General features: G+C 48.1%; 42 protein-coding genes, 1 tRNA gene and 1 riboswitch (1 of these 44 running past the window's edge). Of the genes, 7 read left to right on the plus strand and 36 right to left on the minus strand.

Features of this window, described 5'->3' with window-relative positions; genetic code table 11:
• Positions 1-188 (plus strand): hypothetical protein (locus DWX32_RS19975; RefSeq protein ID WP_207664918.1); only part of this gene is annotated, 188 nt, incomplete at its 5' end.
• 168 nt (positions 189-356) lie between these two features.
• Here DWX32_RS19975 and DWX32_RS14845 read toward each other — a convergent pair.
• The 18 genes from DWX32_RS14845 to DWX32_RS14940 all read right to left on the minus strand — a co-directional run bounded on the left by DWX32_RS14845 (position 357) and on the right by DWX32_RS14940 (position 27,150).
• Complete coding sequence (locus DWX32_RS14845) at positions 357-2,633, minus strand: hypothetical protein (RefSeq protein WP_117761976.1); 2,277 nt, start codon at positions 2,631-2,633, stop codon at positions 357-359.
• A gap of 212 nt (positions 2,634-2,845) precedes the next feature.
• Complete coding sequence (locus DWX32_RS14850; protein ID WP_158568581.1) at positions 2,846-4,486, minus strand: TIM barrel protein; 1,641 nt, start codon at positions 4,484-4,486, stop codon at positions 2,846-2,848.
• A gap of 206 nt (positions 4,487-4,692) precedes the next feature.
• Entirely contained in the window at positions 4,693-4,866 is a 174-nt protein-coding gene (locus tag DWX32_RS14855; RefSeq protein WP_022461670.1) for a DUF4250 domain-containing protein, read from the minus strand.
• Positions 4,863-7,469 carry an ATP-dependent chaperone ClpB gene (clpB, locus tag DWX32_RS14860; RefSeq protein WP_117510089.1) on the minus strand — a complete coding sequence of 869 codons (2,607 nt, stop codon included), beginning with the start codon at positions 7,467-7,469 and terminating at the stop codon, positions 4,863-4,865. Before clpB ends, DWX32_RS14855 begins: the two co-directional genes overlap by 4 nt.
• A gap of 191 nt (positions 7,470-7,660) precedes the next feature.
• Entirely contained in the window at positions 7,661-8,743 is a 1,083-nt protein-coding gene (locus DWX32_RS14870; RefSeq protein WP_117510090.1) for a hypothetical protein, read from the minus strand.
• Between the two features lie 171 nt (positions 8,744-8,914).
• A complete protein-coding gene (locus DWX32_RS14875; RefSeq protein ID WP_055267686.1) occupies positions 8,915-9,859 on the minus strand; it encodes a CobW family GTP-binding protein in 945 nt (314 codons plus the stop codon).
• 32 nt (positions 9,860-9,891) lie between these two features.
• Complete coding sequence (locus DWX32_RS14880; RefSeq protein ID WP_022461674.1) at positions 9,892-10,953, minus strand: NAD(P)-dependent alcohol dehydrogenase; 1,062 nt, start codon at positions 10,951-10,953, stop codon at positions 9,892-9,894.
• A 143-nt stretch (positions 10,954-11,096) separates the two neighbouring features.
• Complete coding sequence (gene deoC, locus DWX32_RS14885) at positions 11,097-11,783, minus strand: deoxyribose-phosphate aldolase (protein WP_055220244.1); 687 nt, start codon at positions 11,781-11,783, stop codon at positions 11,097-11,099.
• The gene (locus DWX32_RS14890) at positions 11,780-12,499 is read right to left on the minus strand and encodes a GntR family transcriptional regulator (RefSeq protein ID WP_055220242.1); all 720 of its coding nucleotides are present in this window, start codon (positions 12,497-12,499) and stop codon (positions 11,780-11,782) included. The genes deoC and DWX32_RS14890 overlap by 4 nt, the downstream gene beginning before the upstream one ends.
• A 294-nt stretch (positions 12,500-12,793) precedes the next feature.
• On the minus strand, positions 12,794-13,495 hold the full coding sequence (locus DWX32_RS14900) for a hypothetical protein (protein WP_173816457.1): 702 nt from the start codon (positions 13,493-13,495) through the stop codon (positions 12,794-12,796).
• A 240-nt stretch (positions 13,496-13,735) separates the two neighbouring features.
• Entirely contained in the window at positions 13,736-15,091 is a 1,356-nt protein-coding gene (locus DWX32_RS14905) for a C40 family peptidase (protein ID WP_117510092.1), read from the minus strand.
• 197 nt (positions 15,092-15,288) lie between these two features.
• On the minus strand, positions 15,289-16,359 hold the full coding sequence (locus DWX32_RS14910; RefSeq protein WP_147398502.1) for a BMP family ABC transporter substrate-binding protein: 1,071 nt from the start codon (positions 16,357-16,359) through the stop codon (positions 15,289-15,291).
• Between the two features lie 165 nt (positions 16,360-16,524).
• Complete coding sequence (locus DWX32_RS14915; RefSeq protein WP_118640753.1) at positions 16,525-19,269, minus strand: hypothetical protein; 2,745 nt, start codon at positions 19,267-19,269, stop codon at positions 16,525-16,527.
• Positions 19,270-19,456: 187 nt separating this feature from the next.
• A complete protein-coding gene (locus tag DWX32_RS14920) occupies positions 19,457-21,142 on the minus strand; it encodes a formate--tetrahydrofolate ligase (RefSeq protein ID WP_055267749.1) in 1,686 nt (561 codons plus the stop codon).
• A gap of 238 nt (positions 21,143-21,380) precedes the next feature.
• Positions 21,381-22,889, minus strand: a complete 1,509-nt coding sequence (locus DWX32_RS14925; RefSeq protein ID WP_055267694.1) for a carboxylesterase/lipase family protein — start codon at positions 22,887-22,889, stop codon at positions 21,381-21,383.
• Between the two features lie 11 nt (positions 22,890-22,900).
• Positions 22,901-23,794, minus strand: a complete 894-nt coding sequence (locus DWX32_RS14930; RefSeq protein ID WP_117801541.1) for a carbohydrate ABC transporter permease — start codon at positions 23,792-23,794, stop codon at positions 22,901-22,903.
• Between the two features lie 11 nt (positions 23,795-23,805).
• Positions 23,806-24,729, minus strand: a complete 924-nt coding sequence (locus tag DWX32_RS14935) for an ABC transporter permease (RefSeq protein WP_055267750.1) — start codon at positions 24,727-24,729, stop codon at positions 23,806-23,808.
• A 144-nt stretch (positions 24,730-24,873) separates the two neighbouring features.
• Complete coding sequence (locus tag DWX32_RS14940) at positions 24,874-27,150, minus strand: helix-turn-helix transcriptional regulator (protein ID WP_158579602.1); 2,277 nt, start codon at positions 27,148-27,150, stop codon at positions 24,874-24,876.
• A 241-nt stretch (positions 27,151-27,391) separates the two neighbouring features.
• Here DWX32_RS14940 and DWX32_RS14945 point away from each other — a divergent pair, with 241 nt between their 5' ends.
• Positions 27,392-29,056: an extracellular solute-binding protein gene (locus tag DWX32_RS14945; protein ID WP_055267699.1), complete on the plus strand. Its 1,665-nt coding sequence runs from the start codon at positions 27,392-27,394 to the stop codon at positions 29,054-29,056.
• A 118-nt stretch (positions 29,057-29,174) separates the two neighbouring features.
• Here the strand turns inward: DWX32_RS14945 and DWX32_RS14950 are convergent, their stop codons facing one another.
• The 10 genes from DWX32_RS14950 to DWX32_RS14995 all read right to left on the minus strand — a co-directional run bounded on the left by DWX32_RS14950 (position 29,175) and on the right by DWX32_RS14995 (position 39,869).
• Positions 29,175-30,950: a sulfatase-like hydrolase/transferase gene (locus DWX32_RS14950; protein ID WP_118660459.1), complete on the minus strand. Its 1,776-nt coding sequence runs from the start codon at positions 30,948-30,950 to the stop codon at positions 29,175-29,177.
• A gap of 231 nt (positions 30,951-31,181) precedes the next feature.
• Positions 31,182-31,805 (minus strand): V-type ATP synthase subunit D, encoded by a 624-nt coding sequence (locus DWX32_RS14955; RefSeq protein ID WP_022461683.1) that lies wholly within the window; start codon positions 31,803-31,805, stop codon positions 31,182-31,184.
• A 20-nt stretch (positions 31,806-31,825) separates the two neighbouring features.
• Complete coding sequence (locus DWX32_RS14960; RefSeq protein WP_022461684.1) at positions 31,826-33,250, minus strand: V-type ATP synthase subunit B; 1,425 nt, start codon at positions 33,248-33,250, stop codon at positions 31,826-31,828.
• A 14-nt stretch (positions 33,251-33,264) separates the two neighbouring features.
• A complete protein-coding gene (locus tag DWX32_RS14965; RefSeq protein WP_022461685.1) occupies positions 33,265-35,031 on the minus strand; it encodes a V-type ATP synthase subunit A in 1,767 nt (588 codons plus the stop codon).
• Positions 35,024-35,611: a V-type ATP synthase subunit E gene (locus DWX32_RS14970; protein WP_158555012.1), complete on the minus strand. Its 588-nt coding sequence runs from the start codon at positions 35,609-35,611 to the stop codon at positions 35,024-35,026. The genes DWX32_RS14965 and DWX32_RS14970 overlap by 8 nt, the downstream gene beginning before the upstream one ends.
• A gap of 22 nt (positions 35,612-35,633) precedes the next feature.
• Positions 35,634-35,942 carry a V-type ATP synthase subunit F gene (locus DWX32_RS14975; protein ID WP_055220228.1) on the minus strand — a complete coding sequence of 103 codons (309 nt, stop codon included), beginning with the start codon at positions 35,940-35,942 and terminating at the stop codon, positions 35,634-35,636.
• Between the two features lie 50 nt (positions 35,943-35,992).
• A complete protein-coding gene (locus DWX32_RS14980; RefSeq protein ID WP_022461688.1) occupies positions 35,993-36,427 on the minus strand; it encodes an ATP synthase subunit C in 435 nt (144 codons plus the stop codon).
• 127 nt (positions 36,428-36,554) lie between these two features.
• Positions 36,555-38,501: a V-type ATP synthase subunit I gene (locus DWX32_RS14985; protein ID WP_416388396.1), complete on the minus strand. Its 1,947-nt coding sequence runs from the start codon at positions 38,499-38,501 to the stop codon at positions 36,555-36,557.
• Between the two features lie 11 nt (positions 38,502-38,512).
• A complete protein-coding gene (locus DWX32_RS14990) occupies positions 38,513-39,553 on the minus strand; it encodes a V0D/AC39 family V-type ATPase subunit (RefSeq protein ID WP_022461690.1) in 1,041 nt (346 codons plus the stop codon).
• A gap of 4 nt (positions 39,554-39,557) precedes the next feature.
• Positions 39,558-39,869: a hypothetical protein gene (locus DWX32_RS14995; protein ID WP_022461691.1), complete on the minus strand. Its 312-nt coding sequence runs from the start codon at positions 39,867-39,869 to the stop codon at positions 39,558-39,560.
• 414 nt (positions 39,870-40,283) lie between these two features.
• Here DWX32_RS14995 and trmB point away from each other — a divergent pair, with 414 nt between their 5' ends.
• On the plus strand, positions 40,284-40,934 hold the full coding sequence (gene trmB / locus DWX32_RS15000) for a tRNA (guanosine(46)-N7)-methyltransferase TrmB (protein ID WP_117801545.1): 651 nt from the start codon (positions 40,284-40,286) through the stop codon (positions 40,932-40,934).
• 211 nt (positions 40,935-41,145) lie between these two features.
• Here trmB and DWX32_RS15005 read toward each other — a convergent pair.
• Positions 41,146-41,218: transfer RNA gene (locus tag DWX32_RS15005), tRNA-Lys, on the minus strand.
• A gap of 210 nt (positions 41,219-41,428) precedes the next feature.
• The gene (locus DWX32_RS19710) at positions 41,429-41,578 is read right to left on the minus strand and encodes a hypothetical protein (protein ID WP_156327623.1); all 150 of its coding nucleotides are present in this window, start codon (positions 41,576-41,578) and stop codon (positions 41,429-41,431) included.
• Positions 41,579-41,755: 177 nt separating this feature from the next.
• Here DWX32_RS19710 and DWX32_RS15010 point away from each other — a divergent pair, with 177 nt between their 5' ends.
• The gene (locus DWX32_RS15010) at positions 41,756-43,123 is read left to right on the plus strand and encodes an MATE family efflux transporter (protein WP_117510099.1); all 1,368 of its coding nucleotides are present in this window, start codon (positions 41,756-41,758) and stop codon (positions 43,121-43,123) included.
• A 97-nt stretch (positions 43,124-43,220) separates the two neighbouring features.
• Here DWX32_RS15010 and nrdD read toward each other — a convergent pair whose 3' ends face one another.
• On the minus strand, positions 43,221-45,356 hold the full coding sequence (nrdD, locus tag DWX32_RS15015; protein WP_022461695.1) for an anaerobic ribonucleoside-triphosphate reductase: 2,136 nt from the start codon (positions 45,354-45,356) through the stop codon (positions 43,221-43,223).
• A 171-nt stretch (positions 45,357-45,527) separates the two neighbouring features.
• A complete protein-coding gene (dapF, locus tag DWX32_RS15020) occupies positions 45,528-46,376 on the minus strand; it encodes a diaminopimelate epimerase (RefSeq protein WP_117805222.1) in 849 nt (282 codons plus the stop codon).
• A gap of 205 nt (positions 46,377-46,581) precedes the next feature.
• On the opposite strand from dapF, the gene DWX32_RS15025 reads away from it, so the two are divergent.
• Positions 46,582-47,907, plus strand: coding sequence for a hypothetical protein (locus DWX32_RS15025; RefSeq protein WP_117801548.1), 1,326 nt, complete (start codon positions 46,582-46,584; stop codon positions 47,905-47,907).
• Positions 47,908-47,966: 59 nt separating this feature from the next.
• Positions 47,967-48,887: a thioredoxin-disulfide reductase gene (gene trxB, locus DWX32_RS15030; protein ID WP_117510103.1), complete on the plus strand. Its 921-nt coding sequence runs from the start codon at positions 47,967-47,969 to the stop codon at positions 48,885-48,887.
• 573 nt (positions 48,888-49,460) lie between these two features.
• Here trxB and DWX32_RS15035 read toward each other — a convergent pair.
• From DWX32_RS15035 to DWX32_RS15050, 4 genes are all read right to left on the minus strand, one after another.
• Positions 49,461-50,558: an ABC transporter ATP-binding protein gene (locus tag DWX32_RS15035; protein ID WP_055220215.1), complete on the minus strand. Its 1,098-nt coding sequence runs from the start codon at positions 50,556-50,558 to the stop codon at positions 49,461-49,463.
• A 6-nt stretch (positions 50,559-50,564) separates the two neighbouring features.
• Complete coding sequence (locus DWX32_RS15040; protein ID WP_242991167.1) at positions 50,565-51,626, minus strand: FecCD family ABC transporter permease; 1,062 nt, start codon at positions 51,624-51,626, stop codon at positions 50,565-50,567.
• A gap of 11 nt (positions 51,627-51,637) precedes the next feature.
• Entirely contained in the window at positions 51,638-53,002 is a 1,365-nt protein-coding gene (locus DWX32_RS15045; protein ID WP_243037604.1) for an ABC transporter substrate-binding protein, read from the minus strand.
• A 79-nt stretch (positions 53,003-53,081) separates the two neighbouring features.
• Positions 53,082-56,870: a hypothetical protein gene (locus DWX32_RS15050; protein WP_118660461.1), complete on the minus strand. Its 3,789-nt coding sequence runs from the start codon at positions 56,868-56,870 to the stop codon at positions 53,082-53,084.
• Positions 56,871-57,149: 279 nt separating this feature from the next.
• Positions 57,150-57,353, minus strand: a riboswitch (cobalamin riboswitch).
• Positions 57,354-57,472: 119 nt separating this feature from the next.
• Here DWX32_RS15050 and DWX32_RS15055 point away from each other — a divergent pair.
• Positions 57,473-57,671, plus strand: partial view of a DUF885 domain-containing protein gene (locus tag DWX32_RS15055; protein ID WP_158579603.1) — the beginning only. The gene runs 1,568 nt beyond the window's last position; only the first 199 of its 1,767 coding nucleotides appear in the window; it begins with the start codon at positions 57,473-57,475; the stop codon falls past the right edge of the window.

Raw genomic sequence — 57,671 nt, forward strand, 5'->3', positions numbered from 1 at the left:
CTTTCGAACTTCTTTGCTGTTCTCTCGATCAGCAACTCGTTTATTTTATCAAACTCATTCGCTTTTGTCAAGAACTTTTTTCAGGTTTTTTGAAGCAGTTTTTCCAACCCGCGGCAGCCACCCGGCTCCGAACTAGGTTTTTCTGTTTCAAAGAAACTCTTTTGCATCAGCTCTCGCTGACAGCTTAGTTATAATAACACCGCCCAAAGCAAAAGTCAACACCTTTTTTCGAATTTTCTTATTTTTAGAAAAATATAGTTAATTCTGCATATTTTGTATTTTATCTGACTATTTACAATCTATCCGAAACCGTCCAAAAGAAAAGGCGCCTTCCGGCGCCCTTTCCCTTTCAACTCTTATTTCTCACGTTTACGATAAACAACTGCTCCGACCACTGCTGCTGCAGAAACGCCGAGCAGGATCACCCACAGCATCACCTGTGTGCGGTCTCCCGTGTCCGGACTCTTTGTTGCTTTCTTCAGATAGAATACGGTATCCGCCTGGCCCTTGCTTGAAACGATCGAAATCGTATGCTTGCCTTCTGCCAGACTCTTTGTATACTCGGCCTTCAGCGTAACCTGCGTATTCTCTTTTCCAGCCGTCACATAATTCTTCGCATCAATCTCTTTCTGGTCGATGAGAACCTTTTTGAGATCCTTTGCTTCAAAATCTGCGGTGAAGGAAAGCTCCTTGCCCTGCATACCTGACTGATTGACTCCTTTGGTAATCTTCGGAAGATTCTGCGCAGTCATCGGTTTCTGTTTCAGGCCGGCAATCGCTTTTTCCAGCGCTGCCGCATAACCATCCACCGTCTTCTGCTCCGTGATATTCTTTCCGCGTACAATCGCTGCTTTTGCATCATTGACTGCTTTTACGCTCTCGTCCGTGTATTTCTTCAGATCGTTTGGAATCTTCTTCACTGCGGCATCTACTTTGCTGTAGTCCGCATCTTTATACGTAAGGCCGGCAATCGCTGCCTCGATCTTTTTTGCGTAACCGTCTACGCTCTCCTGCTCTGTGACCGGCCGCTCGGTTACGACGCTGTTCTTTGCATCTTCCAGTGCTTTTACAGACGCATCGGTATACAGACGGAGGTCCGCCGGAATCTTTTTGATGGCTTCCTCTACTTTGGAATAATCTGCTTTCCGAACCTGCAGTCCTGCCAGTGCATTTTCAATTGCTGCTGCCCAGCCGTCTACTTCTGCCTGATCCAGAATGGTTTTTCCACTTTCTACGCTGTTGATCGCTGTCTGAAGCGGCTGAATGCTTTCTTCCGTATAAATACTCAGATCATTCGAAACTTTGGCAAGAGCCGCGTCTACGGCGCTGTAGTCCGCCGGTTTCAGGGTCAGTCCGTCAAGAGCTGCTTTCAGGTTCTCTGCAAACTGATCGACTTCCTCCTGCCTGCTGTCATCCAGATCCCATACAATGGCTTCTTTTGCCGCATTCAGTGCTTTTACACTCTTTTCGGTATAAATGGATAAGTCTTTCGGAATCTTTCCCAGGAGTTCTTCCACTCCCTGATAATCTGCCGGAACCGGTTTGCGTACCAGTGCTGCAATTGCATTCTCCAGTGCTTCCGCATAAGCATCAACTGCCTGCTGCTCTTCTATCGTTTTGGTGCGGTCGATGGATGCGATGACTGCATTCAGTGCTTCCACGCTCTCTTCCGTATAGATAGAAAGATCTCCCGGAACTTTGGCAAGTACTGCATCAACTTCTGTGTAATCTGCGCCAAGAAGCGTCAGTGTGTTTACTGCTGTCTGAATGGCTGCCGCATAACCATTTACGGTTTCCTGTTCAGCTGATGGCAGGTTCTCTTTTACCGCATCTTTTGCTTTCTGAACAGCTGCCGCGCTTTCTTCTGTATACCGGCCCATGTCCTCCGGTATCAGCGCCAGCGCTTCTGTTACTTTGGTGTAATCTGCGGCTTTTACAATCACAGTGAATTCCTGTGTGAAGTCAACGCCGGTTTTCTTTCCGTCTTTGATTGTCGCCAGAAGTTTTACGGTTCCGGCATTCGTTACTTTCAGGTTTGTGCCGTCTAAAACAGCACCTGTCATTCCGGCATCCGTGATTTCCCATGTGATCTGTTTCTGATCTGCATTTTCTGGAACTGCTTTGCCCGTCAGTGCGGTGGTTCCCGGGATTTCTTTCGGTATGCCCTGGATTTCTGTTACAGCTGCGTACTCATAGGTTCTTATCTGGATTTCAATGGCATCTTTTGTTTCCGTTTCTGCGATCTTTGTTACAATCCAGCTTCCGTTCCAGCTGTCTGCCTTTTTAAGCAGATAATCTGCCGGAGCCTTTTTGGCCTTTTCCGTAAGATCCTTCAGATTCCAGGAAGCCGCCGCTGCGATCACAGCCTCTTTTTCTGTTTTTATTCTTTCTTTGTCATCTTTCTGATCTTTCTTTTCATCCGGATTTGTTTTTTCTGAAAGTATTCGGATTTCTCTGTTCTCTGCATCATTTTTAATCTCCGTATCTTTGCCGAGAACGTCGCCTGCTTTCAGCGAAAGCTCTCCGAACTTCCACGTTTTGGCTTCCTCTTTTGCGAATGCCATGGTTGGGAACATCGTCACGATCAGAAGCATGGACAGTACAAACGAAAGCATTTTTTTCGTTTTCTTCATAACACAAATCCTCCTTTCCTTTTGATTGTTTTGCAGCCGCCAGGGGCCGCAGTTTCTCTTGTTACTTTCATTATACGTGTGTCAGAAAAAGAGTCAACGGGCCGTAAAAATTCGTAAGAATTCTTGTGCATTTCCGCTAAAATACTTTCAACGTTTTTTCACAATACTTCCATGAATTTTTACGGCCCGTCAGATTTTCTTAAGATATTCCTTTATTTGTGATGAAGCACATATTTCACATACGCAATTCTGCGGCTGTCCGGTGCCCAGGAGTTGACGTTGATACTGCCCTGGCCGCCGAAAAGATCCAGCAGTTTTTTCTTATTCTGTCCGTCATAATCCATCATTCCAAGCGATACATACATGTTCGGCAGATGCTCATTCGGTTCCAGCTCACCTTTAGCGAAGGTCAGGTAAATGACGTGTTTTCCATCCGGCGAAACGTGGCCGAACCAGTTGTTGGCATCGGAATCGGTCATCTGGGTGAGACCGCTGCCGTCACGGTTCATCCGCCATACCTGCATCAGACCGCTTCTGGTGCTGTTGAACCAGATGTGCTTTCCGTCCGGTGAATACTCCGGACCGTCGTTGTAGCCTTTGCCGTCCGTCAGGCAGGTTTCCTCGCCGCCGTCTGATGGAATCGTACAGATCTCAATGCGCATGGTCTCCTCCTCCGGCTTTTTGCGGAAGGCACAGTACGCAAGCTCTTTTCCGTCCGGCGACCAGCCGTGCAGATAGCTGAGACCCGGTCCGGTGAGGTCTTTTGGTTCACCGCCTGTCATCGGGAGCACGTAGATGTGGGATTCATACGTTCCATCTGTGAGTTCCGGCGGCATGCAGCTTACCGCCAGCAGCTGGTTGTCCGGTGACGGAACGTGGTCATTGTTGCACTGCACGCAGAAACCGGTATCAACCTGCTCCACATGGTCTTTGTCGATCTCATAGCGGTAGATTTTTCCATCCGCATTATAAAGCAGGGTGTTTCCATCGTTCAGCCAGTTCGGTGCCTCGATGATTCCCGGAAACTCATGCAGCACGGTTTCTTCTCCGGTCTCCACATCCATCGTGCAGAGAATGCTGTCGGTGTTGTCTCTGTCTCCTGTCCATCCGGAGAGCATTTTTCCGGCGCGGCAGGTATCCTCCAGTGTTGCCGCATCCATATCCACAATCTGCAGTGCACCGTTTGCACGGGCGAACTGGAAGCAGGCTTTCAGATCAACCATGCCTTTTCCAAGCGGCGCTTCCTGGCCGGTGATTTTCATATCTTTATAATGAACGGCTTTGACTCGGTCCGCATGCGCCCAGAGGAACTCTTCCGGGTCGACGCCGCCGCAGTACATCCAGCCGGCATCTACTTCTGCTCCGACTTTTTCACCGCAGGCTTCCAGGAGATATTCGTACGCTGTTTTTCCATTCACGCGGATACAGATATCTTCTTTTTCGTTGTGGATCAGAAGACCTGCTCCGGCTTTTTCCAGTTCTTCTGCCAGTTCGCGGTATCTTGCAGCGGTTTCGTCCAGAACATCTTTTGTCAGGCGTGCCGGGCTCTTTACGACAAACCAGGAAATGTGGTATTTCTGCGCCAGTTCTGTAAGAATGGCAAATTCTCTTTCATAGTGGTATTCATCCAGGAAAATGTGGACCGCATGAACCTCAATGTGGTATTTTGCAAGCAGCGGCATTGCCTGCTCCAGATCCTCCGGGATCCAGAAACCGTAGTCCCTGGCATCAACACGGAATCCGAGACACGGCTCGATCTGGCGGTAGCCTGCCTCATAGATTTTCTTTAAAAATCCTTCGGGATCCTGTTTCCATTCTTTGGATACCCCATACATCTGTACACCAAAATACATATTGGTTTCCTCCTTCTCCAGATCCGCTGTTTCCCCATTTTCAGCGGATTTTCTTTTCCTCCATTTTACCACATTTCTTCTATTATAGATATGATTTTTCCTGTCAGTTATAAGAAACACGCTTTGCGTAAAAAAGGCGCCCCGTATGTGTTTTTTCCACATACGGAACGCCTTTTTCCGCCATTTTTTTCAGGGCCTGGTTATTCTTATACAAACTGGTTCGTTTTCTCATCGTACTCATAGTCGATGAGCGCCAGTTTTTCCCGCAGATCGGATTCCTCTGTCTGCATGGCCGCGCAGAATTCTGCGAGCGACGGGTAAAAATCTCTTAATTGCGTATTGACATAGCTCAGCAGCATTACGGGATCTTTCGGCATCATTCGTCTACTACCTCCACACCTGGTTTGATCATTGCTTTCAGGCCGCCGTTTTCCACATCCAGAAGGATCGTATCGCCCTCGCTGACCTGACCGCCAAGGATCAGTTTTGCGGTGCTGGTTTCTACCTCTTTCTGTACGAAACGTTTCAATGGACGGGCGCCGTAAACAGGGTCGTAGCCGCCCTCGATGACAAACTGTTTTGCAGCCGGGCTCAGTTCGACGGTAAGCTCCTGGTCTGCCAGACGTTTGTTCAGTCCTTTCAGCAACAGATCTACGATATGACCAATGTTGTCTTTTGTCAATGGTTTGAACATAATTGTTTCATCCAGACGGTTCAGGAACTCCGGACGGAAGTGTGCACGCAGATCCTGCATGACCAGGTTTCTCGCCTCTTCGGAGATGCTGCCGTCGTCCTGAATGCCGTCCAGCAGATACTGGGATCCGATATTGGAGGTCATGATCAGGATCGTATTTTTAAAGTCTACGGTACGGCCCTGGGAGTCGGTGATACGGCCGTCATCGAGTACCTGCAGCAGAACGTTGAAGACGTCCGGATGCGCTTTCTCGATCTCATCGAACAGAACAACAGAATATGGTTTTCTGCGCACTGCCTCGGTCAGCTGGCCGCCCTCCTCGTAGCCTACATATCCCGGAGGCGCTCCGATCAGACGGGAGACGGAGTATTTCTCCATGTATTCACTCATATCGATTCGAACCATGTTGTTCTCATCATCAAACAGCTTTTCTGCCAACGTTTTCGCAAGCTCTGTTTTACCGACACCGGTAGGTCCAAGGAACAGGAACGAACCGATCGGTTTTGTCGGATCCTTGATTCCGGCTTTGGAACGGATGATTGCATCCGAAACCTTGGTGACTGCCTCATTCTGGCCGATAACTCTCGTGTGAAGTTCATCTTCCAGGCCGAGGATCTTAGTTCTCTCTCCTTCGGTCAGTTTTGCAACCGGGATTCCGGTCCAGCGGGAGACAATTCTGGCAATCTCTTCATCCGTTACACTCTCGTGTACCAGGGAGAGATCTTCATTTTTAACTTTTTTCTCTTCTGCTTCCAGCATCTGCTGTAATTTCGGGAGTTCACCGTACTGCAGTTCAGCGGCGCGGTTCAGATCGTAATCATTCTTTGCTTTCTGGATCTGGCGGTTCATGTCCTCGATCTGCTCACGCAGTTTGGACAGTTTCTCAACGGAACTCTTTTCATTTTCCCACTGTGCCTTTGCAGAATTGAAGGTATCCTTTAACTCAGCCAGCTCTTTCTGCAGTGTTTCCAAACGCTCGCGGCTCAGATTGTCGGTCTCTTTTTTCAGTGCAGCTTCCTCGATCTGCATCTGCAGAATCTTACGGCGCTGCTCATCCAGCTCGGCCGGCATGGAATCCAGTTCTGTCTTGATCAGAGCGCATGCCTCGTCGACCAGGTCGATTGCTTTATCTGGCAGGAAACGGTCGCTGATGTAACGGTTCGAAAGGGTTGCGGCTGCAACGAGGGCACCGTCGGTGATTTTTACGCCGTGGTAAACTTCGTAGCGCTCTTTTAAGCCACGCAGGATGGAAATCGTATCCTCTACGGTCGGCTCATCAACCTGAACCGGCTGGAAACGGCGCTCCAGGGCGGCATCTTTTTCGATGTACTGGCGGTACTCATCCAGCGTTGTGGCACCGATGCAGTGCAGTTCGCCTCGTGCCAGCATAGGTTTCAGCATGTTTCCGGCATCCATCGCGCCGTCGGTCTTTCCGGCGCCGACGATCAGGTGCAGCTCATCGATGAACAGAATGATTTTTCCGTCGCTCTTTCTGACTTCCTCCAGAACGGCTTTCAGACGCTCCTCGAATTCGCCGCGGTATTTTGCACCGGCTACCAAGGCTCCCATATCGAGGGAGAAAATGGTTTTATCTTTCAGGCTCTCCGGTACATCGCCGTTGGCGATTCGCTGGGCCAGGCCTTCTACGACTGCGGTTTTACCAACACCAGGCTCACCGATCAGAACCGGATTGTTTTTTGTCTTACGGGACAGGATACGGACAACGTTCCGAATTTCGGTATCACGGCCGATAACCGGGTCCATTTTCTGGTTTCTGGCTTTTTCTACGATATCCTGGCCATATTTTTCCAGGGTGTCGTATGTCGCCTCCGGGTTGTCGGTGGTAACTCTCTGGTTTCCGCGCACGGTGCTTAATGCCTGCAGGAAACGTTCTCTTGTGATGCCGTACTCCTGAAACAGTTTTTTCATGGACGGGCTTGGGTTTTTCAGCATTGCCAGGAAGAGGTGTTCTACGGAAACATACTCGTCTCCCATGGCTTTCGCCTCATCCTCAGCATTTACCAGTGCTTTATTCAGATACTGACCGATATACGGCTGACCGCCGGATACTTTGACGCGGTCGTTCAGTGCCGTCTCGACACGGTTCAGAAAATGTTCTTTGTTGATTTCCATCTTTTCGATCATTTTCAGAATCAGGCTGTCGTCCTGATGCAGGAGATTATACAACAGATGCTCCTGCTCTATTTCCTGGTTGCCGAAATCGTATGCGGTCTTTTCCAGGTCCTGTACAGCCTGCAGCGATTTTTGTGTGAATTTACTGATATTCATAATCGGCTTCCTCCTTATCTATTTGGGTGCTAACATTCGCTCCGAACAAAAAGAGCGTTGATGTGAATTTTCTTTTCTTTCTTTGTTCTAGTCGTACTATAACACTAGTTATTAGCACTGTCAATAGGTGAGTGCTAATTTTTTTTATTTTTCCCGACGCTCCTTTTCTCCCTCCCCCCCCTAAAAGATTTTTATTCATCGCCGTACACAGCAATAAAATGAATCAGTGCCTCTGTTTCGGAACTGGCATACTTTTTGGCAGATGCTTCCAGCGGCTGTGATTGATATGCTTCAAACGAATCGCCCTCGTCGCGTCCAGATATGTAGCGATTATCATTTAGTTTCCACTTCCTCATTTCTTCAAAATAAGCAGTATTCGCCATTTCCGAATTCCAGTCCATTCGCTCCAGCAGATAATACTCCATTCCATGATAACATTCTTCGCAAATTCCCGTAAAAAATTCTTCTGCTGTCTGAGATGTTAAATGCTCTGGAGCATACCATATTTCGTTCTCTTCATTATTATATAATGCAACGCAATTCGATGATCCTGTCTCTTTCACATACAGCGGAATTTCGGGAATTCCAAGTCGTTCTGTTTCAAGCCGTACCATCTTCTGCGCTGCAATTGTTCTTTCTTCCAGTGTTTTTTGCCTCCATTCGCTCTCCTTTAAGCTCAGCAGAAATTCTTTATTTTCCTGAAAAATGTTCTCCTGATTCTGGACGAGATTATAGTCCTTTTTTCGTTCGTAAAGTTCTGCCACTCCGGACGGAGACTCAAGCTTCCAATATATCATCATACAAGTCGGTACCATACTCACGCATACTGAAACAAACAGAAATGCGTTTAAGTCACTTCTTTTTAATCTCCAGAATTTTTTCGGAGAATATTTTCGTTTTTTTCTATGTAAATCTCTTAAAACCGTAACAAGAAATATCCCATCCAGCACTGCAAGAAACAACACAATTTTCAGTGAATATTGGGCAAATAAAAACAGCATCAGTATGCTCGGCGGAAATGTATAGAATAAAACTTCATTTGCAGTTCCATCTGCGCAGTAGCTTCGAATGGGTGAGGCCAGCCACAAAATCAGGCACAGCGCATAGGCAAAAAGCATTGTCCCCGACGAAATATGGACGGAACATTCTGTAATATATACCTCAACCTGTTTCACATACATCACATACAAGATACAGATCGGATATAAAATCGAGCTTTTGCTCAACCAGTATGCCGCTGATTTTCTTTCCCGTCTTCTTTTCTGTTCCTCCATATCAGATCCCCCTGATTTTTCTTTTGTTTTATTTGAAATACTTGTATGTTTATTTTAGCGTAATTTTTCGTTTTTGCCTATCCTTCGTTTTTCAGTTGAATCTTTCTGTAAAAACCAAAATTGCGAAACCCTGTTTTGGCAGGACTCCGCAATCTCTTTTTCCTATTTACTTTATGATACATGACGGGCAGCATATTTCATTTTCTGGTTTCCGGCGCATTTCTTAAAATACTGCCGGATCGCATCTTCGTTCATATCGTTTCCGATAAACACAGCCTGGCCGGCGTTTTTCTGTTCTGTGCCGGTGATGCTGTAGCGGTGATCGGCGACATCAAATTGGAGAAACTGGTCTCCGGCTGCGAACTGTCCTTTTGCACGGATGATATTTCCAAACGCTCCGCGAATGATCTGTTCCAGAAAACACCACAGGGTTTCCGGTGCCTCCATTCGGATATTTTCGAAGGAGAAGGTCTCCGGCATCTTTTCGCCGCTCTGCGTATCCTGTACTTCTTTCTCATATCGGCCGCCCAGCAGCAGGCTCTGGTAATCTTCCCGTGTCATCGTGGATGCATAATCCGTGATGATTTTTGCCTGCGGGTTAATTTCCTGCAGAAATTTCTGGATGCGCTGTTTTTCTTCCGCCTGGCATGCTTCTGTTTTGGAAACAATGATCGTATCCGCGCTTCGGATCTGATCCTGATACAGCTCGGGATATTCCGCCATATAGCGGCGGTAACTGTAAACATCCACAATAGTGACCGGCGAGAGAAGCTGAATTCTCTCGTACTCGATCTGACGCAGATTTTCTATAATCCGGGCGAGACTTCCGACGCCTGTCGGTTCTACGATCAGGTATTCCGGGTCTACCACATTGGCAATGGTCAGCACGGATGCTGCAAAATCCTTTTTCCCGATGCAGCAGATGCACTGCTCTGTCATTTCCCATACATTTTTCTGCGTTCCTTGCCGGTTCTGGCCAAGACGTGCGCCGTCGATTCCTGCGGCTCCATATTCATTTTCCAGTATGGCAAACCGCTGATCGACGTTCCTGGCCAGCCGTTTGATAAATGTTGTTTTTCCCGCGCCCAAAAAGCCGGATACGATCAATATTTTCATACGTTTCCTTTTTCAGTCAAATTTTCAAATCATCAGTCAGCCAATTTAACGACTGGTTTGATTAAATCCTTCGGTTTATCTCTCATGAGGAACAGTGCTTCTTCCAGATGATCCCATCCATCAAACACATGTGTGGACAGCGGGCTGACATCCAGCTTGCCTGCCGAAACAAGAGCTCCCAGTTTTTCCATGCGGAGTCTTCCGCCAGGCATCAGGCCTCCGTTAATCTGTTTGTGACCCATTCCAACGCCCCACTCTACACGCGGAATATCAATGTTGTCACCGGATCCAAGATAGTTTACATTTCCGATCTTTCCGCCCGGTTTCAGGCATTTTACTGCTTCTGCAAAGGTTTCTACACCACCGCCGGCGATGACTACTTTATCAACACCTTTTCCATCTGTCATATCAAGTACCTGCTGGAAAATCGGTCCGTTCTTGTAGCTGACAAAATCCGTTGCGCCGTATTTTTTTGCCGCTTCTACGCAGACCGGTCTCGTTCCGACAGCAATGATTCTCGATGCGCCGCGCATATTCGTTCCGGCTACCGACATCAGACCAACTGGTCCGATTCCGATGACAAGAACTGTATCACCAAACTGTACATCGGCAAGCTCTACGCCGTGGAATCCGGTCGGCACCATATCGGAAAGCATGCACGCGTCGACAACATTGATGTTTTTCGGAAGCAGCGCAAGGTTTCCATCGGCATCATTTACATGAAAGAATTCAGAAAAGACACCATCTTTGAAGTTGGAGAATTTCCAGCCTGCCAGCATTCCGCCGGAGTGCATGGAATAACCAGCCTGTGCTTCCAGAGAATTCCAGTCCGGAGTGATGGCCGGCACAAGAACCCGGTCTCCCGGTTTGAAATCTTTTACGAGCTCTCCGACTTCCACAACCTCTGCACAGCACTCATGGCCCAGAATCATGTTATGACGGTCACCGATGGCCCCTTCCCATAAAGTGTGGACATCTGATGTGCAGATGGCAACTGCCAGTGGACGGCAAATGGCATCCATCGGCCCGCATTTCGGGCGTTCTTTCTCGATCCATCCGGATTCACCGATTTTCAGCATTGCATAACCTTTCATATCTTTTGCTCTCCTTTCAGATTGTTAATGATTTATCGATTCCTATGATTCGAATATATCACTAATAGGTTACTAATTCAACAGAAAAGTCACGGAATATCGTAGAATATTCCGTGACTTTTTTATAGCTTTTGCACAATAGATTACTTATAGATACTTTTTATCAAATTCTGTACCGACCGCATTCCCATACCGAAACGGCTACAGCCGGCTTTCTGCATTTCCTGTATAGTTTCCAGACTGCGGATTCCACCGGCGGCCTTGATCTGAATGCGACCGGCGGCTTCACGGCTCATGATTCGAACCTGCTCCACGGTGGAAGGACAGCCGGGATACCATCCGGTGCTCGTCTTTACATAATCCGCACGGCCTTCCACACACAGATCCACTGCCTGGCAGATTTCCTGCTCCGTCAGCTGCGGTGCCTCGATGATCACCTTAAAAATCGCCGAAGGCACCTGCTCCCGGATGGCCAGAAGTTCTTCTTTTACATAAGAAAATTCGTGGCTTCTGAATGCCGTAAGATTCATCACCATGTCGATTTCCCGGCAGCCAGCCTCCCACAGTTCTTTTGCCTGCCGCTTCTTCTGTCCGGTCGTATCTCCGCCGCCCGGAAAGCTTACCACGCCTCCCGCATGGATTTCTCTGGTGTCCTGCAGCCGTTCTGCCACATGGGCGCTGAACGCCGGCAAGGTAAACACAGCAGCCAGACGATATTTCTTTGCCAGCTCCACCATCGCATCAATTTCATCCATTGTATGAAATGCCTGTACACAGCTGATATCAATCTGCCGCATCAGTTTCTTCTGTTCTTCTGTCTCATCGCTCATTTACTCCGTCCTTTTCCCGAAATCTCCACCTCGTACTTGCTTCCGATGATCCGCACGTGGTCAATGCTCACCGGCCGGTTCTGCCAGTAGGTGACTCTGTGCACCACAAGAAGCGCATCCTTCGGCTCCGTTTTCAGAACCTGGGCTTCCATAAAGGTCGCGGATTTCGCTGAAATTCTGTCTCGTGTCTCATCAATCTGCAAGCCGAATTTCTCCTCCAGAAACTGATACAGCGCTACAAACTGATTCTCATACGCCTCGATGCCAGGGACTTTCGCATATTCGATATAATTTTCCATCAGCGTAACAGGCTCTTCATCCGCAAGCTGCAGCCGCTGAATCCTCGCCACGCTGGTTCCCTCCGGAATTTCCAGTTCATCGGCGAGCTGTTTGTCCGCCGAAATGATGTCGATCATCATATCTGACGTCGTTACCCGATATCCTTTTTTCATCAGGGATTCCGTGACCGATGTGACCTTGTTATAATTCTGAATTGCCTTATGATTCAGCACCCTCGTTCCAGAACCCTGGCGAACCTCAACCAGTCCCTCCTGCACCAGCATCTTTACTGCATTCCGTACCGTAGTACGGCTGACCTGATAGATTTTCTCCAGTTCACACTCCTTCGGCAGAAATCCCCCGACAGGATATGTTCCCTTATTGATCTCGTTTTTCAGTCTGCTGTAAACCTTCACATAAGCCGGTGCATTTTTCATCTTCTTCCCCTCCCGTGAAATATCAATATCCGCTTTTTGATCCTTTTTGCAGTATACCATATTTTGACGGCACAATCGAGTCCCAAAGAAGAGTTCCTGTTTTCTGCTTTGTCACCGACACATACTCTGCCAGACGCACAGAAAAAAGGCAGACGCATGTCATTTCTTTATGACTCACATCTGCTCTGCATGAATCTTCTTTTTTCTGCTGTCTGCGAAATACTTCCATTCTCCAGAAGCAAATCTCTCTTTCTGCGGTGTAAATTTTTGTTACAAATTTTTTATTGTTCTTTTCTATTTTTTCGTATCAAACCGCATCACCGCCATGTGCACCACGTACGGCACCAAGATGACCGGGATTGCCAGGTATGCCAGGATGCTGTACACCTTCTGGATCAGCGTCAGCAGACCAAACTGTGCGATAAGGAAGTCCGCGATGCAGCAGACAAGCGCGGCAAGGATCTGGGTGCGGCTGATTTTGCCTGCGGTTTCTGTTCTGCTGCTTCGTTCAGCGAGACCGGCGTGGATTCGTTTGACCATGGCGGCAACCATGTTGACGGCTGTGGATACGGCACCGAGGATGATCAGTACGGAAATCAGCGGTGTCATGAATTTACTGCCGACGCCCTGCTGAACCATAAATAATGTCGGGACGCTCTGCTGGATCATTTCCGGGTTCTGGTATACGGTCATGATTCCGAGGACGACCATGATCATCAGAAGGGCATTTAATACGGCACCGACTGCCATGCTCTTTCCGGCATCCTGCGGTTTTTCGAAGGATTTGGCATGCTGGACGAAGACTGCGACATTGGCAAGCTGGAAGGTTCCGTAGAGGAATGCGGCGTACAGGGCTTTGCCGAATGGGAGGTCTGCGGTTTTCATGGCGTTTACAGTATCGCCGATCTTTCCGGCTCCGGCGATGATGTTCGGGACGTAGACGATCAGCAGACCGGCGATAATGCAGATGGACAGCACTGACGCTACTTTCCGCACCAGATCCGTTCCGAATACCGAAACGACGAAAATAATTTTCCAGTTTCATAACGATTCTCCCTTCTTCCTAACAAGCAAAAGGGCATACTGACCTTCTGTTGGTCAATACGCCCTTGTATCTCCGATGTGCTTTAGTATATCACAGTTTTAACGCGAATGCACTCAATTTTAAGCAAAACGCAAAAGATCCCGGGATTTTTCTCTCCCGGGATCTGAAAATTCTTACTATGTAATTCTTTTTTAAACCACACGTCTTACCGCAAGAATCGTGGTATACGCTGCGTTGCTGCTGATCTTGATACCGTCGCGCTCATTGCTTGCGTGTACGATTGCACCGCCGCCGATGTAGATGGCTACGTGGCCGCTGTAGCAGATAATATCGCCCGGCTGAGCCTCTGCATAAGATACACCGCGTCCTACACCACGCAGTGCACTGGAGGAATGCGGAAGGTCGTATCCGAAGTGTGCGTAAACGCTCATGATAAAACCAGAGCAGTCAGCTCCGTTGGTAAGGCTTGTGCCGCCCCATACGTATGGATTTCCAATAAACTGTGTTGCATAGGATACGATGGCACTTCCGGTTGCGCTTCCGGTGCTGCTGGAGCTGCTGGAATCATCCGAGCTGCTGGTATCGCTGGACGAAGAATCATCGTAAGAGCTTCCTCCGTTAGACGGTGTTGTTGTCGTGGTGGAGCTTCCTGTGCTGGACGGTGTGTTGTCTGCCGTTGTTGTATTATTTGCAGCACTGCTTGCGGCTGCTTCTGCTGCTGCCTGTCTTGCTGCTTCTGCCTGGCGGGCTGCCTCGGCTGCTTCTGCTGCCTGACGGGCCTCTTCGGCTTTTCTTGCTGCCTCTTCGGCTGCAATCTCCTCCTGGATCTGCTGGATCTTTGCGTTCTGCTCTGCCAGTACTGCGTTGTACTGTGCAGCCATGTCGTTCAGGTCTGCGATCTGGTTTTCGTAGTCATCGGAAACGGCTTTTTTCTGCTCAAGCATTGCCTCAAGGGACTGCTGCTGTGCTTCCTGCTCTGCCTCACTGGCTTCGAGATCTGCTTTTTCATCTGCAAGCTGATTGCTGTAGTCTGTTACCTGCTGTACAAGATCCATGTACTCCTGCAGGCACTCTCTGTCGTATTTGTATAACTTCTGGGTGTACTCAGCCTGGTTGAGAATGCTGCTTAAATCTTTTCCCTCCAGAAGAAGTGCTGCCCAGCCGTTGTCTCCGCCGCTCTCATAGAGGAACTGGATTCGTTTTTTCATCAGCTCGTACTGCTCGTCCTCTTCAGCCTGGGACTGTGCCAGTTTTTCCTGTGTTGTTTCAATTTCTGTCTGTTTCTCTGCAATTTCATTTTTCAGATTTTCCACGGATGCCATGGTTACAACAAGCTGTGCGTCCAGGTCATCAATCTCGCCGGTAATCTGATTCTTTTTGGTTTCCAGATCGTCGATTTCTGCTTTTGCGTTGTCAAGCTGTGCGCTGGTCTCTGCCTGTGCTGCCTGCTGCTGCTGTAACTGCTCCTGTTTCGAGGCGCTTACTGTCATTACCTGAGCTGCACTTACGATCACTGCTAAACTTAAGGCAAGAAATTTTTTTCTCATTCTTTCACTCCCAAATTGATTCGTTGTATGTAGGTTTCTTTGTTTCAGGTTTCCCTGTTTCTTAGAAATTCAATTATTCTGTAACAATTTTGAAATATTTTTCCCAATTCTTTTACATAATATCACAATTCACAAATGGATGCAAGGAAAAATATCCCGACTTTTTGTAAACAATTCGTGAACAGTAACGATACATGTTATTTTACCTTCTGTACACTCACACAACTCAATTTGTATTGATCCGGCGAGGAAAGCGCATCGCCGTCAGGGATTGAAAAGTCCTCTGCGGAGAATTTCGCACAGAGTGCCCGGTACTGATCCTCTGTAAAGTACGGCACCGCATCCTGATTCCATTCCAGACTGATTTCCTGATCGGCCACGCCGCGCGTTACAATTTTCCCGCCTTCAAAATCCTTTTGTTTCATTTCTTTTAACGCATTGTAAACTGCAGTTCCATAATCCAGACGTACTTTCAACACGGCATTGGCGTACTCCTCCACGCCGCCGTTTGCGATCAGTGCTCCGCCTGCCGCAGATGCTGCTGCGCCAAGTACATTCTGATACGATGCACCGTCCGAGAAGAGAATCTGTCCGCCCTCACCATACCAGCTTTTGATTTTTTCCAAATACGACGGTGATACGCTGCTGCTTTTCCGATACGTATAATCCAGCGTGATGCTGTTTTCTCCAAGTCCCAGATCCGCAGCGGCCGCCTCTGCACCGAGTGCATAACCTGTCCCGTACTTTGTTCCGTTCTCTTCGTTTTTCTGTCCGATATAGCCCAGGTGCGTGTAGCCGGCCTGTACTGCCGCATATCCTGCCAGGTAGCCGGCCTCTGATACATCAATTTCCAGGCTTTCTGTATTTCCGCGGAGACGGCTGCGGCCGCTCTCACTGACCGGTTCTGCCTCCAGCAGCAGAAAACGGACATCCTTCCAGTCGCGCTGTGCATCGTAAACGGCGCGGCTCATGCTCGTTCCGGCACAGACGATAACGGATGCTCCCTTCTGCGCCGCCTCTTTGATGGTGTTTTCATAGTCCTCTGTTGTCCGTCCTGCCGGAACACTTGCTTCATATTTCAGACCGCTCTCGTCTCCATACTGCGCAAGACCGTTCCATGCTGACTGATACACGGCATCGGAAGCTACCTCACTGCCGTCGGTTACCAGCACCAGATCCACTGGTTCCGCCTTTTCTTTTCCGCAGCCGCCCAGCAGCAGCAACGACACTACGCCAAGACAGAGCGCCCATTTCCAGCTCTTTCGCATGTTTACTCCCCTTGTATTTTTATTTTCCAGATTTTTTCTTTTGTATTTCTGATCTGCGTCTTTCACGCACCTTCTAGTATAGACAATTCCAGCGCAAAAAGAAAGAGAGAATACACGAACTACAAAGTTTTTTTGTATTCTCTCTTATTTTTTATAGAAGATATTTTACTGGAACAGATCGTTCAGGATTTCTGCCGGTTTCTTCCTGCGGTAGCCTTCACTGTCACTTAAGATACTGCTGCTCCAGGTGAAATGATTCACACCGGTCAGATAGGACCGGTCAAGAACTTTTACACCATACCGCTCATACGCAACCGGATAATACATTTTCATGTATTCATTTGCCAGCTCAATAGCTTCACTGTTAATGCTTCCTGTTGAAGAAACGGTTCCGCCAAGCTGAATATACGGCGGTGTCGCATGAATGACAACCACGCTGCCGTCCGAGCACTGGCCAATGACAATCCAGACATGACCGCTCTTGCTGACCACATCACCCGGCGTAAATTTCTGGGACGTATCGCCTGTCACGCAGGTTCCCCAGCCTTTTCTTGCAAAGTAGGCCGGCATTCCAGTGGAGGTTGTCGTTGCATACTCTTTCGTCACCTGATGTGCGGTCCATCCGACATAGCCGGAACAGTCAAGACCTTTTCCGTACTCATACAGATGATCGGAATAGTTGTAGGTGGAATTCTGTGTATTGAAGAATTGTTTCCACTGCGCATTGACGCCGTAACTCTCTGCCTCTGCGTCTGTGTGGCCGCCTCCCCAGATATACAGGGTGTTTCCAAGCGGAAGCAGTGCATTTTTCAGAAAGTTCCGTACGGTGCGGACACCGATCTGCGCGGACGGTTCAAATCCGTCCGGACTCTGTACCAGCTTGCCGTCCTCATCGAACACATACGTTTTTCCGTCGATCACCTGTTTTCCGGTTATCATGCCGCCCCAGTTTCGGAAATAGTATGTATTTCCGCCAATCGACTGCCAGCCGATTGCCATTTTCGAGTCAGATCCAAGGTAATAGAGGTTATTATCATAGGTAATAAACGCATTCTTGTACATGCCGCCCCAGCTTCTCGGATAATAATAGTTATAATCCCAGTATACCCAGCCGCTTGTCGCCATAACGCCGTTTTTGTCTACATAATAATAGTTTCCGTCGTACTGAAACAGCTCGTCATCTCTTCTGGTTCCATTGGCGTTGATCCAGTAATGCGTTCCGTCCAGAAGCAGCCAGCCCGTATGGCTTGTGCCGTCCTCATCGAAATAATACGTTTTTCCGCCGTTCTGCACCCAGCCGGTGGCAAATGTTCCATCTGAATTGGCATAGTATGTTTTACCGCCGATGGTAAATGTCTGATCATGGTACAGACCGCCCCAGCTCTGGAATGCGTATTTTGTTCCGCCGATGGTATGAATTCCGGTGTACATGCCGCCCCAGCTTCGGAAATAGTAGCGGTTTTTGTCGTAGGTGATCCATTCAGACGATGCCATCGTACCGTCTTCTTTCATCCAGTACCAGTTGTTGTCATATTTCACCCAGCCGGTCTGAAGCGACGTATCCTTGTTGATCCAGTAATACGTTCCGTTGGTCAGATACCAGCCCTCTTTTGTAATCTGCTCGCCGTCTTCCAGAAAATAGTATTTCTTTCCATTGATATCGCAGACACCTGTATAGAAGGTTCCGTCATCCTTTGCCCAGTATTTCTTTCCCTGCCAGGTAAAAGATTCGTTATGGTAAACGCCGCCCCAGCTGTGGAAATAATATCTTGTTCCGTCAACCTCTTTCATTCCGGTGTACATCACACCGTCACCGTCGAAATAGTATCGGTTGTTGTCATACGTGATCCATTCAGATGCAGCACGTGTGCCGTCCGCTTTCAGCCAGTACCATTTGCCTTCCAGCTTCAGCCAGCCGGTCTGAACAGAACCATCCTGATTGATCCAGTAAGTCTGATCTCCCAGCTGAACCCAGCCGGTCTGGCTGGCATGATAGATCGATCCGTCATTCTGCGCTATGTAGGTTTTTCCTTTTACGGTAAAGAAGGTGTTTCGATATACACCACCCCAGCTCCGGAAATAATACTCGTTTCCTCCGATGCTCTGGAAACCGTTTTTATAAATGCCGCCCCAGCTCTGGAAGTAATACAGATTGTTGTTGATTTCTTTCCAGCCGGATGCCATCATGACACCATTATCATCAAACCAGTACCAGTTATCATCGTACAGCAGCCAGCCGGTCTGCAGGACGCCGTCTTCTCTTACCCAATAATATGATGTGCCTTTTTTCAGCCAGCCTTTTTGTGTGATCTGCGCTCCCGTAGTATCATCAAATGCGCAGAGATCACCATGTCCATTCATTGTTCTGACTATTCCACGGGCAACGATACCATTTTCCTGTACATAATACATTTTTCCGCTGATGCTGAGATACACATTTCTCTGAATGCCGCCCCAGCTCTGGAAATAATAAAGGTTTCCATCTACTTCCTGAAAACCATTTTTATAGATTGCTCCGTCTCCCTTGGCATAATAAAAATTATTATCGTATGTGAACCAGCTGTTTTCTGCCATGCGGCCGTTCCGGTCCGGATCCAGCCAGTACCAGTTTCCATTCCGGTAAAGCCATCCTGTTTTCAGCTGTCCGTTCTCATAAAAATACCAGCCGCTGTCGCCTGCCTTAACCCAGCCATTCTGACTGGCCCGCACAGCAGCACCGCTGTCCTGTGAAGCCTGTGTCTGCGTTTCACTCTGTATCCCGCTCTGCTGATCCTCTGTCTCCACAGACTGGTCCATCACCGTGCTGCTCCCCACAGCACTCGCGGAAACAGTCGTCGGATGTACGCTGAGCATCAGCACCATAAAAAGTGTACCGCCCAGAAGACTTCTCAATTTTTTCTTCGATGTCATTGGCAAGTAACTCCCTTACTATATTATATCTGCTTTTCTCTCCATGTTATCATTAGAAATTATATTATCTTTTGTAATATTTTGCAATAAAAACGTAAAAAAAGAGACATTCACGAAGGAATGTCTCTTTTTTTCTGTGTTTTATTTCACGCTTTATTCTGTCTTTTCAAGACAATATCCTGTGTTATTAGAACAATCCTGTAATCTTTCCAGTAGCGTCTACATCGATACGCTCTGCTGCCGGAACTTTCGGCAGACCTGGCATGGTCATGATGTCACCGGTCAGGGCTACGATGAAGCCTGCACCAGCGGAGATTTTCAGGTTACGTACGGTAACTTCGAATCCGGTCGGTGCGCCGAGTTTGGTCTGATCATCGGTCAGGCTGTACTGGGTTTTTGCCATACAGATCGGGCAGTTGCCAAATCCGAGAGCCTCTAACTGTTTTGCCTGTTTCTGTGCATTTGCGGTCAGAACCACTCTGCTTCCGCCGTAGATCTTCTGAACGATGGCGTTCAGTTTCTCTTCGATGGAGCCTTCCAGATCGTATGCATAGGTGAAATCGTTCGGCTGCTCGCAGAGACGGACAACTTCTTCTGCCAGGGCTACGCCGCCCTCGCCGCCTTTTGCCCATACCTCGGACAGAACAACGTTAACACCGAGCTCTTTGCATTTCTCCTCAACCAGCTTCAGCTCTGCTTCGGTATCGGTCGGGAATGCATTGATGGCAACGACACATGGCAGTTTGTATACGTTTGTGATGTTGCTTACGTGTTTCAGAAGGTTCGGCATACCTTTCTCCAGAGCTTCCAGGTTCTCGCCGTTCAGTTCTGCTTTCGGAACGCCGCCGTTGTATTTCAGGGCACGAACGGTTGCTACGACTACAACTGCGTTCGGTTTCAGGCCTGCCATACGGCATTTGATGTCGAGGAATTTCTCAGCACCAAGGTCAGCACCGAAGCCTGCCTCTGTGATAGTGTAATCTGCTAATTTCAGGCACATTTTGGTTGCTGTTACAGAGTTGCAGCCATGTGCGATGTTTGCGAATGGTCCGCCGTGAACAATGGCCGGTGTTCCTTCCAGAGTCTGTACCAGGTTTGGTTTCAGAGCGTCTTTTAAGAGTGCTGCCATAGCGCCTTCTGCGTGCAGATCGCCTGCGGTTACCGGTTTCTGCTCAGCTACTTTTCCGTAGGTATATCCGATAATGATTCTGGAAAGTCTTTCTTTCAGATCTGAGATGTCGCTTGCCAGACACAGAACTGCCATGATCTCAGATGCTACGGTGATATCGTAGCCGTCTTCTCTTGGCATTCCGTTTGTCTTTCCGCCAAGGCCGTCTACAACGCTTCGAAGCTGACGGTCATTCATATCTACGCATCGTTTCCAGGTGATCTTTCTCGGATCGATATTCAGAGCGTTGCCCTGGAAAATGTGGTTGTCGATCATAGCTGCCAGCAGGTTGTTTGCTGCGCCGATTGCATGGAAGTCACCGGTGAAGTGAAGGTTGATATCCTCCATCGGAACAACCTGTGCGTATCCGCCGCCTGCTGCTCCGCCCTTTACGCCGAATACCGGTCCAAGGGATGGCTCACGAAGTGCAACCATTGCTTTTTTGCCGATTTTGGAAAGTCCGTCTACCAGTCCTACGGATGTTGTTGTTTTTCCTTCTCCTGCCGGTGTCGGGTTGATCGCTGTAACAAGGATCAGTTTTCCATCCTCCGCATCGGTGTCTTTTAACAGGTTGTAATCAATTTTTGCTTTGTACTTTCCGTACTGCTCCAGATATTTGTCATCAATACCTGCTTTTTCTGCGATCGCTGTGATCGGCTGCATGGTACATTCCTGTGCAATTTCAATGTCTGATTTGTAACCCATTGTTTTCAAATCCCCTTTCTTTTTTCCGCTTTGTCCGCCGATTGATAGCCATATTTTACCATGTTTTGTAAGATGATTCAATTGATAATTATTTATTTCACAATCTTTATACGTTTTGTACCAAAAAATGCAGAAAATTCCGCCAAAAGGCGGAGCGGAGAATTTTTCCCTGGAATTTGTCTTTTTATGTAGAAAAGGAACCTGCTTTTTCTGCCCAGGTTCCTTTTCTTTCAGCCTTTTATGCATGTTCCAGCATAATTTCTTTTAAATACCGCTGTACTTCCAGTTCTTTGATTTCTTTGCATTCTGTCTTTTCCGAAAATACCATGTTCTGAGGATTCTCCGGCTGATATGGCTTCCATTCCGGTACACCCTCTCCATTTGGATTTTTCTGTTTTGCAAAATTCGCCCAGCTTTTTGTCATAACTCTGGAAATATCATAATCCGTTCCCGTCATTGGACGCCAGCAGCGTGCAACAGTTCCAAATACATACCACAGCTCGGAGGAATGGAAGGATCCTGCCTCGTTCCCTGGAAGATCGTGGTCAAACAGATACAGATAGCACGGTTTATGATCATGTCTGATATTCAGCTCACACAATACTCTGTTTTTTACCATCCAGGAATGGCTTTCCTGAATCGCGCGCATAATGTCTTCTTTTTTCTCTACCTGCAGCAGTTCCAGGTATTTTTCCGCTGCAGGTCCCATCATCTGACGCTGCTGTTCTTTCCAGACTTCCGGGTCTTCCGGTACGCCGAATACCAGAGTCCATTCCCCGGCGGTGTTTCCAATCATCATCGGCAGATCCGGGTAATTTCCCTGATAATAACTGTCGGATACTGCCTCATCCAGCAGATAATGATCGATCACCGTTCCCATCGGATATTTCATAAATCCCTTCATCATAACTGCCATTAGCTCATCTGCACTCTTGCCGCGCAGTTCGTCTATGGAATGGCATCCTGCATCTTTCATAAATTCAGCGCCCTGTTTTTCTGCTGTTTCCATCGGTTTCTGCCCCATGCCTGGATCCGGCCAGTTGATATCCGCACAGCTCATAATAATACTTCCGGCAATATCTCCTCTGGTAAGCGGTGACACAAGCATTGTCTGCACACTGAATGCACCCGCAGACTGTCCAAAAATTGTAATATTATCCGGATCTCCGCCAAACGCACCAATGTTTTTTCTTACCCATTTGAGTGCGGCAATCTGGTCAAGATGACCATAGTTTCCAGAAACACCATGCTCACTTTCTTTTGCCAGATCCTCGTGGCAGAGGAATCCAAGAACGCCCAGACGATAATTAAACGTTACCAGAATCACGCCTTCTTTGCAAAAAGCTTCTCCGTCAAACTCCGGTTCAAATCCATATCCACCTGTGAGTCCGCCGCCATGTACCCAGAACAGAACCGGCAGTTTTTTCTCCTCCTTCACTTCCGGCGTCCAGATGTTCAGGTACAGACAGTCTTCACTCATATCTTCTGCGGACTGGAAAAATTCATCACCATACAAACTGCCTTTCGGGTGGCGCATCTGCGGCGCAATCGGTCCGAAATGATCTGCATGATAAACGCCTTCCCACTTTTCTGTTTCCTGCGGCTCTCTCCAGCGGAGCTCTCCAACTGGGGCTTTTGCATAAGGAATCCCTTTAAATACCGTATACTGTGGAATATTTCCCGGAATCCCCTCAATTTCTCCTTTTTCTGTTTTCGCAATTCGATTGACTTTTTCGTAAAATTCCATGATCTTCCTCCTTAGCCTTTGATTGATCCTACCATAACACCCTTTTTAAAATACTTCATAACAAACGGATAAAAACATAAAATTGGAACAGATGCCACCATAATGGTGCAGTATTTTATAATTTGCTTATAAGAATCCGCAAGTCCTGCAAGTTCTCCTGAAGATGCGGATGTTGCCGAACTTGTATCGTTTCGGATCAGTACTTCCCGCAGAATCAGCTGCAGTGGATATTTGTCCCGGTCTGTCAGGAAAATGGATGCATTGAACCAGGAATTCCAGTTTGCAACTACATAGTACAGCGTTACTGTTGCAAGCGTTGCTTTTATCAATGGAAGAACAATCTTAAAAAGTACAGCAATTGGTCCTGCCCCATCCAGACGCGCAGATTCTTCCAGTTCTTTCGGAAGCGTTGCCATTGCCGTTCTGACCAGAATAAGGTTAAATGCGCTGACACACGTCGGAAGAATAACCGCAAGGCGGGTATTGTACATTCCAAGGCTTCTTACTACCATATAGAACGTGATAATTCCTCCGCTGAACATCATGGTAAAGGAAATAATCAGCATCAGTGCATTCGACCAGAGCAGATCGCTTTTCGAAAGCGGATACGCTCCCAATACAGTAATCAGCATTCCAAGTGCTGTCGATGCAAACACATAAAAAAGAGTATTTCCATAGCTTCCCATCAACTGTCTTGTCTGAAATACCAGCTTATATCCCTCCAGCGTAAAACCATGTGATTTTAAAATCAATCCGCTCTGGTTCATGACCCAGTTGGGATCAGAAACCGATGCAAACGCCACATGAAGAATCGGCAGCAAACATACAACTGCAAGAAAAATTAGAACCAGATAGTCAAATACAATAAATATTTTTCGCGCCAGAGACGTTTTTGTTTTTTTCATGTTTTTTCCTCCTAAAACAGACTTGTTTCCGAGTACTTCCGGCTGATAACATTTGCACTTACAAGCATAATGAAGTTAATCACAGAGTTGAACAGACTGACAGCCGTACTGTATCCATAGTTAAACTCTTCCAGACCTTTTCGGTAAACAAAACTGGAAATAATATCTGCGGTTTCATAAACCTGAGGGTTATATAAAAGAATGGTCTTCTCATATCCAACCGACATGATGGAACCGATTCGCAGAATCAACATAATAATAATGGTGGAGGAAATTCCAGGCAGTGTTACATGCAGTGTCTGTTTCCAGCGGTTTGCTCCGTCAATTTTTGCTGCCTCATACAGTTCCTGATCCACGCCGGAAAGTGCTGCTACATAAATAATACTTCCAAAGCCAAGTCCCTGCCATAAATCCGAAACAATGTACAAAGGACGCCAGCACGCCGGATCGGATAACAGATTTACCTGTTTTCCACTAAAAAAGGTAACGATCTGCGACAGGACACCTGTACTTTTGGTAAAGTCTACAATGATACCTGCCAGAACGACCATGGAAATAAAATACGGCATATAGGTAATCATCTGTACACCTTTTTTGAAAATGGAATCCTTCAGTTCATTCAGAAGCAGCGCAAAAATGATCGTGAGCGGAAACTCAATGATCAGCTGCAACATACTCAGCACAACCGTATTCCGAATGACACGCCACGCAAATACCGATTGAAAAAAGTCTTTAAAATTTTCCAGACCTACCCATTGGCTTCTGAGAATTCCAAGTTTTGGCTTGTAATTTTCAAATGCCATCAGGATGCCTCCCATTGGAAGATATGCAAATACGATAAAAAATGCAATCAACGGAACCGCCATAAGATACAGCAGTTTGTTTTTCTTCCAGTCTTTTACGATTTCCTTCCTTGTAAATTTTTTTGTTTTCATATGTGCTCCTTTCTTCCCGCCGGACTTATCATTAATCTGATTGTATCGTCTTCCCTGCCGGTTCGAAAGAACCACTTTTTGTGGCTTCCCTCCTTTTTCTGCTGCTTTTTTATGGCCTTTTCTTGTGGTGGTACTCATTTTCTGCTATTTCTGCACCATAGTTTCCCGATATTGGCCCGGAGTCACTCCTTCATACCGTTTAAACGTACGAATCAATGCTCTGGATTCCACATATCCTACCTTTTCCGCAATTTCCTGCACGCTCATTCCCTGCATCAAAAGTTCTTTTGCCTTCGCAATCCGCACGATATGAATGTTGTCTCTCACACCAATTGACGTTACTTTTTTATAGTTTCTGCTCAGATGTGATGTTGACAGATGGAACTTTTCCGCCAGATACTGCACATCCATCTGCGGGTCTGCATAGTTTTTCTCAATGTAACTCTGCACTTCCCATACCCATGGAAAGCCTTCTTTCTCCGTTCCCTTCTGATAGGAAATAATTTTTTCAAACAGAAGATCAATTTTTTCCCTGATCTCCTGCAGTGATCTTACATTAGAAAGTGATTCCAGAATCTCACCGATCTGTCTTGCTTCTTCCGTGCTGTTTTTCTCGAGCTGATCCACATGTGGAATTCCTTCCAACAGATTGCTTACCAAACCATAAATTTTGTATCGCTCCAACTGAAAGTTTTTGATTTCTCCCTGTTCCACCATATTTAACTGTTCTGTCAGCAGTTCATACGCATTCGTGTAGTCTTTGATGGACAGCAGATTTAAAAAGCGTTTCTGAATATCCAGCGAAATAGAATCTTCTTCCAGCGCTTTCCTGGATTTGCTGTCACGATAGTCTAAAATATTCGGAATATCCTTTTCCCAGAAAGTCTTATAGTTTGCCATTTCCTCCGCATTTAAAAACAGCTCTGGAATATCGCTTAGCTCACTGCCCTGGCCTCCGCGGAACACACACAGTTCTGCATGAATAACATCCTTGTGGAAATCAACGATCTGGTTCAGCAGCTGATTGAGTACATCAGCCTCTTCCACCGGCTGACAGATACACAAGATCATTCTGTCATGACGAAATGCAGCCCCTCCGTTCTTACAAAGCAACTCCTCAATAACATTTTGACTTACAAACAACAGCAGATCATAATCTACCGTACCATTCACACAAAATGTAGATTCTTCGATCTCCCTGTATTGGAACATCATAAATTCGAACGGAGCATTTTTTAATGAAATCTCATATTTACTCAGTTTTTCCTGTACTTTTTTCTCATTGATATTACCTCTGCACATGGAAAACAGAAACTCATCTTTTTGCTGCTGCATACTTCCTCTTAACTGTTTCTGTATGTCATGCAGCCTATACTCATAGACAAGCATTGTTTTTTCCAAGGATTTCATCATTTCAGGATAACTGTCTGCTCCATCCATCCGAAACGTATCCAGAATCTCCTGGATTGGTTCTGAAAATGCTTTACTGTAATGCCATGCCAGAAAAACGCCTGCCAACAGGCTCATCAGAACAGCACCCGCAATAATGATAAAATATGTTCTGTTCTGCTGATAAAAAATCGACATTGGAATAGAAAAATAATAGTTCCATACTCCGCTTTGGGAAGATATTCCCATTGTAATATATCGTTTTCCCTGTATTTCCTGCATCACAGGTTCGGAATTGCACACAATCTCTTCATAACTGTTCTGCTGCAGCACATCCTGTCCCTCCGGAACGGTACCAATCATCAGGGAGCGATCTCCGTTTGCCATGCAGCAAATACTCTGCTCAATATAGTCACTCAGGTTTAATATTTTTTCAAACTCTCTGACAGAAACAAACGTAATAACTACACCAGCCCGATGATAGCTTTTATCCAAAATTGGGTTTAAATGGATCAGTACCGCACTTTTTGTGCCCGATTTTAAAATCTGATATGCTCCCTTATTTCTTTCCAGGGAAACCAGATTCTGAAATTCTTCTTCAGAAATTCCTTTCTTTTTCAAAAATGCATCCAAATTTTCGTCCTGGTACCGATAGTTTCCAGTAAACACAGCGTTGCTGTTTTTAAAATACAATACCGTTTCTGCTTCACTTTGCTGCATCGTATTTTCATTGCGCAGAACCTGATTCAATTCTGTATACTTCAGCTGATACTCCGGCTGCTCATCTTCCAGTTCCGCTATTTCCTGAACAATCGGATGATCCGCCAGAAGCTGGCTGATCTTTGAAATATTTTCCAGCCGAATGTCCATCTCATGCTGTACCTGATTTAATAATGCAACCTGCGCATTTTTCGTATTGCTCTTAAAACTCTGATAGGAATAAAAAGAACAGCCAATCAGTACAATCAACAGGATCATCACCAACACCAGATACGTTTTCATCACGGATAAAAATATTTTTTTCTCTTTCATCTTTTGCATCCCCCATGCATTTTCTTCCTTAAATTATAGCACGCACCCCCGGAAAAGTCTCAAAATTGCCCAAGGATCACGCAAAACGGCAATCAAAACACATTCTGGCAATTCTGATTCTGACGGCAAACTGCACCTGACGCAAAAACTGGTTCTTTTCTTTTTTCCCACCTTTCTCTTATAATACAGGTAACGTGCACGAACATTAGAACGAAAATCAAAAGAAAAGGAGATTTCAAGTATGAAAAAAAGAATACGACAGGCTATACGCATGGGCGCCTTATTACAGAGCGTTGTTCTTCTGGCAGGATGCGGTGCTAACGGCAGCACTTCTTCCGGCAGTTCCACCTCTGCTTCTTCTAATACTTCTTCTGCAGCTTCTTCTGTAAGTTCTGACACTTCTGCTGCAGATACTGAAGTTTCTCTTCCATTAGTGGATGAGAAAACAACATTAACTCTCTGGACTCCTATGGATGCCAATGCTGCAAGTATTGTAGATTCTCTCGGTGATACAGAATTTTTTCAAAAGCTGGAAGAAAAAACGAATGTACATATTGAATTTCAGCATCCCGCCATTGGAGACGAAGCATCTGCTTACAATCTTATGATCGCAGGCGGCGAACTGCCGGATATGATCAAAAACAGTGGCCCTTCCTATGTTTATCCTGACGGTCTTGATGCCGCTGTAGACGATGGCTATTATATGGACCTGACAGATCTCATCCAGAAGTATGCTCCTCATTATATGGCTGCTCTCGAAAAGGCCGGAGAAGAAGATGAAAATCTGAAGCGCAGTGCTTATACCAATGACGGACGTATGGTCGGTATCTATCAGATCATGTCAGAACAGCAGGGACCATATGCCGGCATGTATGTCCGCAAAGACTGGCTCGATGACCTCGGTATGGATACTCCGGTCACCTACGATGACTGGGAAACCATGCTTACTGCTTTTAAAGACCAGGAAGGTGCAACTGCTCCGCTGACGCTTTCTTATACTGGATATGATGTATTTGCCAATGCCTTAAATGCCGGTTATGGAGTTTCCAATACTTTCTATCAGGAAAACGGCGTTGTTAAATACGGACCGATTGAAAGCGGCTGGAAAGATTATGTTGAAATGATGCATCGCTGGTACAGTGAGGGATTAATTGATCCTGACTTTATGTCTACAAACGCAGTCCTTCCGGACAATGCAATGGTTACCACAGGAAAAACCGGTGCATTTTGCTCTATTTACACATTAATCGCAGCATACGAAGGTGCAAACTCAGATCCAAATGCCGAGTACGTTCCTGTTCCTGCCCCGAAAGTAAATGCTGAAGATACTGTAAAATTAAATATGTATTATCTGCTCGGTCCGTGCATCACAGTTTCCGCAGATTCTCCAAATGCCGAGCTCTGTGTAAAATGGCTGGATTATCTCTTCAGCGAGGAAGGTGCTCTTTTAGCCAACTATGGTACCGAGGGCGATACTTTTGAATATCAGGAAGACGGAACTCCAGTTTTCACCTCCAAAGTAACTGCCAACGAAGATTATACTTTTGCACAGGCAATGGCTTATTTCACTATGCCACCTTCCCGTGTCTGCCTGCAGGACTGGAAACGTGAGCTTGCCGCCGTTCCGGAAAAAGATCTTGTTTCCTATGATATCTGGGCAGAAGCTGGCACCGAAAACTGTCTGCCTGATGTCAGTGCTATGGGTATTTCTTCAGACGAAAACAAAGAATACAGCAAAATCATGACTGATGTTACGACAATTGTAAACGAAAAAACATCTCAGTTTATCACAGGTGTTATTTCTATGGATGAATATGATGATTTTATCGCTCAGCTGAAGCAGATGAATGTTGATCGTGCAGTAGAAATTGTGCAAACCGTTTATGACCGTTTCCAGGCAAGATAATCGAATCATACATCACTCTTTTGTAGTCTCTCTCTGAATTAACAAAAAACACCGGCCTTCTCCGGAAACAGATTTTTATCTGTCTCCGGGAAGCCGGTGTTTTTATATGTTCTATTTTTTAAGAATACTGCGACTCATCCACATCAAACGGTTCGTCGCAAGGTCCTTCAAGGAGGCGGTAGCTTCCCTTGACGGAGAAGTAGTACCACTTTCCGTCGATCAGCTTCCATCCCTTGACAGCATAGCCGTTTGCATCGATGTAGTATCTCTGCTCGGTGTCATTCGCATAGCGGTGCGGGTTCAGGGATACCCATTCGCCTTTGGCCCAGCGGTCTTCGTCTTCGATGTAGAACTTCCAGCCCTCATCGGTTTTGGTCCAGATGGAGGTTACCTGCTCTTCCATTTTCTCGAAGAATTTGGATTTCTGGGAGAGGTCATCATTGAACTGGTCAAAGGTCAGCTTCTCAGCAAGTGTCTGCTCGCCGGAGAACAGGTTGGTTCCAAGGCCGAGGCGGTCGCCCTCGATGGTGGCGCCGAGGCTGGCAAGCGTGGTCGGGAACATGTCCATGGTGGTGAAACTTCTGTTTTTCTCCTGCTGCGGCTGGATCGGAGAGTTGATGATCACGTTGTATACGGTTCTGGTGTAGTCCGGATCAATGTTCTCACAGAAATCGGAATCCATCGTCAGATGGTCGCCAGAAATTACGATCGTTGTGTTCTCGTAGAAATCCTGCTGCTGAATCCAGGAAACGAACTCGGTGACCTGCTTGCTGGAGCAGTGCAGAACCATTCCATACTGGTTGTCGCCGTCGTTTTCTTCATCGCAGAGCTCACACGGATAGCCATCCTCAAAATGGGTGTCTGCGGTCAGCATGGTGAAGTTGAACGGCTCTCCCTCTGCTGCGATTTCGGTCAGACGGTCTTTGGCAAAGGAAAAGAGTTTTTCATCCTCATAGCCCCACCATTCGTAATATCCTTCCGGGATCAGGCCTTTTTCCATAGCCCAGCTGTAATCGTCTACTTCGTAGTCGCCGTGCTCTTTAAAGTACTCTTCCCGGCCGCCGAACTGTCCGATTGAACCGATGAAGAAATACTGCTTGTAGCCTTCATCCGCCAGGACATCACCCAGGGTATTGATTTCCGGGAAGAAGCTGGCCTGATATGCCATCTCATTTCGCTGGATTCCGATGCTGAGAGGCAGACCGGAGGTCTGTGCGAAAATTCCGGCAATGGTCCAGGTTGCGTTTACGGTAGGCTGGCCGCCGCCGAGCAGCTCCGAATTGGAAAAACTGATGTTGTCTGCGGCAAGCTGGGTCAGCTCCGGGATATAGTTTTTATCGAATGCTCCGCCGGAAGCTTTGTCTGCGTAGGTGCTCTCCATGGATTCCAGATAGAGATAGATCAGATTTCGTTTCTGTTCCGGGAACGTGATATTCACGCGGTCCGGATCTACGTAGTTGTCTTCTACCACGGTATTGTACGTGCTCTGATTTTTCAGATAATCTTTTACGTCCAGTGCTGCCCACACGTCATTGATGGAATAGACGATGCTGGCGGCTCCTGCCGCGATACAGATCATCCCGAACGCCACATGGGCTTTGCGTTTTTCTCGAAGAAAAATGCTGACCAGAATCAGAAGGATGAGTGCTGCCGCTGCGATCAGCGCACTTGAGCAGATATAACTCATCAGAAGATCATGGCTGGTTCCGGCAATCGGGGCCTTTAACTGGTAAACAAGCTCTTCCATGCTCAGATTCGGCCATGTTTTCCGCATCCAGCGCTCGGACGTAAACAGCAGCACGCCAAGTGTTCCGATCAACACTGCAAACACAGCCAGCAGAATGCGCCCTGCTTTTTTCGCTTTTTTCGTTTTTTTCTGTTTCTTGTGTTTCATCTTCCTACCTCCAAAAAGCATTACAGCTTACAAAATCTTAACTTTTCTTTACAATCGCCTTACGTATTATAGCAAAGACCGTTTTAAAAAGATAGAAAATTTTTATAAAATTTTCGCACAAAAAGTGCAGCCAAAAACATATTTTTTGCATGACACATAAAAACCCGCCCGGCACCGCAAATCTCTTCGCGGCCCAAGCGGGTTTTTCATCTCTATTCCGGGAAAGCCTTATCAGCTTGCCTTGTTCTTTCTCTGTTTGATGACTTTCAGTCGTGTGAACTCCTCGCGCTCCTTCTCCTCCAGTGCGTCCGCGATATCCTTGGACAACTGGGTGTAATGCGGAATCGTGATGTTCTTCAGCGCATTGGCGCGCTTCTGTGTTTTCTTGATTGCCGCAGCAAGGCGGTATGCCGAGTTCTCAATCATGGAAAGGTTTAAGGTCAGGTCTTTTACTTTTTCAAAGGCCTGTCTTGCCTGATCCAGGGACTCCTTCGTGCTGTAGTAAGCATAAGTCGGGGCCTGTCCGGACGGATCAGCCTCTACCAGCGGAATTTCCACGCCCATGATACTCCTTGTCTTGATCCGGATAGATTCCTCCACCGGAACGGTATAGGACACGGTCTGTACGTTGGTGATACCGATCTCCATGTTCGCAATCTGCAGCGCCGCATATGCTTCGCGGAATGTCACATCAATCTGACGCTGAATATCTTTTGCCTCATCGATCAGGCCCATGAGCTCGCGGATCAGAATATTCCGCTTCTTGTCCATCAGCTCGTAACCCATGTGGGCAAGTTTCAGAGAGTTCTTTGCAAGAATCAGGTTTCCCTTGGTAGGAAAGGTATTCGGGTCCATTCCGATCTCACTCCTCTCGCTTACTCATTCATGGCATCGGCTTCTGCCTTTGCTTTTGCTACTGCATCAATGGTGGTCGGATGATAATACTGATCCAGAACCTTGGTGTTGACACGGTCGAGCTCTTCTCTCGGAAGCAGTCCAAGAAGCTCCCATGCCTTGTTCAGCGTATCTTCCATGGAACGGTTTTCATCCATTCCCTGGCCGATGAATTCATGCTCGAATTCATTACCGAATACCAGGTACTGTTTATCGATCGGAGAAAGCTCATCCTCACCGATAACGGATGCCAGGGAACGCGCATCTCCTACCTTTGCATAGCAGGAGAACAGCTGGTTCGCTACGTCCTGATGATCGGCTCTTGTGTAGCCCTCACCGATACCATCCTTCATCAGACGGGAAAGACTCGGCAGTACGCTGATCGGCGGGTAAATAGACTGGCCGTGAAGCTGACGGTCCAGTACGATCTGACCCTCGGTGATGTAACCGGTCAGGTCAGGGATCGGGTGCGTGATATCATCGTTTGGCATGGTCAGGATCGGAATCTGTGTTACGGATCCCTCTACGCCCTGTACGATTCCGGCGCGCTCATACAGCGTAGCCAGCTCACTGTACAGGTATCCAGGATAACCTTTACGGGAAGGAATCTCTCCACGGGAGGAGGAAACCTCACGCATAGCCTCGCAGAAGGATGTGATATCGGTCAGGATAACCAGGATATGCATGCCTTTCTCGAATGCAAGGTACTCGGCAGCTGTCAGCGCTACCTTCGGAGTGATCAGACGCTCTACAACCGGGTCGTTTGCCAGGTTCAGGAACATAACAACGTGGTCAGATACACCGCTTTCCTCAAAGGTCCGGCGGAAGAACTCTGCTACGTCGTATTTAACACCCATAGCGGCAAATACGATTGCAAACTTCTCATCAGAATCTCCAAGGGATGCCTGCTGTACGATCTGTGCTGCCAGCTGGTCGTGCGGAAGTCCGTTTCCGGAGAAGATTGGCAGCTTCTGGCCACGAATCAGGGTGGTCAGACCGTCGATTGCAGAAATACCGGTATGGATATAGTTTCTTGGGTATTTACGGGTAACCGGGTTCAGCGGCAGGCCGTTGACGTTTCTTCTTACCTCTGCGTCAATCGGTCCCATGCGGTCGATCGGTTTTCCGATACCGTCGAAGGTACGTCCCAGGATTTCCTCGGAAAGTCCGATCTCCATCGGATGTCCGGTCAGACGGGTATGGGTATTGGTAAGAGACATGCTCGAAGTTCCCTCAAATACCTGAATAACGGCTTTATCTTCGTATACAGCAACGATACGTCCCAGTTTTTTCTCATTGCCGTCTACGGTAAATTCTACGATTTCCTCGTAGGAAGCATTTTTTACACCTTCCAGAACAACCAGAGGGCCATTGACCTCACTAAGGCCTAAATATTCAATTGCCATGATGAATTCCCTCCTTAACCATTCTTCTCGAGTACCTTATCGTAGAAGGTGTCGATATCTTTTTTGTATGTGTCAAACAGATCCAGACGGTCATTCGGTACATCGTATTTAATAGAAACGACGCGGTCGAAGATCTTGTCCTCTTTCAGTACGGACATTGGCATGCCCATCGTCACGAGCGCTTTGGATTTCTTGTACAGATAAAGAATAACTTCCATCATCTTGTACTGTTTTTCCAAGGATACGCAGGTGTCATCCGGATGGAATGCGTTCTGCTGCAGGAAGCCCAGTCGAATAACTCTGGCGATTTCCAGGGTCAGCTTCTGGTCATCCGGAAGAACATCGCTACCGATCAGTTTTACAATTTCCATCAGGGAGCTCTCGGAGTTCAGGATTCCCATTAACTGGTTCCGCATATCTACAAAGTTTTTGTTTACGTGATCTTTGTACCACGGCGACAGATCCTGCAGGTATTCACTGTAGCTGGTCAGCCAGTGGATCGCCGGGAAATGACGGGCGTAAGCCAGAGATTTGTCCAGTCCCCAGAAGCAGCGGACGAAACGTTTGGTGTTCATGGTAACAGGCTCGGAGAAGTCACCACCCTGCGGAGATACAGCTCCGATGATGGATACGCTTCCCTCTGCTCCGCAAAGGGTCTGCATCATGCCGGCACGCTCATAGAAAGCGGACAGACGGGATGCCAGATATGCCGGGAAACCTTCCTCGGCAGGCATTTCCTCCAGACGGCCGGACAGCTCACGGAGTGCCTCTGCCCAACGGGATGTGGAGTCTGCCATGATTGCTACATCATAGCCCATATCGCGGTAATACTCAGCCAGTGTCAGTCCGGAATACAGAGATGCCTCACGGGCTGCAACAGGCATGTTGGATGTGTTGGCGATCAGGGTGGTACGGTCCATCAGCGGGTTGCCGCTCTTCGGGTCGATCAGTTCCTGGAACTCCTCCAGAACCTGTGTCATCTCGTTTCCACGCTCTCCACATCCGATATAGATGATGATATCGGCATCAGACCATTTTGCGATCTGGTGCTGGGTCATGGTTTTTCCGGTACCGAATCCGCCAGGGATGGCTGCTGTGCCGCCTTTTGCGATCGGGAACATCGTATCCAGGATACGCTGTCCTGTGATCAGCGGAACGGATGCCGGATATCTTTTCAGGGTTGGACGCGGTACACGGATCGGCCATTTCTGTGCCAGTGTGATCTCTTTTTCGGTGCCATCTTCCAGTTTCAGTTTTACAATCGGGTCAAGGATGGTGTACTTTCCGTCTTTGGCAGCCCAGATAACCGTGCCGTTGACATCCGGCGGAACCATCGATTTGTGTACGATGGAACGGGTCTCCTGTGTCTCTGCAATGATTGCGCCGCCCATCAGCTCTTCGCCTTCTGAAACAGTTACATGGACATCCCATTTTTTCTCTGTATCCAGAGAATCTACGGTAAGACCGCGGCTGATATATTTACCGGACTGCTTTGCAATCTCGGACAGCGGACGCTCAATACCGTCAAAAATGTTGTTCAGGATTCCAGGTCCCAGTGTAACAGAGAGGGCATCTCCGGATGCGGTAACTGTTTCGCCTGGTTTCAGTCCTGTGGTTTCCTCGAAAACCTGTACTGTAGTGGTATCCTTTGTCAGGGCAATAACCTCGCCGACCAGACGTTCTTTACCAACGTAAACCATCTCGGACATTTTAAATCCGGTGTTTCCTTTCAGATATACGACCGGACCGTTGATTCCATAGATAACTCCGGTTTTATTCATGCTCTACACCTCCGTGAAAGATGAAATTCTCCCGCTCTTCGTTCAGAAGGGTCTCGAAGGAATTATCGATCAGAATATTTTTCTCCGGAATGACCGCGCGCACGCCGCCAAGGAACGGCATGGCCGAAATGGTAAGGGTTACGGAGAGTTTCTGCTCCAGGGAAGCCTTATGAGCTTCGTCTGACGGATCCAGATATAAGGTCAGTTTGTCATTTCCGGCAAACGTAACGGCTTCACGGATTTTGCGCTCCAGATACTCCTCATAGGATGGATCCTTTTTATAAGCGGTAAGTTTTTCACGAACTTCTTTAAACAGTTTTTCTTTTAATTCCAGATTTTTACGGGACAGCTTCCGTCTGATATGAAGCTGATCCGCTGACAGTGTCTTATTGACATCACGTTTTGCTTTCTCGGTCTCGGCAGCAATTTCTTCTTCTGCCTGACGTCTTGCAGTTGCTTTATGCTCCTCGAAGATCTTATCCAGAGCTTTCTGGTGATCGCCGATCACACGTTCTGCTTCACGGTTTGCACTGTCCAGGGAATGATTATAAAAATTCTGAAGTTTCTCCTCAGTAGTCAATTGTGTCACCTCCAGGGCATTCTTACAGTTTTAATCCAATAGATTCATTTACAAAGGAAGTGATAAAGTCCGGCGCTCTTCCGGTACCGTGACGGTCCGGAATTTCAATGAGCAGCGGAAGCTTATGGTTGAGGCGGACATCCTCCAGAATGTCCGGGAATTCCTTCCCGAACTTTTCTGTAAGGAGAATAATTCCGATCTCTTTGTCTGCCAGTGTTTTCTGCAGTGTATCATAAAGCTCCTCGCGCTCATGAACGACAACGCCTTCCACTCCGGCCAGGCGCATGCCCGTCTGAGTGTCTACGTTATCACTGATCAAGAACATTTTCATTTATGATTCCTCCAACTTAAGGTGAAGATCAATACCTTCCGGTTTTGGAATCAAAGTTTACCAAGAATCATGAAGGAGATGATCAGACCATACAGAGCGATACCTTCGGCCATAGCTACGAAGATCATGGATTTACCAAAGATGCTGCCGTCTTCGCTGATTGCTCCAAGAGCTGCGCTTGCGGAAGATGCAACGGCGATACCGGAACCAATACCGGAAAGACCTGTAACAAGAGCTGCACCGATGTAACCAAGACCGGTTGCAAGACCAGCGCCTGCTTCTGTTGCAGCAGATGCAGTTGTTGCGCCTGCGAAGGAAACAACGGTTGCGATCAGCAGAAGGCCGAAGAAGCCGCTTACATTGGCTGCCAGAGATTTTTTGTAACGATTTTTGTTGTGCTCACCTTTGAAGTAATAAGTCATAGGAACAACGATGGTTAATACCATTGCGATTGCAGTAAGTACCTGTACAAATGCTGAGTTCATAATAGTTTTCCTCCTGAAGTTAATTCATTAAATTTACTCTTTGCTGCGATCCGGAGCCATTTTCACTTTTTCCCGATACAGCTTCCCGCCATATTCACTTCCATTTCGCATGGCTCTGAATCCTCTTTTATTTCTCGCCTTTTTTCAAAAACGGAACAAATGGTTTTCCGTCTCCTTCATAGAACCGGCTGAACATCTCGTAATACTCCAGACGCAGTACCTGGATCGCTACCAGCAGTGCCTCAAGGCAGGCAACGAAGACATTTCCGAGAACAATAACCGGCCAGCTGATGCTGCCGCCGCCTGTTGCTCCGCCGAGCATCAGGACAACCTCCATCATAGCCGCATGGCTGACTGCATATGCGCCGACACGGACAAAGGAAATTGTGTTGGAGAAGTAGCTCAAAAGTACATCGAAGAGTTCGAAGAATGCCTGTACAAAGAACATTCCCTTTCCGGTATCCGGAAATGCATTGCCCTTCTTCTCTACCATACGCTCCAGTGGCTCTTTTAAGAAGATCGCAAGAAGCGGAATACCGAACATGACTACCATCACGCCGACAGCCGGAGCTTTATGGCCGCTGAACAGGAGAACGAGTGTAACGGCAAGGGCTCCGTAGAAAATGAAGCCTGCCAGGGAGTTCTGGCTGAACAGAAGCTCGCCGAGCTTATGGTTTCTTGCTGCATTGATCATATGCAGAACCATTCCTGTCAGAATCATGAACATACCAAATGCAACCGCTGCGACAAATACGGTGTTCATCGAACCGATGAACGGAAGCGTTGTCATCGCTTCCTTCGGATGCAGCCAGAGGGCCGGTATGACATTCTCAAATCCGAAGAAGCTGCCGAACAAGAATCCGAAGATCACAGAGAATACCGCGCAGGTACTCATGATCGCTGCCAGATCCATCTTCTTGTAGTGGTACAGCAGTGCGCCGCCAATCAGCAGACACAGTCCCTGTCCTACATCGGCAAACATGATTCCGAAAATAAATGCATAGGTAAGTCCTACGATAATCGTAGGGTCAATTTCATTGTAATTTGGCAGTCCGTACATCTTCACATACATCTCAAACGGACGGAAGATTTTCGGGTTTTTCAGCTTTGTCGGCGGCTGACGCAGAACGTTGTTTGCATCATCCTCGATAAAGCAGAAGAGATTTGTGTCGTTTTCGATGTCTTTCTGGAAGGAAGCGGCATCTTTTTCCGACATCCAGCCGCACAGAATATAGAAAGTTTCCTTCTTGGATTTTGTGCAGGCTGCCAGGCGACGGACATCAAAGTTGCCGGAGAGCTGCTCTAACTGCTCTTTTGCTGCAACCAGATCCTCTGCGGAATCCGAAAGGCATTTTGCCAGTTTCCGTGAGCACTCGCTGAGTGCATCGTCTGTCTTTTTGATTTCTGCCTGAAGTGCTGCGTAAGCATCCTCCGGCGTTCCACTGTACTCGTCCGGAACGTAGATTCTTTCGAAGTGCAGGGATGAGAATACGGCGTCCACTTTCGTGACCTGATCTCTCGGGCAGAAGTAAATGCCCCATACATACTGCTCATCGGAATGGCAGCGGTAGAATACCGTATCGCTGTTCTCATAGCAGTAGCTCTCAAACTTGTTGTAATACTCTTTTGTGATCTTTCCGAATCTGAATTTGATAAAGTGGAAATCCAGAATGGAGGAAAGATTGCAGTGCAGATCCTGGAACGGCTCGATTTTCTGTGCTTTTTCCATCAAGTCTTTCTTTTTTGCTTCCAGTTCTGTACGCTCCTGGTTCAACTGGCCAAGGGTGTGATCCAAACCATGGACACAGTTGATGGCATCTTCCAGGGAAAGTCTTTTCGTGGTGGTACGCTTGTCTTCCGGCAGAAGTGCTGTAAAATCTTCCGCCTGTTTTAAGGTCTCTTTGTATGGGTTGATCTGGATATACGGTGTGATATTCTGCATCGTAGACAGCTCCGTCAGAGCGTTTTCCAGATGTATCTCATATTTTGAGAGATAAGTGTTGACCACACGGTCAATGTCGGCTTTCGGCCCGGTGATGCTCAAAAATTTCATCTTGACAATCAATGAGTACACCTCCCCGTGTATTAAGTTTTTGCGATATGCTGCATTGCCTCGTCAGCGCTGATACGGTAACGTACGCACTCGAGTGCAATAATAAGCCGGTTTACCTCGTGCTCTTTGTGATAGAGGTATGAGTATATGGTGGCAACGGAATAAGGATCCTGTCTGGATTCACTGGAAAGTATGTGCTTCATAATGGCTGCATACATGGATTCCAGCGTATCGACTTTGAAGGAATCATACCGTTTCGCATAATAGGTTTGTTCCAGCAGCTGGGAAAATGCACTCATATTCTCGGCTTCTACCAGTGCCTTTACCACATCCTTTTTCAGCCGGTGATGAACCGGAATCAGCAGGGCGTAGATTTGTGCGCTGGTCATGTGATAATAGCGTTTGGAACGGTAGATCCACTGAAGGTTCAGCATGTCAAACTTGCTTCCCCATGCAGCGGTCAACTCTTCCAGATCCCGCTTTGTCACTACTTTTGATCTGTCTTTCCACATCTGTGCAAAGTAATACAGATCCAGGGTCATCTCATAGTCGAACAGGGTCGGACGCTCGATATCCGCGAGCTGCGACAGCGGGGCATAATATTCTGTCCCTTTCAGGTTCGCAATCAGTTCTTCGATCGTCCTGGAGGACGCCAGAAGATTGATGTCCAGCTGGGAATGCTTGTTAAAGAACTCGTCGAATATGGACAGGTTCAATACCACATCACGGTGATCAAATACCGTGTTCAGGCATTCTTTGATAACGGACACTTCGTATCGTTTAAAGTAGAGCGCAAGGAACTTTCTCTGCTCCACATTTGCAAAACGGTACAGCTTGGAAAAATCCCGGTATACCGTCAGGCGCAGCATTTTCTCGATCTGACCTCGGTGAAGGTCAGCTTCGTTGTAGCCCTCAAACAGATCCTCATAGCCTTTATGCTGCTTGAGGTAAGAAACTGCCTGCGGTACACTCTCCAGTTCCACGATTTCCCGAAAATTCTGGTCGTTTAAAAGATGGCTCTGCATGGCTCTTATCTTTGTGGTAAGGCCGCTGTAGGATAATAGACCGCTCATCGTTTCACTTCCTTATAATGTTTTCGTAAATCTGCGTGGACAGTGTTCCGTGATTCTGTTCGTAATAAGCGTCCAGTGAAGATAGAAGTTCGGCGGCAGAGTCCCGCTGCTTTTTCTGATCCGCATCTGTAGTAGAATGAAGTTTTGTTGTGATCTCTTCAATCCGCTTTGCCGTTTCCGCTTCCAGATCTGCATCGAATTTTGCAATCCGCTCTTCCTGCTGCTCGTCCTGGAGCTTCTTCTGATTCTCGGCAGCCTGCATAATCTTAGTAGCAGCCGTTTCGATCTCTGCAAGTTTGTTAATTACAGATTCCATAGCATCGCTTTCCCTCCTTATTTATTTAAAAGACAACAAAGACGAGGAAAACTCCCCGCATCTTTGCTGTTAGTATTCTACACCTTTTTTTCCAAAGTTGACATATTGAAATCGTAAAAAAAAGTGGGATTTCGATCGACTTTTTGATTAAAAATAGACAATGGGTCATATTTTTTCTTCCAATATCAATAGCCAAAAGATGGTCCCTCATATGATTTCGATATGGTTCCAATCCGATTGTCATATTGCTGATAAGAAATGCTATGTGCAGGTTGATATTGTATATAGTATTTTGAAAACTTCGAAAATTTGAAAACGGGATTTTTCTGTTTTGCTTTTTCGGGAGCTATGATATACTGGATATGATTGGCTTTTATTCTAATATTTATCACTTAAGAAAGGAATTTTACGCATATGCGCCTTAGAAATATCAGAGGATCAAAAGATGTGATTGCTTCCTGTCCGTTCGTTGTGCAGGAGCCGGAGAGCTGCCGGGGACGGTGGGCTGAAATTTTTGGAAATGAAAATCCGATTCATATTGAGGTCGGTATGGGAAAGGGCCGCTTTTTGATGGATATGGCGGTTCTGCATCCGGAAATCAACTACGTCGGCATTGAAATGTACGACAGCGTGCTGCTCCGCGCAGTACAGAAACGGGAAAAACTGGAGACGGAAATCAAAAACCTGTTTTTCATCCGCATGGATGCACGCCAGCTTCCGGAAGTGTTTGCTGAGGGCGAGGTAGACCGCATTTACCTCAACTTCTCCGATCCGTGGCCGAAGGACCGCCATGCGAAGCGGAGACTGACGTCACATGAGTTTCTTGCACGGTACGAGAAGATTTTAAAGAAGGACGGAACACTGGAATTCAAAACCGATAATAAAGATCTGTTTGACTTCTCTCTTGAAGAGATGAAAAATGCAGAGGGATGGGAACTCACTGCATTCACATACGATCTGCACCACGATGTGGTTCTCTCAGAAGGAAATGTAATGACGGAATATGAGGAGAAGTTTTCCTCAATTGGAAACCCGATCTGTAAGATGGAGGCACGGTTTCTGTAGCGGAATGCTTTCGCAAATGATTTGATTCCCATCCAAAATACAAACCGGCAGCAGAACGGTCTCTTGAAAAGTAAGACCGCTCCGCTGCCGGTTTTTCTCTGTTTCTATCGCAATGTAAAAAAGTTGATACACAGACTTTTGGTATTTTGCTTGTAAAACAAGAAAAACACCGTCCCCGCAGCTCTCAGGTCTGCAAAAACAGTGCTTTCGATGCGCCTTCAGGGACTCGAACCCTGGACAAATAGATTAAGAGTCTACTGCTCTACCAACTGAGCTAAAGGCGCTTACTTTTGTTTTTCTGTGTTTCATTGGATGATCCACTCGCTGAACACAAATAAGATTATAAAGGATTCTGCCGAAAAAAGCAACCTTTTTTTCACTGTTTCTTTACTTTTGTTAAAAACAGCGAAAACAGGTCTTATAATTCTATTAAATTTCACAATTTTTTCGTATATTTCCGTTTGTTTCGATGACGGCTCCAATGGCAGCCGAACCTACTTCCGTTTCTTATCTTTCTTTTTCAAAAGCTTCTCCAGCTCCTGCATGGATTTCTGGATTTTATAAAGACAGCCGCTGCCGGCATATTTATTCTGATAGCAGAAATCCTGGAGTTTCTGCTGAAGGAAACCTGATTTTCTGATCAAACTTCTTCTCCGCTTTCCGGCGTACCGGACACGGGCACCGGAAAAGTTCTTTTTCTTCTATATTATACAGGGAATGTCAAAAATGACCAGAAAATAGCTTGTTTTAGCCATTGTTTTCCCATTTCCTTTCCGCTATAATACAGCAAAAACTACTATTTATACTTTGGGGGAATTTTTATGAAAACACGAATGAATTTTAAGGATGAATTTTACCAGAAACTAAAACTCCTCGTCCTTCCGATTGCGATCCAGAATTTTATGCTGGCTCTCGTCAGCGCAACGGATGCGATCATGCTGGGCTGGATTGATCAGACTTCGTTGTCTGCTGTTTCACTGGCCGGACAGGTGCAGTTTGTTTTGAGCCTTTTTATCTCAGGCATCGCGGCGGGCGCCGGTATTATGGCAGCGCAGTACTGGGGGAAACAGGATGCCGCTTCGATCGAAAAAGTGATTCCGATCGCACTTCGCACCAACCTGCTGTTCTCCGGCCTGTTTACCATCCTTGCCGGTTTCTGTCCCGAAATGCTGATGCGCATCTTTACAAATGATGCGGCCCTGGTTGCAAGCGGAAGCCAGTATTTACGCGCTGTTGCACTCTCCTACGTACTCTGCGGTATTTCGCAGGTCTATCTGATCCTGCTGAAAAACACCGGTCATGCAGCAGTCAGCTCCCGCATCAGTTCCACTGCGGTTGTACTGAACATCATTTTAAATGCCATCCTCATCTACGGTCTTTGCGGTGCTCCGGCACTTGGGATCCGCGGAGCAGCTTATGCAACGGTAGCTGCCCGCGTTGTGGAACTGATCTGGGCTTATCTCGAGACAAAGAAACCGGAGCGTGTACGGATTCTCTGGAACCGCCTCTTCTCTTCCGCAGGGAAAATACTTTCAGAAGACTTCTGGCGCTACACGCTTCCCGTGCTTGCGGCCTCCCTCGTCTGGGGAATTGCCTACGTTCTGTACTCCGTTATCATGGGCCACATGGGAAGCGATGCTGTTGCAGCAAACTCGATTACCTCGATTGCAAAGAGCCTCCTCTCCTGCCTGATCCGCGGTGTGAGCGGCGGTGCCGGTGTTCTGATCGGAAACCTGCTCGGTGCAGATGAACTCGAGAAAGCACGCGAATACGGCGGCCGCCTGACGCATCTTGCAATTGCCATCGGCGTTGTGACCGGCGGTCTTCTGATGTTGATCTCTCCTGCAATCGTCCACTTCGCTCCGCTTACCGATACCGCGGCAGAATATCTGCAGTACATGCTTCTCTTCTGCGGTCTGAACTTGATGGCACAGTCGGTCAACACCACCGTTCTCGACGGCATCTTCTGTGCCGGCGGCGATGCGAAATTCGATATGCAGGGAAATATCGGCGCGATGTGGTGCTTTTCCGTACCGCTTGGTTTCCTCGCCGCGTTCTGGCTGAAGCTGCCGGTCATGGTTGTCTACTGTATCGTAAACCTCGATGAGATCGTGAAACTGCCTGCGGTTTATCTTCATTATAAAAAATACGTCTGGGTACGCAACATCACCCGCGATATCGAAGAATAATTGCCGAACTATAAAATCCCCTGCGGAAAATCCAAACCGAATGGATTTCCCGCAGGGGATTTCGTTCTTTTATCGTATTACAAATATCGCAATGATTTTACATCGATTTTCTCTCTGCAATTTCCGCCATCTTTGCTTCATTCAGACGTGTGTCGCCATGGACACGGCTGTAGGAAAGATAGCCGTTCATACGGTCGATCTTTGTCAGGTTCTTGGAACCGCAGACCGGGCAGACATCCATGTCGAGTTCCTGGTGGCCGCAGTCATCGCAGTAAGCCAGGGACAGGTTGACGCCCTCGTAGTAGCCAAGCTCCATCGCACGCTCGATCAGTGTCTTGATCGCGCCTTTGTTGTAGCCGACCGGATAGCGCACGTACTGGATTTTTCCGCCGTTGCAGAGCTCCCAGAAACGTCCCTCGAGATCCTGTTTCTGGATCGGGGTAATGTCCTCGGTTACGTGGCAGTGGAAACTGTTGCTCACATACGGGCGGTCCGAAACGTTGCGGACGATGCCGTACTGTTTGCGGAACTGCTCTATCTGCAGGCCGCACAGGGATTCTGCCGGTGTGCCGTAGATCGCATAGAGGATGCCGTCCTCTTTCTTAAACTCGGCAACCTTGTCGTTGATATATTTCAGCGTGTCAAGTGCGAACTGTCCGTCCTCAACAAGAGATTTTCCGTTGTACAGCTCCTGCAGCTCGTTCAGCGCCGTGATACCGAACGATGCGGTCATCGGCTTTAACAGCGGGCGGATCTTGTCGGACGGTTTTAAGTGGCCGCCGTAGAAACCTCCCTCACAGTAAGCCAGCGGGTTCGTGGATGCACGCATCTCGCCGAGGTAATCGTAGGTCCGTTTGTGCAGATCGCGGATCATCTCGAGGTAGAAATCAAGCACTTCGTGGAAATCGCGGTTCTCGGAACGGGATTTTGCCAGGATCATCGGAAGATGAAGGGAAACGGCTCCGATGTTGAAACGTCCGACAAAGACCGGTTTGTCGTTCTCATCTGCCGGCTCCATGCCTCCGCGCTCGTACCACGGGCTAAGGAAAGCACGGCATCCCATCGGGCTGATGACTCTCTTGTATTTCTTGTACATCTCGGCGATGTAGCCCTCGCCGCTCATCGACAGCCAGTCCGGATACATGGTTTTAGAGGAACAGTCAAGTCCTGCCTCAAAGACATCTTCTGCGATGCCGCCCTCTCCGTGAATTGCCTTGTCATATAAGAAGACGATTTTCGGGAAGAGCACCGGCTTTTTGTGGCCTTTCTTGCCCTGTCCGTTTTTGTGGACCTCAAGAAGGGAGATGGAAATCATCTTCTCGAACATGCTCGTTCCAAGGCCGAGGGTCACGGTAACGAACGGATAATCACCGCGGGAAGATCCAACAGTGTTCAGTTTATACTCAATTCCCTGCCATCCCTGATCGCACTCTCTTCTTACTTTGTCGATCGCATACTCGATGGCTTTCTCCTGTGCACCCTCCCAGGATGCGTCGGTATATTTCAGGAACTCTTTTACGTAGTAATCGTAGCTCTTCTGTGCGTACGGAGCAAGGATCTTGTCCACCTCCGGCACGGTAAAGCCGCCGTACTGCTGTGCAGCGGTGCTGAGGACGATATCGCCCATGACATCAAATGCGGTGTCGAGTGTCTTCGGCTCGTTGTACCAGACATTTCCCATCTCGAAACCGCCTTTTAAAACGTTTCCGACATCGAACAGACAGCAGTTCATGGTATCGAGACGTGCGGACTGGTCGTGGATGTAGATGTAACCGTCCTTACAGGCCTGCAGCTCGTTGCGGTTCATGAAGAACTTGCGGTACAGCTCTTTGTTCAGCTCGTTGAAAATCAGGCTTCGCTTCGTTGCAACGAGGGCGCTGTCGGTGTTGGCATTGCTCTTGTCGCCGATGTAGCGGATGGACTGGCTCTTCGTGTAGACCTCGTCCATCATATGGATAAAATCAGTTTTGTAATTGCGGTAATCGCGGTAGCTTTTTGCCACAGCCGGGTTTACTTTTTCGAGTGCTCCCTCCACGATATTGTGCATATCGCTGATCGGAATTTCGGTCTTTCCAAGGGAATATACGTGCTCGGTTGCGAACTTACAGATAAAGTCAATCTCCTGCTGTGAGAAGGTATACAGGATTCTCTGTGCGGATTTATTTACGGCACGGACGATCTTCTGCGCGTCGAATTCTTCTTTGGTGCCGTCCTTTTTGATAATATAAACCATTGTGGTGTCCTCCAATTCAAACACTATATCTTGTGTGTCCCCCACCCTTTTCTTGTAGCGGGCACCACATATTGTAGCATGTTTCTTTTGAAAAGAAAAGGCATTTCCTGTAAGTTTTTATTTTCAGAATATTGCATACTGCTCTTTCGTGCAGACAGAAATCTGCATTTTTCAAATTCGTTCTGCAAGCGTTCCTTCAAAAACGGTCTCGGCCGGGCCGGTCAGAAGGACCTTATTTTTCGTCCGGTCCCATGTAACGAAAAGCCTGCCGCCGCGCAGTTCTACGGCAGTTTCTCCCTCCGAAACACAGCCGGAAAGCATCGCCGCGACGGCTGCCGCACACGCTCCCGTTCCGCAGGACAGCGTTTCACCGCTCCCACGTTCCCAGACTCTCATTTTTATTGTGTGTTGATCTAAAGTCTGGATAAACTCTGTATTGATACGGTCCGGGAAGCAGGAAAGGTGTTCAAAAGCGGAACCGGTCTTTGCAATGGATATTTTTTCCACATCTTCCACCGGAATCACCGCATGCGGATTTCCCATCGAAAGGCAGGTCATCGTATAATTTTCCCCGCACACGGTAATTTTATGCTCCAGCACATATTCCCCCAGAGAAACAACGGGGATCTGTGCGGCGCGGAATTCCGGCGTTCCCATCTCCACTGTCACCTGACAGATCTTATTCGGATTCTCCCCCGTCTGCAGATGAATCACACGGTTTCCGCTGCCGGTTTCGATAGTCAGCGTCGTTTTTCTCGTCAGCCCATGCTCGTACACGTATTTTCCCACACAGCGGATGCCGTTGCCGCACATCGCGCCCTTCGAGCCGTCGGCGTTGTACATTTCCATCGAAAAATCTGCTGTTTTGGATGCCCCGATCAGAATCAGCCCGTCCGCGCCGATGCCGAAATGGCGGTCACTTACCGCTTTTGCCAGCCGTCCCGGACTCTCCACCCGCTCCTCCATGGCATTTACATAGATATAATCATTTCCGCAGCCCTGCATTTTTGTAAAACGCATACACAGCCTCCTCCCAGACTTCTGCCCTTTCCAGTTCCTTACTAAATATGTATTCCGTACCGCGCTTTTGAAAAACCATTTTTCTCAAATCCGCTTCAGACATTGGAAAACGAAGCGGAATGTGATAGAATAGGGGGAACTGATATCGTTACTTACATGAAGTAACTCTCAAATATTTTTAACCATTTATTATGAGGAGGTTTTGATGAAAAAATACCGTTGGGTTTTAACAGCAGTATTTGCCGCTTTCCTCGTGGGAACGAGCGGCTGCGGAAAGAAAACAGAAACGATTCCGATCACAACCATCAGTCAGAGTACCGACGATGACGACCCCAAAGACAATCTGGCGGCCTCCGGCGATTCCGATGAGATTCCGGAATACGATGTGGATCTCTCGAAGAACCTGAACAGTTTTCAGCTTGCCATCTGGGGCGATACATACGAAGTTCCGGAATCCTACGCGGATTTTACAGCGCTTGGCTGGGTCTACAGCGGCGACGACACAAAGGAAATCCAGCCGGAATCCTTCTCAGAGGGCGAAAGCTTTGAAAAGGACGGAAACCAGATTACCGTCGATATTGCCAATCCGGACACCACGGCAAAGCCAGTGGCGGAATGCCTGATCGGAGGCATTCACATCGATACCTCGACCGCTGAGGGTCAGAATATCTATGTCGGCCTGCCGAACGGCGTCACCCTGCAGCAGTCGCTGATGGAGGATGTGGAAAGCATCTACGGTGCGCCAAAGGACCGTTATGAGGCCGATACCTCTGTGCAGTTCACATATGAATACGGGCTGTACCAGACGATCACGCTCGGCTTCGATAACGAAACGGGAATTCTGTATTCCCTCGATATGCAGAACTTTACGACCACGGCTGATGCAGAAGCGCTCGATGGTGTCAGCGATGCCACAACACCGGAAGTGGAGGCCTACCAGGCACCGGAAGCCGACAGCAGTAAAATCAACGACTGGACCGTCCGCTTTGACGATGTACTCTATCATCTTCCCGTTCCGGTCAGTGAACTTCTGGACCACGACTGGACCGTCAATACGAAAGAGTCCGATACGGCCGTTTTAAACGGAAAATACGGCTACGTCACGCTGGAAAAGGGCGGTCAGAAGCTTTACTGCACCGTACATAATTACGGCGCGGAGGCGACGACAGTACGCAACTGTTTTGTTACTTCGCTGTACGGCGATCTCGATACGACAAAGATTCCGATTTCAATCACAAACGGCATCACGCTCGGCACTTCCGAGAGCGATTTTCTGGCGAAGGCAGGGGATGCCAAATCAGAAAAAACGGAAAAAGAGGATAGTAACCTGACACTCTACACATTCTATAGTGATGACGAAAAGCTGGACTACACTGAAATCGGCATCGACAACGATCTGAAGCTGGTACGCAGCATCAAGGTGGTTCACAACCAGCCGGAAGCGCCGGAAGAAGAAGCCAAAAAAACTTCCGCGGAAGATTCATCTTCCGTTTCCGACAGTCAGGAACCGTCCGAAACACCGGCTCCGTAACGATACTTTCAGAAAAATGGCTGCATGGCAGCTTACTACAGACGAAAACGAGGATTTTTATGGAAAACTTATACGACGTTATCATCATCGGCTCCGGCCCGGCGGGTCTTTCTGCCGCGATTTATGCGAAACGCGCAAAGCTCTCCTCTCTTACGATTGAGGCAAACTTTGCAAGCGGCGGCCAGGTGCTGAATACCTATGAAGTAGACAACTATCCCGGCCTTCCGGGCATCAGCGGCATGGATCTCGGAAGCACGCTGCGCGCACACGCTGAAAAAATGGGCGCGGAATTTTCCCGTGAGCGTGTGAAGGAGCTTGTTCTTGACGAAGAGATCAAGATTGTCCGCACGAGAAAAAATGAGTATCATGCCAAAACGGTCATTCTTGCAACCGGTGCGGAGCACCGCGCGTTAAATGTACCTGGTGAAAAGGAGCTCTCCGGCATGGGCGTCTCTTACTGTGCAACGTGTGACGGCGCATTTTTCAAAGACAAAACCGTTGCCGTTATCGGCGGCGGCGATGTCGCCGTGGAGGATGCGATTTTCCTTGCCAGAACGTGCAAAAAGGTTTACGTGATCCACCGCCGCGATGAACTGCGGGCAGCCGGTGTTCTCCAGGATGCACTGCTGGCACTGCCGAATGTGGAAATGGTGTGGGATACGGTTGTGGATTCCATCGAAGGAAACGAGATGGTGTCCGGCGTGAAGGTAACGAACAAAAAGGCAGGGGAAGCCGGTGTGATCACGGTAGACGGCGTGTTTATTGCCGTCGGCATCGTTCCGGTCTCCGCACTGATCGCAGGCATCGTAGAAACCGATGAGGCTGGCTACATCAAAGCCGGCGAAGACGGTGTGACGAGCGTGCCGGGCGTGTTCGCCGCAGGCGATGTCCGCACGAAGCAGCTCCGTCAGATCATCACGGCAGCCGCCGACGGCGCGAACTGTGTGACTTCGGTAGAGAAATATCTGATCAGCCACTGATGGCTTCTTTCGAATAGAATACGGCAAAAGCAGGCATTCTTCGTATTGTACGGAGAACTGCCTGCTTTTTTCTGTTTTTCCGTAGTTTCTGAAATCTGAAAAACCTTTCATGTCAGTCGTGTAAAACTTTAAAACCTCTTTTTGTCGAAATTGCACAAAGAAACCGGTTTTTTCCCACACGGGCCAATTTTATAAACATCCCGTCCACAAGTTATCCACATAGTTAACCACCGAAAACATGCCTAAAAACAAGTTATACACCGAGTTATCCACATTATCCACGAAAAACGGTGTGGAAAGCATGTGTTTAAATCTTGCGAAATCAGAACGCGTGTTTTGGTCATAACAGAGAAAACCGTTATTTCGCCAAAAGATTTTATAAAGCACTTGACTTTTTAAGTGTCAATCTCTGTTGGTTTTTGACTTGAATTGTGTGAATTTTTCGTACAATTTAATATTACATTTTTCGTGTTCTTTTGCTGTTTTTACAATGGCTGCAAAAAGAAAATCTCCTGTTCGGAAAACGATTGTTTCGTTCCCAGACAGGAGATTTTGATTGGATTTTTCTTTGTTTTACTCTGCCAGCTTTCCAAGCCGCTTTGCTTCTGCCCTCAGCTCTTCGATCCGGCGGTTGCACATGCCCACCGGGACGCCGGTGTCGATGACACGTTCACAGCTCTTCATCAGCTCGCAGGCGCGGGCAAATGCCTCGTCGCTGATCTCCTGGAACGGTGCTTCGGTTACCGTCTCCATCGCCAGAATGCGGGCGAGCTGGTAATCGATATCGTTCGTATACAGGACGCCTGCCGCAAACGGGACATTTTCCTTCTGCAGTTTCCGGAACACCGGGATTCCCGTTCCGCCGCCTGCGAGGACAAAGACGCGCGGTGTTCCCTCCGGCCGCGGCAGCTCGATGCTTCCGAAGCACGGGTCAAACGAACCATTGTCAATCTCGTATAGTTCGCGGATGATATCCTCGCGGAAAATTGTCTCCGGTGCGCCGAAATGGGAAATAGCATCGCCCTTGACGCAGATGATCTTATCTGAAATTTTCTGTGCCAGATCGATCTCATGCAGCGACATGATGACGGTGATGCCCTTCTCCTTTGCCATGCGGCGCAGAATCGCGAGCAGTTCCAGCTTGTGGCGGATATCGAGGAAAGAAGTTGGCTCGTCGAGGATGATGACCTCCGGCTCCTGACAGATCGCACGCGCAAGAAGCACTCTCTGGCGCTGGCCGTCGCTGATGGCGTTGAAATCGCGGCCGCCGAGCTCTTCGGCATGAACGGCGCGCATCGCCTTCTCGACCTTCTCCTCATCCTCGCGGGTCAGCATGCCGAGCCGTCCGGTGTACGGATAGCGGCCCGTTGCCACAATATCGTGGCAGGTCATCAGCTCCGGCTTCATGCGCTCCGTCAGCACAACGGCCATCTTCGTGGACAACTCGCGGAACGAAAGCTCATGCAGGTTTTTCCCGTCAAACTCCACATTTCCGCCGACCAGCTTTAACTGGCGGGTGATGCTTTTCAGAATCGTTGATTTACCGGAACCGTTCGGTCCGATCAGCGTAACGATCTCGCCTTTTTCGATGCCGATGCAGATATCTTTGATCAGCGGCTTCTTATCATAGCCGACCGTCAGGTGGTCCAGATGAAAATAATATTCATTCATATTCTCTTACCCCCTTTTCCGGCGCAGCATCATGAAAATGACGACCGGCGCACCAAAGATCGATGTGACCGTACTGATGGACAGCTCCAGCGGTGCAAACGCCATACGCGCGATCAGGTCGCACATCATACAGAAGACGGCTCCGCCGAGGAACGTTCCCGGGATTACGACGAGCGGACGCGATGTGCCGAGGCTCTGTTTAACGAGGAACGGGACGGCAATGCCGACAAACGAAATCGGACCGGCAAATGCGGTGACGCATGCGGAGAGAATACTCGAAAGCAGAATCAGCGCGATGCGGAATACTTTGATGTTGACACCCATGCTCTGCGCATACGCCTCACCGAGCTGATATGCACCGATCGGTTTTGCCATCAGGAACGTGATGACAAAGGTGATGCCGATCACAGCCGCAGAGATCGCTACGTTGCTCCAGCTCATGCCGGAGAAGCTTCCCTGTGACCAGCCGTGGAGGTTGACGATATCGGAATCCTCCGCGAAGGTGACAACAAAATCCGTGACCGCCGAGCAGATGTAACCGATCATAATACCGCCGACGAGAAGTCCTGCCATATTTTTGATCCGCCGGGACATCAGCAGAATGAAGCCGACGGAGAGAAGGGATCCTAAGAATGCTGCAACAATCATCGTGTAAGATGTGATATTGCGCGCCCGCTCCAGATAAAAGATCATGGTCAGCGCCACGACCATTTTGGCTCCCGAGGAAATTCCAAGAACAAACGGACCGGCAATCGGGTTTTCAAAGAAAGTCTGTAAAAGGAAGCCCGACAGGGACAGAGCACCGCCCAGGATTGCCGCCATCAGAATACGCGGAAGGCGGATTTTCCAGATAATATTGTACGCTTTCCCCTCTCCGGTCCGCCGCAGCAGAATCCGGAAAATTTCCGGAATCGAAATATTTACGTTTCCGGAATTGATATTCAGCACGGTGATGGCGGCGAACGCCAGAATCAGCACCAGGAACACAGCGGCATACCGCGAACGGCGCCGGAAGTTTTCCATATGGAAACTGTTCTCTTTTCCTGTCATATTTTTTTTCTCTGACATACGTTCCTCCATCAGGATAATTTTCTTAAGAATACCATCTGATCCGGATCGCCGCCCGTTACCAGAAGGTTAATGTCGTTGGTAAACTGTGCAATTTTATCGGTTGCCTGATACATGGATTTCTCGGTTGTCCAGACGTTGCCCTCTTTGACTGCTTTGTAATCGGCAAACATGGAATCCTTTGCCAGCAGGTCGTCCAGGGTTTTGACGGTGGAATCGATGCTTGCGTTGTAGATCAGATAGTCCGCATCTTCGGCCGTATCGTAGAACTGCTCCATCGTGATCGGCACGGATGTTTTTCCGCTGTCGTCCTGGAGATCACGGAAGGCGTTGCGCGCACCGCCAAGCTCGATCATGTTGGAAATATAGTCCTCCGGGTTCCGCACAACGGCAGCTCCGCTCGTATTAATATAGAAGAAAGCGACCGTTTTTTCGGTATTCTGGAAATCCTTCAGATTTTCCACAACACTTGCCTGATTTGCAAAGAAGTCGGCTGCCTCCTCCTCTTTGTCCAGCATGGCACCGTAGAGTTTGATCCATTCGGTTCTGCCAAGAGGCTGGGATTCGTAGCTGGAACGGTCGATGAAGACCGGAATATCGAGCATCTCGATCATCTCCTGTACCTTCGGGGAATGGAGGATCATCGTGGATTCAATGGCCAGATCACAGTTCTCACTGACCAGAAGTTCGTAATCCGGCTCACTGTATTTTCCGGCGAAGATCATCGTTCCGGCATTCATCGCGTCAACGGCATCCTGTACGTACCAGTTGTCTGCGGTTTCACCGGAGAGACGAATCGTATCGAGGGAGTCGATGGCATCGAACAGCGCCATCGGAGAGGTTGCTGCCATGTAGATGCGTTCCAGCGGCTGATGGATTACAATTACGTCGGAATCGAGGTCATCCGGCGCCTCTTTTCCGTCCGGGACGAGCAGATACTGCGCGCCGTCTTTGACATCGATCAGTTTATAGCCGTCTGTGCAGTAGTATACGTTAAAGCACTCGGCGTAATTCAGGACCATCTGGCTCTCGATGGTGATTCCGGTGATGTCCGGTGCGTCGCTGACATCGTCTGTCGTTGCGAAACCATCCGCGGATGCGGTATCACTCCCGGAGGTGCTGCTCTCAGCAGTGGCTTCGGAGGTGCTTTCACTTTCAGCTGTACTTTCCGAGACGGATGTGCTCTCCGTCTGGCTTTCGGAAACGTCTGCTGCGGATGCTGTGGATGTGCTGCTCTCAGAAACTGCCGAAGTGCCCGACGCGGACGATGTGCTGCTTCCCGTTGATGCGGTGCTGCCGCAGGCCGTCAGTGACATCGCTGCTGCAAGAAAAAGTGCGGCCCATTTTTTCAGCTTTCTTTCGTTTTTTCCTGTCATTTGATATTCCTTTCTGAAAGAAAAAGCCGCTGCCATACGGCAGCAGCCCTTTCTCATTTTTTGCTGCAAATTATTGTACTTATTTATTCTCTTCTGCCTTTACCATCTGCTGGAACAGCTCGTTTGCCTGATCCTCGCATCCGAAGATCACGCCGTAGACTTTCAGCCACTCTGCTTTCGCAAGATCGGTCTTCTCATCTGCGGAACGGTCAACCAGCATCGGAATGGTCAGGGTTGCCAGACGTTCTGCGGTGTCGGACAGACGCTCATTTTCCTCTTTCAGAAGTTCTTCCGGAGTCTTGTCTTCGTCTGCTTTCTCATCCGTTGTCTTATCGTCTTTATCGTCCTTCTGATCCTCAGATTTGGTATCTGCGGTCTCGTCGGCTGCATCAGCATCTTCCTCATCTTTTGCATTTCCCGGAAGGAACTCAGACGGAAGAATTGCAAAGTCGATTTCGTCTTTTACCAGAGCTTTGTAGTCCAGATCATCGAATGCTCCGTCGAAGGAGATTTTTTTATCTTCCATTGCTTTTGCAATGTTTTCGATCTGGCAGTCTTTCTGCTCCATGCCGACTGCTTTGATGCTCTCTGCTGCGTCTAACTGCTCGTCGAGAAGTTTCAGGGCATCCTCAGATGCTACGTATGTTTTCTCAACCGGAAGCTGGATCACAATCATATCTTTGTCCAGTCCTGCCGGAATCTCAACATCTTTCGGAACGATCAGATATTTGACAACATTGCCTTCGTACAGCTCTTTTGTCTTTTCGGTCAGATCTTTCGCTTTCTCAGTGCTGGTTTTTTTGGAATCGGATGCTGCTGCCGCTTCTTCCTCGTCGGTTGCTGCTGCGGTATTCTCTGCTGCTGCGGTATCGGTATCTTCTGCTTTCTTGTCGTCCTCGGTCTGTTTCTCCGGATCACGCTCGGTATCTTTTGTCATATCGATCTCCAGCAGGGTGATGCCTTCGTCGTAATGATACATCTTGAAGTACTCTGCGTAAGCAAGTTTTGTCTCTGCTTTGTATTCCAGTCCCATGATCTCTGGAGCGGTGGTATCCAGCTTGGAGTTATCGGTGCTGATCGTGGAGGTTGTTCCGTCTGCTTTTACAAATCCTGTGCTGAAAGAAGTGCTGCCGCCCTTCTTTGCTGCTGCCAGGGAGATGAAGATGTTGTAGGAAATCTCATGGGCAACGGACATTCTGGTGGTCATACCGATGATGGTATTGTTCTTGTTCAGCTCAACCGGAATGGTGAAGATGCTGCTTCCGCCGCTGACATTTGCCATGTATTTATTTCCGTTTGCTTTTACATATCCGTAGTACGGACTGCTGAATGCGATCGTTGCATAAGCCTGTCCGTTCGTTACAGTAATCTTGCTGCAGGAGATGGTTACCTTTCCGGATCCGCCGGAGAAGGAGAATCCGTCTGGTGTGTAAACGCCGTCTGCCAGTGTGGTTGCACTGTCTACTTTGGATGTGCCGCCGCTTAAGTCAGACTCATATTTGGATTCCTGCTCCGGTTTGGTATCGGCCGGTTTCTGGGTCGGTGCCGGAGTCGGGGTGCTGGTCGGTTTTACAACCGGTGTCTCAGATGGAGATACGGTTGGGGTCTTGGTCGGAACGATGGTTGGTTTCGGAGTATCGCCCTTGTTGTCATCCGACGGAAGGTCTCCGGTCTTTTTCAGGCTGGAAGATGCAATCGTGATGGCTCTGTCGTACCATTTGCCGCTCTTTACTGCATGAGCTGCTACAGCAAATTCCTGATCAAGTGCCTCTACCGGGATTTCAAACTGCATTCCGGTTTTGGTTTCACCGTCTAAGGTGTAGTCCACTTTTCCGGTGGAAGCGATCCATGCGCCGCTCTCTGCTGCCGCATCTTTTCCGGTTCCCATATACAGATAATCATAGCCGCTTCCGCTTAAGGTGATAACTGCTGTCATTTTTCCGTTTTTCGCGGTCAGTTTTACGCCGACTACCTTGAACATTGCTGCATTAGTTGTTGCCTCTGCACTGTAAATACCATCTGCTACTTTATTGGTCTCATCTGCCGGAAGATCTGCGGTCTTTTTCAGACTGGAAGATGCAATAGTAATGGTTCTTGCATACCATTTATCCCGTTTTGCAGAATGGGAAGAAACAACAAGTGCCTGATCGAGTGCTGCTACCGGAATATCATACTGCATTCCTGTTTTCGTCTCGCCGTCTGCTGTTGTGTAATCAACGGTGCCGACGCCTGCAATCCATGCACTCTTGTCTGTGGCAGCTGCCTCTTCCGGTGTTCCCATGTACAGATAATCGTAGGCAACACCACTTAACGTGATGCGTGCTTTCATGTCGCCGTCTTTTACGGTCAGCTCTACGCCGACTACTTTGAACATAGCTGCGCCGGTCTCCGCGGTTCCGCTGTAGATACCGTTTTCTACTTTCGCCGGTTCCGGAGTTGGAGTTGCGGTTGGAACCGGAGTCTCACTCGGAGTCGGGGTTGCAGTCGGGACCGGAGTCTCGGTCGGCTCCGGTATCGGAGTTACTTCCGGTGTTTTGCTTCCCGGAACTGCAAGATAAAGCTGCTGTTTGGTGTACCAGGTTCCGTCTTTCTTTCCAAGAACGATCGGAACGGTTGTGCCGGCTTTGTCCGCATCTACTTCAAATGTAAAGGAATAACCGCCGTTTGCTTCCTGCATTCCCTGGATAGCCGGTGTTTTTGCAAGGTCATCGTTCTTTCCAAGATACAGTTTATCAAATGATACGTTGTTTGTTTTCAGTGTAAGAACGAGTTTATCGCCCTTGTTGATCATTGTTGCCTCGGAGATGACGAACATTTTGAATACGCTGCCGTCCTCTTTGGTAACCGGTGCTTCTACACTGGCTGGCTTATTCGAGGAATCCTCACCTGGATTTTCGCTTGGAGTCTCGGTTGGTTCCGGTGTTACCGTCGGGATTGCATCGGTGCTGTGGATCGTAACGGTTTTATCAGCCCATGTTTTTTTCTTGGCTGAGCGAACGGCAACATCCATCTGTTTGTCAAGCTCTTCCACCGGAATTTCAAAACGATATCCGGTCTTTTCTGCACCGGTCTTCGTATCCGTATAGGTTTCGCTTCCTGTCGGAGCAATCCAGCTCTTTTCATCTGCTGCGGCAGCTTCTGCTGCTGTTCCCGTATACAGGTAATCATAGCCGGTTCCACTCAGCAGAATGGATGCTTTCAGTTTTCCATCTTTTACGATGAGTCTGGAAGAAATCACACGGAACATGCTTCCGGTTGCTTCTGCAGAAGTCTCATACTCACCATCTGCCGGTTTTGCTGCTTCCGCTGCTTTTGTTTCTTTCTCCTCGGCTGTATTGGATGCCTCATTTTTGGTTGTTTCTTTTACTTCCGTTTTCGGCTGTTCTGCCGCCGGACTGGTATTCTCTTTTACAGCATCTTTGGTTTCTTCTTTTGCCGGTGTTTCTTTTTCAGCATCTTGGGAAGTCTCATCTGCTGCTTCCGGCTCTTTTTCTGTGGTATCGGCAGTCTCTTCACCGTCTTTTGCAGTGTCCTCTGCAGTATCTTCCGAAGCATCCTCATCTGCGGATGGTGTCTCGGTCTCGTCAGATCCTGCCGCTGTCTGATCCTCTGCAGGCGCGGCCGGTGTTTCCGTCGGCTCTTCTGCCGGAGTCTCTGCAGTGCTTTCACTGCTCTCGGTTTCTGCCGGTGTTGTTTCCGGTTCTGCCGTCTCTGCTGTTTCTTCGCTCTGCGGCGCTTCCTCTGCGGCTGCGCTGCTTTCTGTCTGTGCTGCTTTTTCCTGCGTATCTGCTAATACGCTGGCAGTCGGGCTCATGATCATGGACGCCGACAGCAGCAGTGCCAGAAATTTGCTTGAATTTCCTTTCATAACTTCTCCTTTTCTTCGGATATCCTTCGCGCATCTGCTCCGGATTCCGTCTGACTTTTTCAGGCAGCTGGGCGGTGCCTGTCCCCGTCAATGATGTCTCCCTGCAAGTAATCTTGTTTTTGAGGACACATTTTTTCTGCGAAAAGACAAACAGACATCTGCTTTTTCTGCAAAAGAGTTTCTCCACCGGAGCTCTTTTTCGGACGCATGGCGACAAAAAAGCAGATGTCCGATTTTGCTTCGTACATCTTTCCATGAATATATGCTTTCATCGGAAGCGATTCACTAACCTTTCCAGCAGGTTTCCTGACTCGCAGATCTTCACGGCAGCCGCGCCTTCTCATGCGTTTCGCACAATGGCATTTCTGCAGCTAACACTCCCTGCTTACAGTGACCGGATCGCTCAGGATTTCCACCTGATTCTCTTTTACCTTCGCGGATTCTTTTTCAAATCCGTTCTGCACTGAAAAGTCCCTTATTTCATTCGTTACTGATTATAGCAAAGCCGTTTTGGAAAGTCAAATGAAAGGCCACGGAAAAAGCGCATAAAATCAGCATTTTTTACATACTTTATGATAACTGTCCGCACCGGAGCCTATTCTATGAAACCAGCTTCTCTGCACCGCCGCATCCTGTTCCCTCTGCTTCTGTGCGGCGGACTTCTTTTCGCCCTGCTGTTCTGGTATTTTTCCCCGTTCTTTTCCCCTGGTGAGAACCGCCGGTTTTCCGCGTATGTGGAGGAACGGTTCCACTCCGAGGTAACCTCTTCTGCCATCACGCTCCACTATACCCTCGCTGATC

Origin of the sequence: Blautia sp. AF19-13LB, assembly GCF_003479105.1 — a bacterium.
GTDB lineage: Bacteria > Bacillota > Clostridia > Lachnospirales > Lachnospiraceae > Fusicatenibacter > Fusicatenibacter saccharivorans.

What these genes read in the sequence shown, in the direction of transcription:
- DWX32_RS14870 (WP_117510090.1), bottom strand. Translation starts at nt 8,743, where the DNA reads ATGGAGGAACAGAAAAGAAGACGGGAAAGAAAATCAGCGGCATACTGG.
- DWX32_RS14845 (WP_117761976.1), bottom strand. Translation starts at nt 2,633, where the DNA reads ATGAAGAAAACGAAAAAAATGCTTTCGTTTGTACTGTCCATGCTTCTG.
- DWX32_RS15045 (WP_243037604.1), bottom strand. Translation starts at nt 53,002, where the DNA reads ATGACAGGAAAAAACGAAAGAAAGCTGAAAAAATGGGCCGCACTTTTT.
- DWX32_RS14980 (WP_022461688.1), bottom strand. Translation starts at nt 36,427, where the DNA reads ATGAACTCAGCATTTGTACAGGTACTTACTGCAATCGCAATGGTATTA.
- DWX32_RS14890 (WP_055220242.1), bottom strand. Translation starts at nt 12,499, where the DNA reads ATGAAAAATGCACCGGCTTATGTGAAGGTTTACAGCAGACTGAAAAAC.
- dapF (WP_117805222.1), bottom strand. Translation starts at nt 46,376, where the DNA reads ATGCGTTTTACAAAAATGCAGGGCTGCGGAAATGATTATATCTATGTA.
- clpB (WP_117510089.1), bottom strand. Translation starts at nt 7,469, where the DNA reads ATGAATATCAGTAAATTCACACAAAAATCGCTGCAGGCTGTACAGGAC.
- DWX32_RS15025 (WP_117801548.1), top strand. Translation starts at nt 46,582, where the DNA reads ATGAAAAAATACCGTTGGGTTTTAACAGCAGTATTTGCCGCTTTCCTC.
- DWX32_RS14855 (WP_022461670.1), bottom strand. Translation starts at nt 4,866, where the DNA reads ATGATGCCGAAAGATCCCGTAATGCTGCTGAGCTATGTCAATACGCAA.
- DWX32_RS14875 (WP_055267686.1), bottom strand. Translation starts at nt 9,859, where the DNA reads ATGAAAATATTGATCGTATCCGGCTTTTTGGGCGCGGGAAAAACAACA.
- DWX32_RS14955 (WP_022461683.1), bottom strand. Translation starts at nt 31,805, where the DNA reads ATGGACCCGAATACCTTTCCTACCAAGGGAAACCTGATTCTTGCAAAG.
- DWX32_RS14910 (WP_147398502.1), bottom strand. Translation starts at nt 16,359, where the DNA reads ATGCGAAAGAGCTGGAAATGGGCGCTCTGTCTTGGCGTAGTGTCGTTG.
- DWX32_RS14915 (WP_118640753.1), bottom strand. Translation starts at nt 19,269, where the DNA reads ATGACATCGAAGAAAAAATTGAGAAGTCTTCTGGGCGGTACACTTTTT.
- trxB (WP_117510103.1), top strand. Translation starts at nt 47,967, where the DNA reads ATGGAAAACTTATACGACGTTATCATCATCGGCTCCGGCCCGGCGGGT.
- DWX32_RS14945 (WP_055267699.1), top strand. Translation starts at nt 27,392, where the DNA reads ATGAAAAAAAGAATACGACAGGCTATACGCATGGGCGCCTTATTACAG.
- DWX32_RS14920 (WP_055267749.1), bottom strand. Translation starts at nt 21,142, where the DNA reads ATGGGTTACAAATCAGACATTGAAATTGCACAGGAATGTACCATGCAG.
- DWX32_RS14965 (WP_022461685.1), bottom strand. Translation starts at nt 35,031, where the DNA reads ATGAATAAAACCGGAGTTATCTATGGAATCAACGGTCCGGTCGTATAT.
- DWX32_RS14925 (WP_055267694.1), bottom strand. Translation starts at nt 22,889, where the DNA reads ATGGAATTTTACGAAAAAGTCAATCGAATTGCGAAAACAGAAAAAGGA.
- DWX32_RS15035 (WP_055220215.1), bottom strand. Translation starts at nt 50,558, where the DNA reads ATGAATGAATATTATTTTCATCTGGACCACCTGACGGTCGGCTATGAT.
- DWX32_RS14960 (WP_022461684.1), bottom strand. Translation starts at nt 33,250, where the DNA reads ATGGCAATTGAATATTTAGGCCTTAGTGAGGTCAATGGCCCTCTGGTT.
- DWX32_RS14935 (WP_055267750.1), bottom strand. Translation starts at nt 24,729, where the DNA reads ATGAAAACAAAAAAATTTACAAGGAAGGAAATCGTAAAAGACTGGAAG.
- DWX32_RS14880 (WP_022461674.1), bottom strand. Translation starts at nt 10,953, where the DNA reads ATGAAAGGTTATGCAATGCTGAAAATCGGTGAATCCGGATGGATCGAG.
- trmB (WP_117801545.1), top strand. Translation starts at nt 40,284, where the DNA reads ATGCGCCTTAGAAATATCAGAGGATCAAAAGATGTGATTGCTTCCTGT.
- DWX32_RS15050 (WP_118660461.1), bottom strand. Translation starts at nt 56,870, where the DNA reads ATGAAAGGAAATTCAAGCAAATTTCTGGCACTGCTGCTGTCGGCGTCC.
- DWX32_RS14930 (WP_117801541.1), bottom strand. Translation starts at nt 23,794, where the DNA reads ATGAAAAAAACAAAAACGTCTCTGGCGCGAAAAATATTTATTGTATTT.
- DWX32_RS14975 (WP_055220228.1), bottom strand. Translation starts at nt 35,942, where the DNA reads ATGAAAATGTTCTTGATCAGTGATAACGTAGACACTCAGACGGGCATG.
- DWX32_RS14990 (WP_022461690.1), bottom strand. Translation starts at nt 39,553, where the DNA reads ATGAGCGGTCTATTATCCTACAGCGGCCTTACCACAAAGATAAGAGCC.
- nrdD (WP_022461695.1), bottom strand. Translation starts at nt 45,356, where the DNA reads ATGGTTTATATTATCAAAAAGGACGGCACCAAAGAAGAATTCGACGCG.
- DWX32_RS14850 (WP_158568581.1), bottom strand. Translation starts at nt 4,486, where the DNA reads ATGTATTTTGGTGTACAGATGTATGGGGTATCCAAAGAATGGAAACAG.
- deoC (WP_055220244.1), bottom strand. Translation starts at nt 11,783, where the DNA reads ATGAGCGATGAGACAGAAGAACAGAAGAAACTGATGCGGCAGATTGAT.
- DWX32_RS15010 (WP_117510099.1), top strand. Translation starts at nt 41,756, where the DNA reads ATGAAAACACGAATGAATTTTAAGGATGAATTTTACCAGAAACTAAAA.
- DWX32_RS14905 (WP_117510092.1), bottom strand. Translation starts at nt 15,091, where the DNA reads ATGAGAAAAAAATTTCTTGCCTTAAGTTTAGCAGTGATCGTAAGTGCA.
- DWX32_RS14940 (WP_158579602.1), bottom strand. Translation starts at nt 27,150, where the DNA reads ATGAAAGAGAAAAAAATATTTTTATCCGTGATGAAAACGTATCTGGTG.
- DWX32_RS14995 (WP_022461691.1), bottom strand. Translation starts at nt 39,869, where the DNA reads ATGGAATCTGTAATTAACAAACTTGCAGAGATCGAAACGGCTGCTACT.
- DWX32_RS14950 (WP_118660459.1), bottom strand. Translation starts at nt 30,950, where the DNA reads ATGAAACACAAGAAACAGAAAAAAACGAAAAAAGCGAAAAAAGCAGGG.
- DWX32_RS15040 (WP_242991167.1), bottom strand. Translation starts at nt 51,626, where the DNA reads ATGTCAGAGAAAAAAAATATGACAGGAAAAGAGAACAGTTTCCATATG.